The organism is Neobacillus cucumis (assembly GCF_016908975.1).
Classification (GTDB): Bacteria; Bacillota; Bacilli; order Bacillales; family Cytobacillaceae; genus Neobacillus; species Neobacillus cucumis.
In genome coordinates this window covers 115,344-166,843 of the sequence record NZ_JAFBEX010000014.1, presented here as the reverse complement: position 1 = coordinate 166,843, position 51,500 = coordinate 115,344, and the positions used below count along the sequence as shown (strand labels likewise).

Annotated in this window: 45 protein-coding genes, 3 tRNA genes and 1 rRNA gene (1 of these 49 only partly in view); 37 read left to right on the top strand and 12 right to left on the bottom strand. The window is 39.3% G+C overall.

All coding sequences use genetic code 11. From position 1 onward, the window contains the following. The 4 genes from rrf to JOC76_RS19345 form a co-directional block, all read left to right on the top strand. Nucleotides 1-94 (top strand): 5S ribosomal RNA (gene rrf, locus JOC76_RS19360); the annotation flags it as partial. A gap of 43 nt (nucleotides 95-137) precedes the next feature. Continuing rightward, a tRNA-Glu gene (locus JOC76_RS19355) sits at nucleotides 138-212 on the top strand. 36 nt (nucleotides 213-248) lie between these two features. Beyond that, a tRNA-Val gene (locus JOC76_RS19350) sits at nucleotides 249-321 on the top strand. A gap of 135 nt (nucleotides 322-456) precedes the next feature. Continuing rightward, a tRNA-Arg gene (locus JOC76_RS19345) sits at nucleotides 457-530 on the top strand. Nucleotides 531-636: 106 nt separating this feature from the next. Here JOC76_RS19345 and JOC76_RS19340 read toward each other — a convergent pair. The 3 genes from JOC76_RS19340 to JOC76_RS19330 all read right to left on the bottom strand — a co-directional run bounded on the left by JOC76_RS19340 (nucleotide 637) and on the right by JOC76_RS19330 (nucleotide 2,000). After that, entirely contained in the window at nucleotides 637-1,203 is a 567-nt protein-coding gene (locus JOC76_RS19340; protein ID WP_205180410.1) for an LOG family protein, read from the bottom strand. Nucleotides 1,204-1,329: 126 nt separating this feature from the next. Next, a complete protein-coding gene (locus JOC76_RS19335; RefSeq protein ID WP_205180409.1) occupies nucleotides 1,330-1,461 on the bottom strand; it encodes a YjcZ family sporulation protein in 132 nt (43 codons plus the stop codon). 380 nt (nucleotides 1,462-1,841) lie between these two features. Then, the gene (locus JOC76_RS19330) at nucleotides 1,842-2,000 is read right to left on the bottom strand and encodes a YjcZ family sporulation protein (RefSeq protein ID WP_239557822.1); all 159 of its coding nucleotides are present in this window, start codon (nucleotides 1,998-2,000) and stop codon (nucleotides 1,842-1,844) included. A 335-nt stretch (nucleotides 2,001-2,335) separates the two neighbouring features. On the opposite strand from JOC76_RS19330, the gene JOC76_RS19325 reads away from it, so the two are divergent. Together JOC76_RS19325 and JOC76_RS19320 are read left to right on the top strand one after the other, a co-directional pair. Then, the gene (locus JOC76_RS19325; RefSeq protein ID WP_205180400.1) at nucleotides 2,336-3,946 is read left to right on the top strand and encodes a DUF1593 domain-containing protein; all 1,611 of its coding nucleotides are present in this window, start codon (nucleotides 2,336-2,338) and stop codon (nucleotides 3,944-3,946) included. Between the two features lie 115 nt (nucleotides 3,947-4,061). Beyond that, nucleotides 4,062-4,940, top strand: a complete 879-nt coding sequence (locus JOC76_RS19320) for a 50S ribosomal protein L11 methyltransferase (protein ID WP_205180398.1) — start codon at nucleotides 4,062-4,064, stop codon at nucleotides 4,938-4,940. Between the two features lie 106 nt (nucleotides 4,941-5,046). On the opposite strand, the gene hemG is transcribed toward JOC76_RS19320, so the two are convergent. Continuing rightward, nucleotides 5,047-6,426, bottom strand: a complete 1,380-nt coding sequence (gene hemG, locus JOC76_RS19315; protein ID WP_205180396.1) for a protoporphyrinogen oxidase — start codon at nucleotides 6,424-6,426, stop codon at nucleotides 5,047-5,049. A 304-nt stretch (nucleotides 6,427-6,730) separates the two neighbouring features. Here hemG and JOC76_RS19310 point away from each other — a divergent pair, with 304 nt between their 5' ends. The 4 genes from JOC76_RS19310 to JOC76_RS19295 all read left to right on the top strand — a co-directional run bounded on the left by JOC76_RS19310 (nucleotide 6,731) and on the right by JOC76_RS19295 (nucleotide 10,726). Then, complete coding sequence (locus JOC76_RS19310; RefSeq protein WP_205180388.1) at nucleotides 6,731-7,561, top strand: REP-associated tyrosine transposase; 831 nt, start codon at nucleotides 6,731-6,733, stop codon at nucleotides 7,559-7,561. A 100-nt stretch (nucleotides 7,562-7,661) separates the two neighbouring features. Then, entirely contained in the window at nucleotides 7,662-8,687 is a 1,026-nt protein-coding gene (locus JOC76_RS19305; RefSeq protein WP_239557821.1) for a DUF3231 family protein, read from the top strand. 133 nt (nucleotides 8,688-8,820) lie between these two features. Beyond that, complete coding sequence (locus tag JOC76_RS19300; RefSeq protein ID WP_205180383.1) at nucleotides 8,821-9,720, top strand: glycoside hydrolase domain-containing protein; 900 nt, start codon at nucleotides 8,821-8,823, stop codon at nucleotides 9,718-9,720. A gap of 118 nt (nucleotides 9,721-9,838) precedes the next feature. Beyond that, nucleotides 9,839-10,726, top strand: coding sequence for a LysM peptidoglycan-binding domain-containing protein (locus JOC76_RS19295; protein WP_205180382.1), 888 nt, complete (start codon nucleotides 9,839-9,841; stop codon nucleotides 10,724-10,726). A 282-nt stretch (nucleotides 10,727-11,008) separates the two neighbouring features. Here JOC76_RS19295 and JOC76_RS19290 read toward each other — a convergent pair whose 3' ends face one another. Further along, entirely contained in the window at nucleotides 11,009-11,821 is an 813-nt protein-coding gene (locus JOC76_RS19290; protein WP_205180377.1) for an alpha/beta fold hydrolase, read from the bottom strand. A gap of 247 nt (nucleotides 11,822-12,068) precedes the next feature. On the opposite strand from JOC76_RS19290, the gene JOC76_RS19285 reads away from it, so the two are divergent. Genes JOC76_RS19285 through JOC76_RS19275 form a run of 3 tightly spaced genes read left to right on the top strand, consistent with a single transcriptional unit; the run spans nucleotide 12,069 to nucleotide 13,832 of the window. Further along, nucleotides 12,069-12,425 (top strand): hypothetical protein, encoded by a 357-nt coding sequence (locus JOC76_RS19285; protein ID WP_205180376.1) that lies wholly within the window; start codon nucleotides 12,069-12,071, stop codon nucleotides 12,423-12,425. Nucleotides 12,426-12,427: 2 nt separating this feature from the next. Beyond that, nucleotides 12,428-13,303, top strand: coding sequence for an FAD:protein FMN transferase (locus JOC76_RS19280; protein ID WP_205180375.1), 876 nt, complete (start codon nucleotides 12,428-12,430; stop codon nucleotides 13,301-13,303). 1 nt (nucleotide 13,304) lies between these two features. Further along, nucleotides 13,305-13,832 carry a ferric reductase-like transmembrane domain-containing protein gene (locus JOC76_RS19275; RefSeq protein WP_205180373.1) on the top strand — a complete coding sequence of 176 codons (528 nt, stop codon included), beginning with the start codon at nucleotides 13,305-13,307 and terminating at the stop codon, nucleotides 13,830-13,832. A gap of 60 nt (nucleotides 13,833-13,892) precedes the next feature. Here JOC76_RS19275 and JOC76_RS19270 read toward each other — a convergent pair whose 3' ends face one another. Further along, nucleotides 13,893-14,891 (bottom strand): LacI family DNA-binding transcriptional regulator, encoded by a 999-nt coding sequence (locus JOC76_RS19270; RefSeq protein ID WP_205180365.1) that lies wholly within the window; start codon nucleotides 14,889-14,891, stop codon nucleotides 13,893-13,895. 274 nt (nucleotides 14,892-15,165) lie between these two features. On the opposite strand from JOC76_RS19270, the gene JOC76_RS19265 reads away from it, so the two are divergent. From JOC76_RS19265 to JOC76_RS19250, 4 genes are all read left to right on the top strand, one after another. Further along, nucleotides 15,166-16,413: a sugar ABC transporter substrate-binding protein gene (locus tag JOC76_RS19265; RefSeq protein ID WP_205180363.1), complete on the top strand. Its 1,248-nt coding sequence runs from the start codon at nucleotides 15,166-15,168 to the stop codon at nucleotides 16,411-16,413. A gap of 75 nt (nucleotides 16,414-16,488) precedes the next feature. Continuing rightward, a complete protein-coding gene (locus JOC76_RS19260; RefSeq protein WP_205180354.1) occupies nucleotides 16,489-17,364 on the top strand; it encodes a carbohydrate ABC transporter permease in 876 nt (291 codons plus the stop codon). Between the two features lie 14 nt (nucleotides 17,365-17,378). After that, nucleotides 17,379-18,296 (top strand): carbohydrate ABC transporter permease, encoded by a 918-nt coding sequence (locus JOC76_RS19255; protein WP_205180351.1) that lies wholly within the window; start codon nucleotides 17,379-17,381, stop codon nucleotides 18,294-18,296. 22 nt (nucleotides 18,297-18,318) lie between these two features. Beyond that, nucleotides 18,319-19,428, top strand: coding sequence for a glycoside hydrolase family 172 protein (locus JOC76_RS19250; RefSeq protein ID WP_205180349.1), 1,110 nt, complete (start codon nucleotides 18,319-18,321; stop codon nucleotides 19,426-19,428). 288 nt (nucleotides 19,429-19,716) lie between these two features. Here JOC76_RS19250 and JOC76_RS19245 read toward each other — a convergent pair whose 3' ends face one another. Then, complete coding sequence (locus JOC76_RS19245) at nucleotides 19,717-20,409, bottom strand: 5' nucleotidase, NT5C type (protein WP_205180347.1); 693 nt, start codon at nucleotides 20,407-20,409, stop codon at nucleotides 19,717-19,719. A gap of 364 nt (nucleotides 20,410-20,773) precedes the next feature. On the opposite strand from JOC76_RS19245, the gene JOC76_RS19240 reads away from it, so the two are divergent. From JOC76_RS19240 to JOC76_RS19230, 3 genes are all read left to right on the top strand, one after another. Further along, nucleotides 20,774-22,696 carry a beta-glucoside-specific PTS transporter subunit IIABC gene (locus JOC76_RS19240; RefSeq protein ID WP_205180345.1) on the top strand — a complete coding sequence of 641 codons (1,923 nt, stop codon included), beginning with the start codon at nucleotides 20,774-20,776 and terminating at the stop codon, nucleotides 22,694-22,696. Nucleotides 22,697-22,845: 149 nt separating this feature from the next. Beyond that, nucleotides 22,846-23,607, top strand: a complete 762-nt coding sequence (locus tag JOC76_RS19235; protein WP_205180337.1) for a MurR/RpiR family transcriptional regulator — start codon at nucleotides 22,846-22,848, stop codon at nucleotides 23,605-23,607. Nucleotides 23,608-23,701: 94 nt separating this feature from the next. Beyond that, the gene (locus JOC76_RS19230) at nucleotides 23,702-25,162 is read left to right on the top strand and encodes a glycoside hydrolase family 1 protein (RefSeq protein WP_372441974.1); all 1,461 of its coding nucleotides are present in this window, start codon (nucleotides 23,702-23,704) and stop codon (nucleotides 25,160-25,162) included. Nucleotides 25,163-25,279: 117 nt separating this feature from the next. On the opposite strand, the gene bacA is transcribed toward JOC76_RS19230, so the two are convergent. Together bacA and JOC76_RS19220 are read right to left on the bottom strand one after the other, a co-directional pair. Beyond that, the gene (gene bacA / locus JOC76_RS19225; RefSeq protein ID WP_205180333.1) at nucleotides 25,280-26,077 is read right to left on the bottom strand and encodes an undecaprenyl-diphosphate phosphatase; all 798 of its coding nucleotides are present in this window, start codon (nucleotides 26,075-26,077) and stop codon (nucleotides 25,280-25,282) included. A 257-nt stretch (nucleotides 26,078-26,334) separates the two neighbouring features. Next, nucleotides 26,335-27,000, bottom strand: a complete 666-nt coding sequence (locus JOC76_RS19220) for a phosphatase PAP2 family protein (protein WP_205180331.1) — start codon at nucleotides 26,998-27,000, stop codon at nucleotides 26,335-26,337. 287 nt (nucleotides 27,001-27,287) lie between these two features. Between JOC76_RS19220 and JOC76_RS19215 the strand changes: the two genes are divergently transcribed. The 12 genes from JOC76_RS19215 to JOC76_RS30750 all read left to right on the top strand — a co-directional run bounded on the left by JOC76_RS19215 (nucleotide 27,288) and on the right by JOC76_RS30750 (nucleotide 41,386). Further along, on the top strand, nucleotides 27,288-29,180 hold the full coding sequence (locus JOC76_RS19215; RefSeq protein WP_205180330.1) for an Ig-like domain-containing protein: 1,893 nt from the start codon (nucleotides 27,288-27,290) through the stop codon (nucleotides 29,178-29,180). Between the two features lie 266 nt (nucleotides 29,181-29,446). Continuing rightward, nucleotides 29,447-30,691: an ABC transporter substrate-binding protein gene (locus tag JOC76_RS19210; RefSeq protein WP_205180321.1), complete on the top strand. Its 1,245-nt coding sequence runs from the start codon at nucleotides 29,447-29,449 to the stop codon at nucleotides 30,689-30,691. An 8-nt stretch (nucleotides 30,692-30,699) separates the two neighbouring features. Further along, entirely contained in the window at nucleotides 30,700-32,457 is a 1,758-nt protein-coding gene (locus JOC76_RS19205; RefSeq protein WP_205180319.1) for a cache domain-containing sensor histidine kinase, read from the top strand. Then, entirely contained in the window at nucleotides 32,447-33,583 is a 1,137-nt protein-coding gene (locus JOC76_RS19200) for a response regulator transcription factor (protein ID WP_205180317.1), read from the top strand. Before JOC76_RS19205 ends, JOC76_RS19200 begins: the two co-directional genes overlap by 11 nt. Before the next feature lie 155 nt (nucleotides 33,584-33,738). After that, on the top strand, nucleotides 33,739-35,010 hold the full coding sequence (locus tag JOC76_RS19195; RefSeq protein ID WP_205180315.1) for an ABC transporter substrate-binding protein: 1,272 nt from the start codon (nucleotides 33,739-33,741) through the stop codon (nucleotides 35,008-35,010). A gap of 218 nt (nucleotides 35,011-35,228) precedes the next feature. After that, a complete protein-coding gene (locus JOC76_RS19190; RefSeq protein ID WP_205180314.1) occupies nucleotides 35,229-36,152 on the top strand; it encodes a carbohydrate ABC transporter permease in 924 nt (307 codons plus the stop codon). Nucleotides 36,153-36,167: 15 nt separating this feature from the next. Further along, nucleotides 36,168-37,013, top strand: a complete 846-nt coding sequence (locus JOC76_RS19185) for a carbohydrate ABC transporter permease (RefSeq protein ID WP_205180312.1) — start codon at nucleotides 36,168-36,170, stop codon at nucleotides 37,011-37,013. A gap of 17 nt (nucleotides 37,014-37,030) precedes the next feature. Then, a complete protein-coding gene (locus JOC76_RS19180) occupies nucleotides 37,031-37,495 on the top strand; it encodes a PfkB family carbohydrate kinase (RefSeq protein WP_205180310.1) in 465 nt (154 codons plus the stop codon). Nucleotides 37,496-37,543: 48 nt separating this feature from the next. Further along, a complete protein-coding gene (locus JOC76_RS19175) occupies nucleotides 37,544-37,798 on the top strand; it encodes a PfkB family carbohydrate kinase (RefSeq protein WP_205180308.1) in 255 nt (84 codons plus the stop codon). Continuing rightward, complete coding sequence (locus tag JOC76_RS19170) at nucleotides 37,791-39,212, top strand: glycoside hydrolase family 32 protein (RefSeq protein ID WP_205180306.1); 1,422 nt, start codon at nucleotides 37,791-37,793, stop codon at nucleotides 39,210-39,212. The genes JOC76_RS19175 and JOC76_RS19170 overlap by 8 nt, the downstream gene beginning before the upstream one ends. Nucleotides 39,213-39,227: 15 nt before the next feature. Then, nucleotides 39,228-39,857 carry a YesL family protein gene (locus JOC76_RS19165; RefSeq protein WP_205180304.1) on the top strand — a complete coding sequence of 210 codons (630 nt, stop codon included), beginning with the start codon at nucleotides 39,228-39,230 and terminating at the stop codon, nucleotides 39,855-39,857. A 164-nt stretch (nucleotides 39,858-40,021) separates the two neighbouring features. Continuing rightward, complete coding sequence (locus JOC76_RS30750) at nucleotides 40,022-41,386, top strand: Ig-like domain-containing protein (protein ID WP_205180302.1); 1,365 nt, start codon at nucleotides 40,022-40,024, stop codon at nucleotides 41,384-41,386. 182 nt (nucleotides 41,387-41,568) lie between these two features. On the opposite strand, the gene JOC76_RS19155 is transcribed toward JOC76_RS30750, so the two are convergent. Beyond that, a complete protein-coding gene (locus JOC76_RS19155) occupies nucleotides 41,569-42,672 on the bottom strand; it encodes a 5-methyltetrahydropteroyltriglutamate--homocysteine S-methyltransferase (RefSeq protein ID WP_205180300.1) in 1,104 nt (367 codons plus the stop codon). A gap of 250 nt (nucleotides 42,673-42,922) precedes the next feature. Between JOC76_RS19155 and JOC76_RS19150 the strand changes: the two genes are divergently transcribed. Together JOC76_RS19150 and JOC76_RS19145 are read left to right on the top strand one after the other, a co-directional pair. After that, entirely contained in the window at nucleotides 42,923-43,495 is a 573-nt protein-coding gene (locus tag JOC76_RS19150; RefSeq protein WP_205180298.1) for a glycerol-3-phosphate responsive antiterminator, read from the top strand. A 179-nt stretch (nucleotides 43,496-43,674) separates the two neighbouring features. Continuing rightward, on the top strand, nucleotides 43,675-45,366 hold the full coding sequence (locus JOC76_RS19145; protein ID WP_205180296.1) for a glycerol-3-phosphate dehydrogenase/oxidase: 1,692 nt from the start codon (nucleotides 43,675-43,677) through the stop codon (nucleotides 45,364-45,366). Nucleotides 45,367-46,164: 798 nt separating this feature from the next. Here the strand turns inward: JOC76_RS19145 and glpK are convergent. Next, complete coding sequence (gene glpK, locus JOC76_RS19140) at nucleotides 46,165-47,655, bottom strand: glycerol kinase GlpK (RefSeq protein WP_205180294.1); 1,491 nt, start codon at nucleotides 47,653-47,655, stop codon at nucleotides 46,165-46,167. 26 nt (nucleotides 47,656-47,681) lie between these two features. Next, on the bottom strand, nucleotides 47,682-48,506 hold the full coding sequence (locus JOC76_RS19135) for an MIP/aquaporin family protein (RefSeq protein ID WP_205180283.1): 825 nt from the start codon (nucleotides 48,504-48,506) through the stop codon (nucleotides 47,682-47,684). A gap of 382 nt (nucleotides 48,507-48,888) precedes the next feature. Between JOC76_RS19135 and JOC76_RS19130 the strand changes: the two genes are divergently transcribed. The 3 genes from JOC76_RS19130 to JOC76_RS19120 form a co-directional block, all read left to right on the top strand. Next, nucleotides 48,889-49,851 carry a bile acid:sodium symporter family protein gene (locus JOC76_RS19130; protein ID WP_205180281.1) on the top strand — a complete coding sequence of 321 codons (963 nt, stop codon included), beginning with the start codon at nucleotides 48,889-48,891 and terminating at the stop codon, nucleotides 49,849-49,851. A 258-nt stretch (nucleotides 49,852-50,109) separates the two neighbouring features. Further along, nucleotides 50,110-50,874: a sulfite exporter TauE/SafE family protein gene (locus JOC76_RS19125; RefSeq protein ID WP_205180279.1), complete on the top strand. Its 765-nt coding sequence runs from the start codon at nucleotides 50,110-50,112 to the stop codon at nucleotides 50,872-50,874. A 235-nt stretch (nucleotides 50,875-51,109) separates the two neighbouring features. After that, a protein-coding gene (locus JOC76_RS19120; RefSeq protein WP_205180277.1) for a hypothetical protein crosses the window boundary here: on the top strand, nucleotides 51,110-51,500 show its 5' portion. Its footprint extends 8 nt past the window's final position; 391 of the gene's 399 nt are visible here — the first part of the coding sequence; the start codon lies at nucleotides 51,110-51,112; its stop codon lies beyond the right edge, outside the window.

Below are 51,500 nucleotides of genomic sequence, written 5' to 3'. Positions count from 1 at the left end.
TCACACCCGTTCCCATACCGAACACGGAAGTTAAGCTTCTCAGCGCCGATGGTAGTTGGGACCTTGTCCCTGTGAGAGTAGGACGTTGCCAGGCTAAGCCCCTTTTTGGGGCTATTATTTTGCAGAAATTCAAATAAGGCCCCTTGGTCAAGCGGTTAAGACACCGCCCTTTCACGGCGGTAACACGGGTTCGAATCCCGTAGGGGTCACCAAAGTTTTTTCAATAGCGAAAATAACTTACATTTACTGGAGGATTAGCTCAGCTGGGAGAGCATCTGCCTTACAAGCAGAGGGTCGGCGGTTCGATCCCGTCATCCTCCATCTTAATAACGGATGTGACGAAGTGGATACACTTCGGACTATGGTTCAGACAATCGTGAAAACTATATAATCGGGCACATATTTATTTTAAAAAGACTGGGCGATGAACTTGCTAGCCCATTTATACATATATCTGCGCCTTTAGCTCAGCTGGATAGAGCATACGCCTTCTAAGCGTACGGTCAGAGGTTCGAATCCTCTAAGGCGCGTTAAACTAAGGGAAACACATGGACCTCAAAAGTCTGTGTGTTTTTTTATTGGGAATCAAGGGGACGGTTCTCGTGCTTCGGAAGCATGAGAACCGTCCCTTGATTTTTAATCATACGATTTAACAGACGGTGCAATGTAATGGTGAAAGTGGTCGATTAGGGCATCTGGGTTTTCTTCTACTAAGATCATTGAGCGGAATTTTTCTTGTAGGAATTTTTGTTCAATCATATGATCAAATAAGCTAATCAGCGGCTCATAATAATGTTCAATGTTAAGCAGTCCGCATGGTTTTTGATGTAAGCCGATTTGACCCCAGGTGAATACTTCAAAAAACTCTTCTAATGTTCCGGTTCCTCCAGGTAAGACGATAAATCCATCCGCTAATTCGGCCATTTTTGCTTTTCGTTCGTGCATGCTGTCGACGGTATACAATTCTGTTAATCCTTTATGAGAAATCTCTCGTTCCACAAGTACGGAAGGAATAACACCAATGACTTGTCCACCATGCGATAATACTGTATCTGCGACGGTACCCATTAAGCCATTGCTAGAACCACCGTAAACTAAAGTAATGTTCCTTTTTGCTAACTCTATACCTAATTGAATGGCGCCTAGTTTATAAGCTTCCGATGCTCCGAGGCTGGAACCACAATAAACCGCTAATCGTTTCATGAATATGCCTCCCTTTTCTATCTATTTTATGTATGTCTCTGAAAAAATAGAAGCACGAGAACCGTCCCCGTGCTTCCACTTGGAATCATGAGAACCGTCCCCATGATTCACCATATTTCATATTGTTTATAGGAATGATGCACCGACAATAATTAGAAGAATAAACAATACGACAATTAATACGAATGTGCTGCCGCCATAGCCATAACCACCGTAGCCGTAGCCGCCATAGCCCCAACCGCCGTAGAACCAGCCCATTATTTTCACCACTCATTCATTTGGATATTTTGTTTACACTTTATTATATTGTTTGCCACTGTTTTGGCTTGGACAAATATCATTATGAGGACAAAAATAGGAATTTGACTAAAAACAAGAACGCCTGTTTTTAGCAAGCGTTCTTGAAAAGGAGGATTGAAAATGTTCTGGTGATTGTTATGGTGTAGTATAGCATATGTAACAAAATAAAAGAGGAATGGACAAGTGCTGAGTGAAATCAAAAAAATTTTTGATGTTAATTTAAATAACTGCATAATCTAAAGTGCAGTCGGCCGATCCCTATTAAAGAAACATACACTCAACCCAAATTGAATCGTCTGAATTAAAAAAAGCCCTTAAAGGGCTTTTTTTGTACATAATTAGAAACAGATTACAGCTCCAACGATTATTAACAAGATGAATAATACAACGATTAAAGCAAAACCGCCATATCCACAACCGCCATATCCAAAACCGCCACAGCCGCAGCCACCAAAACCACCGTAACCGTAACCACCGAAACCACCATAACCAAACATTATAAAATCCTCCCTTATAGTCATATTCACTATACTTTATGTTCAAAACGTAAAAATGGAAGGGCTCTTTTCCTAATTTTAAATAGGACAGTACACTAGCCTAGGTGGAATCATGGGGACGGTTCTTCTGCTTCCTTTGGAAGCAAGAGAACCGTCCCCATGATTCCTTCTAAAGTACTATTGCAAGCGTTTTTATGTCATGCTACGATTGATTTAATTTATGAAATAGGAATGTTACCTAACGGGCATAACCTAAACAAATGCATTTTTTTGCATTTGTTTAGGTTATTTTTTTTTCTATTTTATAAAATAAAGAAAAAGAAGGGGTCGGAAGGATGAAAAAGAGTTCATTTTTAGTATGTATTATGTTGTTATGCAGTGTGTTTTTTGCAGCAGGTTTTTCGAATCAAAATCAGGGTGGGGACATTCAGGAAAAAAATAATAAAAGTACTGAAGCCAATCAAAAGAAGCAGTCTTCTAAAGCGAGAACGGTCATTACGACCGACGGTGAAGTGGATGATATGAACTCGATGATTCGGGCCCTTTTGTATTCAAATGAAATGGATATCAAGGGAATTGTCTTGACGAGCTCTGTGTACCATTTTGCGGGTGATAAAGATAAAGGTATCGGACCGTATAGATGGACAGGCACTGGCTGGTTAACAAATATGTTGAATGCCTATGGTGAAGCCTATCCTAATTTAACCAAGCAGGCGAAAGGATTTCCTACACCTGATTACCTTCGCAGCGTAACGAAGATTGGGAATATTTCCGCTCCTGGTGAGATGGAAAAAGTAACGGAAGGATCAGAATTTTTAAAGAATCTATTTTTAGATAATGATAATTCTGATTTATATGTCCAGACATGGGGAGGCACCAATACGACTGCCAGGGCATTAAAATCAATCCAAGAAAAATATGAAAATACCCCGCAATGGGCAGATATTAAGAAAAGAGTCAGTGCTAAATTGATTCTTTATATAATTCTAGATCAGGATAGCAGCTATAAATCGTATATTGCGAAGAACTGGCCGGATATCCGAATTATCAATGATCAATCCAATTTCTGGCATTTCGCGTATGCGTGGAAGTACCATACGGACGCAGTTAACAGTAAGCTGCAGGGTGCATGGAATTATGAAAATATCCAACATGGCCATGGCACTTTGATGGATTTATATGCCTTAATGGGCGACGGTAAAATAATTCCAGGGGAATTGCCGGAGGAACAACGCGGAAGTGCGGATTATTTGAAGAACAATCCGCAATACAACAAATATGATTTCATATCTGAAGGGGATTCGCCATCATTCCTATATTTAATTGACAATGGATTAAGAAGTTTGGAAAATCCATCTTATGGTGGATGGGGCGGCTGCTTTGGCGCGGTAAATAATAAATTGTACCAAAATACCGTTCTTGATTATGATATTTATACCAACCGGTATGAAGCGGAATATTCCCTAATGCGCTTTTTTGACGATATCCAAGATGATTTTGCCGCTCGGGCAGATTGGGTCACAGCAACCAAGTATAAAGATGCAAACCATAATCCAACCCTTACAGTAAAAGAAGGGTTAGACTTAAAGGTTAAAAAGGGACAAACCATAACCCTTCATGCAAAAGGGAAAGATCCCGATGGAGACAAGTTGACCTATCGTTGGTGGAGATACTTTGAAGCCGATACTTACCAGGATTGGAAGGGACCACAGGAAGAGACAACGAAAGAAATGGCCGGAACCTTGCAGCTTGGGCTTCACCGCGATTTGGCAGAGGGTGAAATCACCGACAGCATTCCGTTGAAAGGCCGTAACACAGATACCGTTACCTTTACCGTTCCAAAAGATGCGAAATCAGGAGATACGATTCACATTGTTGCGGAAGTACAAGATAACGGAGCACACAATTTAAAACATTACCAACGGGTTATTTTAACAGTGAAATAAAAAGAGTCATGGGGACGGTTCTTATGCTTCCTTTGGAAGCATGAGAACCGTCCCTTTGCTTCCTTAGTGATAATGGAGTAGAATGATATATTATTTTAAAGGTAAAGGTGTCTATATGTTACATGAATTTACGGTACAAATGTCGCTTCAACAAGTGGACGAGGTTACAGAAAAATTAATTTCTTACGGCTATTACAATTTATATTATGATCAGCCCATTGAACAATTTAGAGAAGAAAATGGTTACGGATTTCTTGAGCTAATGGATTCCAATATCGATTTGAAAATCTTCCTAGAAGACATTGAGTCTTTTGATATGGAAAAAACAAAAGAAGAGATCTCAGCTATTTTGGCGGTTCCTAAGGATACAGTTGTGTATCAGTTGATAGAGACGGAGGAGTGGCAGCAGCCCTTCCCTGTGATTGATCTGCAAAATGGCTGGTTCCTTAAACCCACCTCAAACGAAGAGGAAGTTGAAGGAAAGATGATTCATTTTGAACCGCCAAGTGCGTTTGGTTCAGGCTTACATGTGACTGATTGCCTTCGGATTATCTTGAGGGAGGATATGAGTGGGAAAAGGGTACTGGATATTGGTACGGGGGCTGGATTGTTAAGTGTTGCAGCAGCTATTGTTGGAGCTCGAGATGTGCTGGCAGTTGATATGGAGGACGTTGAGTCAGAAGTACTCTATAATGCCAGGCTGAATAAGGTCGAAAATTACATTACTGTCCTCCAGGGTGATGTTGTGAAGTCTACCTTTGAAGTACAAGGGTTGTTTGATTGGATTTTGGTGAATATCGTTACGAATGAAATCAAGCAGTTAGCCTCTTTCCTCGACACCCATTTGACCCCAAATGGCATGCTCCTACTATCAGGCATGGTCGACTGGAACCACCAAGAAACACTAGCATTATTCCAAGAAAAAGGCTACAAAACCATCCAACTCGTCCAAACAGAAGAATGGGTAACAGCATTAGTGACTAAAGAGAAATAAAGTGGGAGCATGGGGACGGTTCTCGTGCTTCCAAGAAGTAATGGTGGGTTCACGGGGACGGTTCTTCTGCTTCCAAAGGAAGCAGAAGAACCGTCCCCGTGATTTTTTACCCCTTAATAATTTTCTGTGCTGAGTCTATCCCATTTTGGATGCAGTCGGGAATGCCGACTCCGTAATAGGAACAACCTGCGAGGATGATCCCTGGATAGGTGTCAGCCATGATGTTTTCTAACGCCTGAACACTTTTCGGATGGGTAATTAAATAATTGGGCATCTGGTCGGTCCATTTAGTGATCTCACTGGCAACCGGCTCGGCGTTAATTCCAAGACCTTTTTTTATATCACCAAGCGCAACCTCCAGCAGTTCTTCTTGATCCATCTCCTTTAACGAAACAAAAGCAGGATGGCTGCTTTTATAAAAGAGCCGGACCAGCAGGTTTCCGGATTTAGAGGTATGCTCCCATTTCCGGCTTGTCCACGTACAGGCGTTGCATGTCAATTCATCGGTCTTGGCCGTGATAAACCCTGTTCCATCTGCAGGAAGAACGCTGTCCGGCACATCGAAGCCGATATAGACACTAATCAGTGAACTGTTTTTTAATCCTGAGAATTCTTTTTTAAGGTCCGAGTCATTAAGTAAGTCTTCTGCAGCGGTATTCGGAATACTAAGGATAACATAATCCGCTTCGATGACTTCCTCATTATGTAACATCACTATATAACGGCTGTTTTCTTTTTCGATTTTGTTGACTTTTGTATTTTTAAAAATTTCCACGTCATCCAGTTTTGCCTCAAGCGCGTCAATCAATGACCCTATGCCATTTTGAAAAGAAAGGAACTTCCTTTCCCCGCCTTTAAATTTCTGTTTATTGGCTTCGAGCCCTTTGATGATGCTTCCATGTTCTTTTTTATAATCAATCAAATATGGAAGGGTTGAAGAAATCGTTAATTCATTTAAGTTTCCGGAATAGACGCCGGAAAGGACAGGGGCAATTTGTTTTTCAACCAATTCCTTCCCAAGAAATTGTTCAAGGAAGGCACCGATGGAATCGTTTTTGGTGAAGGTCTCATTTTGGGTATAAAAATCTTTCAGTGCCGCCACTTTTCCTTCTGCTGATACGAGCGTGCTCTTCGCCAGGGATTCAATGCTTGCCGGAATTCCAAAAACCGAATCCGCAGGAATCAGCTTTAATTTACCATCGGTGTAAATAAACGAACGGCCTGTTGCATTGTAGACCACGTCTTTTTCCATGCCGAGTTCTTCTAGCAAAGACATGGTCTCCATTTTACGGGAAACAATCGAATCTGCGCCTGCTTCGATCACAAACCCCTGTTGTTTCACGGTTCGGATTTTCCCGCCAAGCTGATGGGACGCTTCGATGAGAACCAGCCTGATCTCTTCGTTATTTGTTTTTTTCCATTTTTGTAATTCATACATGGCTGATAACCCCGTTATTCCGCCACCAATCACTACGACTGTTTTCACAATTGACACCTCTTATAAATTCAATACTTCGTCTTTTCAAGTGTACCATACTTCAGCAGCAGTCATGCGTGATGTCGATTATCGGTGATCATTGAAAAATTGTTCAAAAAATATTCATGGCAACACATGGAAATATTTTGTTAAGATAGAATCAAAGGTTGCATGGGGACGGTTCTCCTGCTTCCGAAGGAATCAGGAGAACCGTCCCCAAAATTTCCTCCCTTCCCCCCCATTCTCCTTTAAGGTAAGCCTATCTCATTTTTTCACAGGTAAAGAAAATCTAAATTTGTTAGTGGTGATAAGTATGTCTCGAGGTGCTCGTGTAAAGAGTCACAGTGGTATTTATCATGTTATGTGGAGAGGAGTGAACAGACAAGAAATATTTCATGATGATGAAGATCGATTAACATTTCTCTCTATTGTTGAGAAATATAAACTGAAGTCAGAATTAAGCATGTATGCATGGTGCTTGATGGGGAATCATGTCCATCTGCTTGTGAAAGAAGGAAATGAACCGCTATCTACCACCATGAAACGAATCGGTGTGAGTTTTGTCTATTATTATAACCACAAGTATCAAACTACTGGACACCTTTTTCAAGACCGATTTCGAACTGAGAATGTAGAAAATGTTCGGTCTTTATTAACCGTCGTCCGGTATATTCATCAAAATCCTGTAAAGGCTGGAATGGTAGGAAGAGTGGATGAGTGGAGATGGAGCAGTTGCCTTGGATATTACGGTAAACAACAGTATCCCAAAAAGTTACTGGATCGCCGGTACATACTCGACTTGTTTTCAGATGTTGAAACAGTGGCGAAGGGACGATTTATCGAATTCAATGAGCAAAATAACAACGATGAGTGCCTAGATGATCGGGTGAGTCCTAAAGGAAGATTAACAGACGATGAGGCAAGACTCGAGATTAAAGCCTTACTTGGCGTAATCGAGATTGCGCAGGTAAAGAGTTTACCTAGGGAACAAAGGAACGAGTTATTACAAGAAATTAAAAAAATCAAAGGCCTTTCACAACGGCAGGCAGCCAGAATTCTAGGAATACCTTATAGTTTAGTTTTTAAAGCAAGGAATCGCGGGGACGGTTCTTATGCTTCCGAATCACGAGAACCGTCCCCATGATTCCCCGTCATTCACCCATGCTTCCCTTGTTTCCACGAATATACATCCAACATATAGACATAATAATTCTAGGAATATGTCAAGGGAGGGAAAATGTGGTTTGGAACAGCGGGATAGAACGGAAAATCGAGTACCTATTGGACTGACTTGTACGGAAATTGGTGGGCTTTGGAGTATTTATTCACAAGAAAGTATGTCTATTTGTTTTCTTACATACTTTCTTCATCACTTAAAAGATGAGGAAATTATTCCATTAGCAAAAGAGGCATTACACATTTCACAAGGTCGATTAGCAAAAATAAAAAACTTCTTCCTTGCTGAAAATTTTCCTATACCTGCTGCTTTTTCAGATGCTGATGTAAATTTGGCTGCACCACGGTTGTTTAATGATGATTTTTCTCTAAGTTACCTATATATGGCTAATCGGTTGGCCATGATTAATTTAAGTTATATGGCTTCAAACAATGTCCGACTTGATGTACTTGATTTTTTTACCGAGTGTATTCATACAACTACCGAAATGTTTGGAAAATCAGTTAAGATGTCGTTGTCAAAAGGTCTTTATGACCGTCCTCCTAAAATGAATTATCCAAAAGAAATTGAATTTGTTCAGAAGCAATCCTTTCTTTCGGGAATAATCGGCACTAGGCGTCCATTGAATGCCATTGAATTATCAGAAATATTTTTTAATATTGAACGAAATTATTTTTCCGTTCTAATTATGCTTGCATTTGCTCAAGTAGTAAAAGACAAGAAACTGAGGGAACATATTATTAAGGGAAAGGCGATTAGTGAAAAACAAATTTCTTTTTTCAATGATTTACTAATGAAAGAAGACCTTCTCGGCATTGTTACGGTAAATATGGAAGTAACGGATTCCACTATTTCGCCTTTTTCCGAAAAGCTTATCTTTTCCATGATTAATTTACTAAATAGTGTAGATATCGACTTAATTTCGCACTCGATGGCAATATCGATGAGAACGGACTTAATATCGCAATATAGTAAAATTATTGCAGAGGTCATGTTGTACGGAAAAGACACTTTTGATATTTCGGTTGAAAGGAAATGGTTAGAACAGCCGCCGCTCGTTACTGACCGGAAGAGTTTGTTACAATCGGAGTAAACTATACACGGGGACGGTTCTCCTGATTCCATTAGAATCAGGAGAACCGTCCCCGTGCTTCTTTATGTCCTCACGTCTATACGACCATTTGAATACTCTGGTTAGTGAGATTGTCGTATGGAGGGAATAGATGATGAATAAAAGACAATGGGTTTGGAGCATTGTTTTATGTGCCATTTTGGTTTTTCCATTGCTTCTTGTATTCTTTCACCTTAATAATACTCAAGTTCAGCATGATTCACCGAAAGTTGCCCAAGAGGTTTCAGCTAAACCAGTTACAAATTCCTCAAAAAAGCCGTCCACAAGTAAGATACCAGCTTCAGAAGAGAAGCCATCAACAAGCGGAAAACCAGCCGCAAATAATAAACCAGCCACAAACGAAAAGCCCACTTATGTATGGGGAGTCGATACCGCTTCTAGTGTTGACCAAGCATTTCTACAGTGCGTGAAAAACAACTATGGAGCACCAAGTGTGTTAGGGAGATACTTGGAGTCAAAAGGGGATGTATCGGTGGGGTTAACCAAGGAAGAAATCGATCTTCTTCATAAGCAAGGGATTAAGATCTTACCAATCTTTAATCATTTTACAAATGCCGTCGGTTACGATAAAGGGGTGGCCGAGGCCAAAGAGGCGATTGCCTACGCTCAAAAAATAGGAATCGCTAAGGGAGTTGCCATCTTTGCAGATATTGAACCAGGTTATCCAGTTGATGAAGCGTTCATTAGAGGATGGGTCGATACGTTAGCGAACTCACCATATAAGCCGGGGATTTATGGTGTTTTCACTTCAAGAAGTAAAATATCCGCAGCCTACCTTTCCGCTGTTTCCAAAAGTAAAATCGTACAAGAGCAAACCATCATCTGGAGCAGTAATCCAGATCCAGGTGTCTCGACCAAAAATAAATCACCGGGCTTCAAGCCTGGCGCACCAAAAAATATCCATGTATCCATTTGGCAATATGGCATTGATGGAGGGACTTGTAATATTGACACCAATCTTATTGAGTCAACCTCATTAAATCATTTATGGTGAATCACGGGGACGGTTCTCATGATTCCATTAATGGAATCAGAAGAACCGTCCCCATGATCTTAAAATGGTAAAATGGTGAATATGGATGGAGGGGGTTTTTATTAGAAATTTAAACGGGGTGGATTGTGCGACGAAGCTTAATTTTTCGTTAGCCAGGGATCTTAAATCTGAGGGTATTCAATATGTTGGACGCTATTTGGGGAATAGCTGGAAGTCTATGGACAAGTTGGAAGCAGATGCGATCATATCTGCTGGGTTACATATCGTCAGTATCTGGGAAACCAATCCGACAAACGTAAAATACTTTACAAAGGTCCAAGGGATTTTAGATGGAAAGGAAGCATCTTCCTACGCTAAGACCATTGCGCAGACTAATGGAAGTGCTATTTACTTTGCTGTTGATTATGATGCGGGGTCAGCTGACATGGCATCGATTTTAAGCTATTTTTCGGGTGTTCGAGACGGAATCGACAAAAGCTTTCGAGTAGGCGTTTATGGCTCCTATTCTGTCCTCCATAAACTCTATCAAAATCAAGCAGTCGACTTTTATTGGCAGACTACTTCCTGGTCCCGGGGCCATGTCGCTGATTTTATTCATATTCTTCAATATCAGCATAATACAACCCTATCAGGTATCCTCGTCGATTATAATGAGTTCTCCAGTCGTGCAGGATCGTGGAGCAGAAATACTGCCTCCATTGGAGGTTCTTCCACCACATCTTACACGGTCCAAGCAGGTGATACACTAGGGAAAATTGCTGCGAGATTTGGAACCACTGTTGCTGAATTGGTGAAATTAAATCATATCGATAATCCAAACCTAATTTATGCAGGTCAAATTTTGCAGCTTTCCAGTCCTTCCTTTTACACGATTAAATCAGGAGATACGTTATCTCGAATCGCATTAGCGTTTGGAACAACGGTCACCCAACTGCAAGCTTGGAATGGTATTCAGGATCCAAATTTGATCATGGCAGGTCAAAAAATACGGGTCAAGCAAACGTAATTTCTAGACCAAAATGAAAAGGCGAAGGTTTATAGTCATAACCCTCGCCTTTTCATTTTGGGGTGAATCATCGGGAAAGATGCGGAAGATGGAGATTCGAGCGAAGATCCTATTATTTTCCGGGAAATTGTCATAATTCCTGAAAAAAACAACCTAGTATTCGACATCATTGGTTAATGAAAAAACACAAGTGTTACGTGCATTTTGGAGGTTTTAAACAAATGTTTAATTTGTATCACCTATAGGGAATTTTGTCGTTTGGACAAGAAAAACGAACCCATTTTATCCGATAAAATGGGCTATTTCGTTATTCACTTGATCGCGCTCTTCCCAGAATAGTCCGTGGCCTCCGTTTTGAAAAGGGACAAGTTTGGAATTCTTGATTCCTTGTCTTTGGGCTTCTGCCAAAGGAAAGTGGCAAACTTGGTCATGAACACCATGAAGAATGAGGGTCGGCACGTTTATTTTTCCAAGATCGTGAAATAGCTGTTCTTCGTATAACCAGGTGTTTGCGATGGCTGCAGTGGACCAGCTGGCGGCTTGTTGGCCTAGTTGAAAAAACCAATCAGAGAACGCTTGGGTTACATGTTGAAAGAAAAACATGTCTCCAAATCCTCGCAGCATATTCGGTCTGTCATTAAGAGTGCCTTTAATAATATTTAGTACTTCTTCTTTTTTTAGACCGTAGGGGAAATAGGGTCGTTGAATGACACTTGGAGCTGCCGCGGAAAGCAATACGAGCTTGGAAACCCCAAACCCACCGTGTCGAGCCATATATCTGATGGCAATGGCGCCGCCAGTGGAGTGGCCTGCTAGTGTGAGGTTTTGTAAATGCAGTGTATCGATCACTGCCCTCAGATCGTCCGCGATACGGTCGTAGTCATACCCACCCCAAGGTTTATCGGATTTTCCAAATCCACGCTGGTCCCAGCCGATGCATCGAAACCCCATTTGCGCCAGCCGGTTAAACTGGTATTCAAACATCTGGTGGTTGGCGGGCCAGCCATGAAGAAACAAGATGGCCTTGCTGCTCCCAGGATTGATGTCCTCTACATAAAGGGATATGTTTGCTTCCACTTGAAGATAGTAGCCCATATAGTTCCTCCATTAGGTGAGTATTCTTTTTAGACTATATTCTTCATGCTTAAATAATTGAACTAAAAAACACTTCCATAGTATTTTATCCAATCTAAAGGTTAAGAGGGATTGGCTTATTTTTTTAAAACTTTTTTTCATTTTCAGGAAACATTCAGGTTACCTTCATGCTCAATTCAGGTTAGCGATGCATAATACAGACATGAACCAAAACAAATCAGATATAATCTGAAAGGAGCCCTACAAAATGGAAAAAAAGAAATTTACCTCTTGGGGAGTGAGCTTTGCCAGCCTTGCTCTTGTCGCTGGAATGATGTCATACATGGGTTTTACCAAAAAAGATACGTCAAGTACTACCAATACGGTGGCTCAAACGCCAACTACAACCCAAAGTTCAACTACACAGTCATCACAAAGCAGCACGTCCCAAGATTCATCAATCACTTACGAGGTCCCAAGCCAATCTACTGATAGCAGCAGCACGACAGATCCAACTAGCACGACTGACACAAGTGGAACTCAATCGTCAACAGATTCATCTGCTTCACAAGACAGCTCGTTTCAAAGTCATGGAGGCTTTGATACTACTACTGGAGGAACCTGATCATGCATCAATATAAATTTAACTCTATGAGTACATTGGTCCAAATATCTATCAATCAAGAACTGTTTGCCAATGACCTAATGCCGGTTTACAAAATTTTCTCAAACGTGGAAAATACATGCAGCCGATTTAAAGAAGAAAGTGAACTATCGAGGTTAAATCAACAAATAGCAGAGGAAGTGGAAGTATCAGATTTATTTTTTCAAATTTTAAAAGACGCCCTACGATTTTATGAGGAAACTAATGGCGTCTTTAACCCAGGGATTTTGGAGGCAATCGAGCATAGCGGCTATACCAAATCGATTGAGTATATCAAAGGGAGAGAATTAGCCGTTCCTTCCCCGACTGCCCCCGTGTTTACGAAAATGCGCCCTTATCAATTAGATGAAGACAAACAGACTGTTGTCTTACATACAAAAATTGATTTAGGAGGAATCGCCAAAGGCTGGGTCATTGACCGCGCAGCGGACATTTTAGCAAAAAATGGATTTGGTTTTATCAATGTCGGCGGTGATATTCGGATTTTCGGAAGGCTGCCGCGCCCACTGAATATCGGGATTGAGGATCCATATGATCCATCAAATATGCTTTCCTCGATCCAAGTTTCGGAGGGAGCCGTTGCTACGTCTACTTCGATGAAAAGAAGGTGGAAGGTGAATGGCAGCCATAAGCATCACTTGATTGATGCGACAACAGGCGAACCATCGGCTAGTAAAATTATCTCAGCGACGGTAACGGCCCCGACGGCGACCGAAGCCGATGTTCTTGCGAAAGTCATTCTTTTATTAGGAGAAGAGCGCGGGAAAGCATTACTTTCGGTCAAGAAGAATCATGCTGTTATAATTAATGAAACGAAAGAAATATGGAGGGGCGAATAATATGGAGACATTAGAATGGTACGCAATTCGAGCCACAGGGCTTGTGGCCTATGCTTTATTATATTTTGCAGTATTATCTGGATTGTATTCGGCGGTTCAGAAGAAACGGAAAAAGAAAGTAAACAACATCCTTCATTTTCATGAGGCCGTCTCTGATTGGGCTTTATATATGACTCTCGGGCACTTAGGGGTTTTACTGATTGATTCGTACTTCACCTTTAAATGGTCTGATATCCTGATTCCGTTTAGCGGCAGCTATGAAACGATTTCAATGGGAATAGGGTCCATTGCCACCTATTTCTTAATTATGACGATTATCACATCCAAGTTACGAAAAAAAATTGGTTATCAGAAGTGGAGAAAGCTGCATGCTTTGAATCCAATTCTTTATATTATGGTTACGTTACACGGGTTAATGAGTGGTTCGGACTTCCCTGGAACGGTTTTAGCGGCGGTTAATATCTTACCTATGTTTGTGTTTGGCGGGTTGCTATTTTCGAATAAACAAAAGGTAGCTGAATCCCATTGAAAATAAACGATTGAAAAAAGCTACTTCTATCATAAAACGAAGCAGCTTTTTTCATTTTTTTTAAAAAGAATTTCTTATAACAAGTTGTGTAGGAAGGCGGTATTCTTTAAAGCGATTGGACGGCTTATTGAGTTTCTTTAACAGTACTTCTGCCGCTTTGGCGCCAAGTTCATAGGCTGATTGATTGATGACTGACAATGGTGGATTTGAAAGAGCCCCCCAATCATAATTGTCAAAACCGATGATAGCTAGTTCCTCGGGAACCTTAATCCCTTTGTCCTGAATATAGCCTATGGAACCCATTGCAATCGCATTAGAGGCGACAAATAAAGCGGTAATATCAAACTGTTCATATAATTTTCTTGTCATTTCGTAGCCACTTTCAAAGCTAGACTCGCCAATTAAAATGAGATTCTCATCCAAAGGAAGCCCATGATCAGTCATGGCTTGACGGTAACCTTCGAGACGTTCTTGTGCTGGTGATAGATTTAGAAGTCCCGAGAGAATTCCGATTTTCCGGTGCCCTTTATCAATCAGCATTTTGACGGCATCATAGCAGCCTTGAAAACCATTATTCAACACAAAGTCTCCTTTTATCCCCTCTGGTTTTCTGTCGATAAATACCACGGGGCAATCTTCGTTTACTAAATTCGCAATAAACTCATGATTACCAGCAGTTGGAGCGATAATCAGCCCGTCGACTTGCCGAGATTTAAAATATTTAATCTGTTCCTTCTCATAATCAAGAGACTCATTTGTATTTGCTAACATAATATGGTAACCGCTTTCCCTGAATACATGTTCAATCCCTCGAGCTACCCTCATGAAAAAAATGTTATTGGTTTCATCCTCTAAGATTGGAATAAGTAGTCCAATTGTTTTCGTTTTTTGGCTTCGAAGACTTTGGGCGGCGGGATTAGGAATATATTTTAATTCTTCCATCGCCTTTAAGACACGAGTTCTTGTTTCTTCAGAGACAAATCGTGTCTCGTTAATGACATGTGATACCGTTGCGGTCGATACATTTGCAAGTTGAGCTACTTTTTTGATTGTTGTCATCGTCATTCCCCATTATTTTATATGATTTATTGTTACAGATAAATCTTTAAATTTCAATTAAATTGCAAAACGCTTACAAAATTTTAATTGACAGAAAATTTAACCTAGTTTTATAATGATTATACAGTTAAACGATTACGTAATCAATTACGTAATTGTTTAAATAAAAAATTCCATGGGGGGATTTATACATAAACTTAAAAATTTGTTTATAAACCCGAAACTATTTTCTTAACCGCTTGCCTTGAAAAAATTGATCATGGGGGTTTTAAAGATGACATTGAAAAAGAAGATTATGGGTTCTTTATTGGCTACTGTGACCGCTGCAACCCTAGCGCTAACTGGATGTTCCAATTCATCTAGTTCGTCCAGTTCCGGAGGAAAAGATCAAATTACACTTTATACCATTCAGTCGACCAATCCAAATTTCAAATCATGGCTGAGTTCGGCAGAAAAGGCAACAGGTCTTAAGATCAACGTTGTGGCGGAACCAACTGATTCCGATACACGCCAACAGAAAATTACCACCATGCTATCTACAAAAGACAGTTCAGCGGACATCATTGAGATCAATGATGAAATGGCTACTTCCTTTAAGAATTCCGGTTGGCTTGAACCACTTCAAAATAGCGTATTAAAGACAGATATTCGCGACCAATTTGCACAAGGCTATTTGAAAGATATGTTGACTTCAACCAAAGGTGACATCGTTGGTGTACCAAGTTATCAAGGCTATCTTGCCCTTTGGGTTGACCAAAAGAAACTTGACGCCGCAGGCATGAGGACAATTGAAACAAAGGATGATTTTATTAAGTTTGCCAAAGCTGCTACAAAAAATGGTGAGTTTGGATACGGCGGTTCTTGGGAAAAAACGTATGTATTTAATGAAATCGCCTCTTTTGTAAACCTTTTCGGCGGTGATTATTATGATTGGACGAATCCGAAGAGCAGAGAAGCGGTTAAGTTTATGTATGACATGGCCAATACTTGGAAGGTCACCCCTGTTGACCAAATCGCTGACAAATACGAGCAAATGAACCAAAAGTTTAATGATGGAAAATATGGAATGGTCTTCATGTGGGGAACTGGTGATGACTATAAAAAGGCAAACCGTTATGGCCAAGACCAAATTCATATCAACAACACACCACAATTTGAAAAGAGAACGATCTTTACGGATTCATGGAGCTATGTATTAAATTCTGCTTCTAAGAACAAACCTGCTGCTCAAAAATTCTTGAAGTATGTGGCAAGTAAGGATGGGGAATTACAAGGCTGGAAGGATTTTGCTCGATACCCTGCAAGAGCGGATGTAGCACAAGATTCTTCTGTTACTGGTGATGTAAAAGATATCTATTCTCAAATTCAAGCAACAAATGAAATTCACGGTCGTCCAATGTTACCACAGACAATGGAATTTATTACTGCCATGGGTTCACTCTTCCAGGATTATATCCAAAACAAAATTACGTTGGATGAATTCTGTAACAAAGCACAGGCAGCGGTTAAAGAATATAAATAATGGAACGAGAGGTAAGTGGTTACCTAGTGAGCTGCTTACTTCTCGCAAATGCCTTTTAAGAAAGGTGGATTATGAATGTATGCAAATAAAAGATACCTAACCATTGCATGGTTTCTTGTTATCCCTGCGCTATTAATCAGAGCTTTTACAACGGTTTATCCTATTGTTGAAACCTTCCGGATTAGTTTTTTTGATATTAAGATTTTAAGAGGAATTAATCAATTTGTTGGACTTCAAAATTATGTGAATATATTCCATGATCCAAAGGTAATCGAAGCGATCGGTTTCACGGCGATCTTTGTTATTGGTTCCATGATTGGGCACGTTGTTTTAGGGGTTATTCTGGCACTTATTCTAAACATGAAATTTGCAGGCCAAAAAATTCTGCGCACGATTGTCCTGCTTCCATGGGCACTTCCTATGGTTGTGGTTGCGATTGCATCCAAATGGGCAGTTAATAACGATTACGGTTTAATCAATGACTTTGTCCGCTGGTTCAATCCATCTTTTCATATGGATTGGTTAATCAATACGTTTACAGCCCGCACTGCTGTTATTGCAGTTGACTTGTGGAAGGACCTTCCATTTTTTGCGATTTTGGTTTTAGCCAGTCTTCAGTTTATTTCGTCCGATGTATATGAGGCTGCCAGCATTGACGGTGCAGGAAGTTTACGGTCCTTTTTCAAAATCACACTTCCGCTTATTTCAAGAAACATTTTTGTATTAAGTATCTTCTTTACCATGTGGAGAATCACTTCTTTCGATGTTGTCTATGCGATGACAGCTGGGGGACCAGGAAATAGTACCGATTTAATTGCCTATCGAATCACGACAGAGGCCTTTACAAACTTGAATACAGGTTATAGTGCTGCGATGGCTGTTACACTTTTCTTTGTCATGGCAATCCTAAGCGGTCTAAGTCTCTATGCATCGAAAAAAGTAGATTATTAAGGAGGGAAAGGGATATGGTTCCTGAAGGATATAAAAACCAATTAGGGGTTGAACGAGTGATTACAAGTCCGGTAAAAGACAAGGTGATAATGACAAGAAAATCTAAGACCCTATTATTTTCTGGGTTTAAATGGATCCTGGCACTCATTGTCGCCTTTATTATTTTGTTTCCTATTTGGTGGATCTTTGAATCATCGATTACTCCTGCTGGAGAGCTGTTCTCGAAACCGATTAAATATTTTCCAGAGCACCCAACACTAGCAAGCTATCAATATTTAATTGATAACGTTGGCTTGCTGCCAAAAATCAGAGATACCTTGATTATCGTTGGAGCGACACTAATCGTCAGCACGGTTGTTTCTATTATGGCTGCTTATGGTTTTGCTCGATTTAAGAGCAAAGGCCTGGCGCTTGCGGTTTCCGCTTTGCTGGGTTCGATGTTGATTCCAGATGTCGTAACGGCACGTCCGCTGTATGAATTTTTACAAAAGGTAGGATTGTACGACACCTATACGGGACTCATTATTGTTTATACAAGTGGGATTCTTCCTTTTACCATTCTTATTTTGCAGAATTTTCTAAAGGATATACCTTCAACCATTGAAGAAGCAGCTGCCATCGATGGGTGCGGATTTTTTCAAACGATGTTTTTTGTGATTCTGCCGCTATTGAGACCTGCGATTGCAACTGTATGTATTGTTAATTTCATTAGCTGCTTAAACAATTTCTTTACACCTTTGTTTTACTCAAACGGAATTTCCGTGTTGGCGACTGCCATCACCCAGTTACCTTTACGAGATAATATGTATTCCATTCCGTGGGATCTTGTCAGTGCAATGGGATTCTTAATTATCTTCCCAATCATTATTTTTGTAAGTATATTCCAGAGACAAATCATGGAAGGTATTATAGCTGGCGGTGTAAAAGGCTGATATATGAAGGGAGAATGAGAACATGAATTTTAATCCATTATTCGGAGGACTTTCGTCACTTCCATTAATCAACAATGGCAGAAGCCGGGCAGTAAATGCAGAGAACCCTCGCGGTGAAAAAGGAAAAGGCGGGATGGCATCAAGCCTATTAGGACCTTCCCGAAAAGGTTCTCCTTGTATTCGTGAAATTGAACCTGGAAGCACGGTAACACTTGCTGAAATCGATGGTCCTGGCGTGATTCAACATATTTGGATTACCGTTACCGATAAAACTGATAAAGATGTTTATGTTTTAAGAGATTTAGTTCTAAGAATGTATTGGGACGATGAAGAAGAACCTTCTGTGGAAAGCCCGCTTGGAGACTTTTTCTGTAATGGCTTTGGAAGAGGCTGTACGGTTAATTCTATGCCGATTGTTGTGAATCCAACCAGAGGTTTCAATAGCTATTTCCAAATGCCATTTAGAAAGAAAGCAAAGATTACAATTGAGAATCAGCATGCTGGAACGGTTCCAGCTTTCTTTTATCAAATTGATTATTGTTTATATGATGAACTGCCTGAAAATACAGCGTATTTCCATGCCCAATGGAATCGTCAAAAAATCACTAATAAACAGGAAGATTATGTAATTGTAGATAATATTAAAGGCGAAGGATTATATGTGGGAACGTATTTAGCCTTAACAACACTTGAGCGATACTGGTGGGGAGAAGGGGAAGTAAAAATGTATATCGATGGTGATGATGAATATCCAACCATCTGCGGTACAGGAACAGAAGACTATTTTGGCGGAGCGTGGAGTTTTGCGACTCAAAAAGACGGCAAAACGGTAGAGAATACATATTGCACGCCATTTTTGGGTTATCCATATTACTCTGCACATGATGAAGTCGTTCATAACTTCTATCATAATGATGATACCATGCCGCAAAGAGGCTTTTATCGTTGGCATGTTCTTGATCCAATTCGATTCGCTGAAGATCTGAAGGTGACCGTTCAACAGATCGGTGTCGAGAAAAATGGCTTGTTTGAAAGACAAGATGATGTGGCGTCTGTTGCTTATTGGTATCAAGCCGAACCGCATACCCCATTTAAGCCTTTAGCGAGTAAAGAAGATAGACGTCCAAGATAAGAAAACAACCCTGCCATATTGCAGGGTTTATTTTATACAGCGGGTCTGCGTATGTATCCTACATGGTCTGTCATAAATTATTTGAAAACTTGCCAAAATAGATAAATGATGGCTGAAAAGTGCCTTGTCCCATTGAGGGGAAGGCACTTTTTTTAGCATTGGTGATTCTAGAGTACGTTATTGAGGTGAAAAGACAAAATCTCTAATAGGGGTACATAAAGTGTCCTGCATCATAGTAGAGAGGAGTCCTACATGAGATAGTCTAAAATATAATTAATCTTTCCTCAACTAATAGCTGCCCACAGTTGCATAAAGGAAAAGCTCATAGATTTTTTCCTCGGCTTCTAAAAGATTTGTAATCCGTTTGTCTGTCAGGATATGCCGATTATAAGGCTTGTCCATTAAGAGAATCGGGAGACCGAAGTTTTGCATTAATTCAAAGGTTTCGGGTTTATCGTCGATTAGTAAATCAAAGCGAATCCGATATTTTTGCTTGCCAAAAAAAAGATTGCTTTGCGGGATCATCGGCAGGTGCTCCGCCACCCAAGCCCGTTTGTCATCACATGGATTCGAACGCTGATATTCTCCTGGGGGAAGGTATGGTTCATCCCCGGCCATGTTATCACTATGTGCATGACCAGATGGTGGATCGCTGATAATAATAATATCAAAGCCACGGTCGGTCAGCCTTTGCATCACTTCAGCTACGTATGGCGCTGGTTCTATGTATCGAAATAAACCTGGTCGTTTAAAAAAGTCATAAACCTTTGGTCCGATATGAGGAGGGACGATTTTCGTCAAATCCCATTCGGTAATATCCTCCATCGTTAGCGATAAACCAAAAGCATCGTTCAAAATTTCCGCATAGCGTTGATTAAAAAGATTGCAAACATCATCAAGATCGAAAGCAATCGTTGCCATATAATCCGTATCAAAAACCTCATTTTGCTGCCGTAAAAATGATTCATTCAACATCTTCATCGCTAAATCCCCTTTAAAGTCACTCAATTTCCAATTATACCCGCCAACATTCGACCAAGCAACGCTGGAATCATGGGGACGGTTCTACTGCTTCCGAAGCAGTAGAACTGTCCCCATGATTCTTTTTCTTCAAATTTCGACAAGAAAACGTTGACATTGTTTTTTACGGTGCTATAATGAAAGCGTAAACAAAATTAATAATTCTTCTTAGGATTGTTACTGGTCCGGCAGGCAAAACCTAAATTACTTAAAGTATGAGAATGCTATTTTCTTATATTTTGGGTAGTTTAGGTTTTTTGTGTTTTTGGGACCGGATACGGACACAACTATAAATACTCGGTTAATTAATTTGGAGGTGTTTTTGATGAGTAAAAAGGACTACACAGGATTAACAAGAAACATTCTCGAGTTAGTCGGTGGTAGAGATAATATCAAAAGTGTTTTCCACTGTGTAACAAGACTTCGTTTTAAATTAAAGGACGAGAAAATTGCCAAAACGGAAGAAATCAAAAACTTAGAGGGTGTTGTGACCGTTATGCAAAGCGGTGGACAATATCAGGTGGTTATTGGAAACCATGTACCTGATGTTTATGCGACATTCTTAGAAGTTGCGAATATGAGTACTGCTACATCTAACAATGATTCAGGCAACGATCAAAAGGTTGGGTTGGGTGCCAGATTCATTGATATGATTTCGGGAGTATTTACTCCAATTTTGGGAGTTTTAGCGGCAACTGGTATGATTAAAGGTTTTGCTGCCCTCATCCTTGCTTTAGGCTGGGTGTCAGCCTCATCAGGAACGTATAACTTACTGAATATCGCTGGTGATGGTTTATTTACCTTCTTACCTATTTTCTTAGGTTACACTGCTATGAAAAAATTTGGTGGAACTCCATTCTTGGGTATGGCCATTGCGGCTGCGTTAGTGCATCCAACATTGTCAACGTTTACAGCAGGAAAGCCACTATATACATTGTTTAGCGGTAGTTTGTTTGAATCTCAAATTCATTTAACCTTTTTAGGAATTCCTGTTATCTTAATGGGTTACACATCAAGTGTTATTCCGATTGTCGTAGCAGCTTTTGTTGCTGCAAAAGTAGAAAAAGGTTTCAAAAAAGTGATTCCAGATGTAGTAAAAACTTTCGTTGTTCCGTTTTTAACCATCATTGTAATGGTACCGTTAACATTCTTAGTAATTGGACCTCTATCCACTTGGGCAGGTAGCTTGCTAGGCGCTGCAACGGTTTGGATCTATCATTTAAGCCCTATCGTAGCGGGTTTAATCTTAGGTGGATTCTGGCAAGTATTCGTTATCTTTGGACTTCACTGGGGACTTGTTCCAATTGCAATGAACAACTTATCGACATTACATTACGATCCAGTATTAGCAACAACCGTTATGGTATGTTTCGCCCAAACCGGTGCTGTTTTAGCGGTTATGATAAAGACCAAAAACAAAGGATTGAAATCACTAAGTGTTCCAGCTTTCATTTCAGGTATTTTCGGTGTTACAGAACCAGCTATTTACGGTGTAACGTTACCACTTAAAAAACCATTTATTATGAGCTGTATTGGTGGTGCAGTCAGCGGTGGTATTATTGGTGCTACTGCAGGTAAATTATGGATGTTTGGTGGAATGGGTATTTTCGTTATACCAACCTTTATCAAACCTGGTTCATCACTAGATATGTCTGTCTATGGAGCCATCATCGCATTAGTTGCAGGTTTCGTCGTAGCATTTATTTTAACTTATATATTCGGTTTTAAGGATCCTGCAAATAAAGAAAAAGCAACAACCGAAACAAAGACAGCAAAAGTATTTGATAAAAAACGCACACAAGAGGTTGTAAGTCCGTTAAAAGGAAAAGTAATTCCATTAAATCAAGTAGAAGATGCAGCATTTTCAAGTGAAGTCATGGGTAAAGGGGTTGCGATTGAGCCAACAGAAGGGAAAGTCGTTTCGCCTGTAAATGGAGTAGTGACTACGCTTTTCAACACGAAACATGCGATTGGGGTTACATCGGACAATGGTGTGGAAGTTCTCATTCATGTTGGAATGGATACAGTGCAATTAGAAGGTGAACCTTTCACCGCACATGTCCAACAAGGTGATACTGTTAAAGCAGGAGATTTACTCGTGGAATTCGACATCGCCAAAATCAGAGCAGCAGGCTTGCCTGTGACTACACCAGTCATCATCACCAATACCGATGATTACGCAGAAATCAAACCAACAGCAAAAGAATCCATCCAACAAAAAGAAACACTCTTGACCGTTATTGGTTAGGAAGCATGGGGACGGTTCTACTGATTCGGAATCACGAGAACCGTCCCCGTGATTCACTATAATTCACAAAAGTGCCTTACCCGGTTGGGGTAAAGGCACTTTTTGTTGTTTAGGAAAGTGTGATAGAATTTTTGAGTGAGGTGGGGAAAGTGGAGCAGTTGATTTATACACTTTTGGCTTATATAAATAATTCTATTAATAAGGACATAAATTACTACATAGCAAAAAGTCTTTTGGAACATATTCATAAGATAGAGAGTTTTTCATTAGATAGCGTTGCTGAAGCATGTAATGTGGCACCTTCTACCATTAATCGATTTTGCAAAAGAATTGGTTTTAAAAATTTTTCTAACCTTAGACATAGTGCGGCAATTCCCATGGGAGTATCTTTTAATGAAAAGGCAGATTCAGAATTAAATACAAAGGCGTTTTTTACTAAATTAAACGAGAATATTGAAATAATCGAAAATATTCCTATGTCCGATATTGATCGGATCGTAAATCAAATACACCAATCGAGAAGAATTGTAATCTTAGGCTTTGAAAAATATCAAATTCAGGCAATGGAATTACAAAAGAAATTATTTCTCCTTGGAAAGCTTTGCGAATGTGATACCAATCTTTTTAAACAAATTGATGCCTTATCTGATTTATCAGAGGAAGACATGATTATAACCATTTCTATTCAAGGAAATATCCTTTCTAATCATTTTCCCATCATGGAAAAACTTAAAACAGCTAAAGGTAAAAAATTACTCCTTACTTTTTCTAGTGAGCTTCATACATTGGAAATTTTCCATGAAATCTTACAATGTGGCAAAATTGATAATAGTAGTGTAAGTAGTTATACCCTTTTACGATTATTTGATGTATTGATTCATCGTTATCAGCGTTTTCCCGAATTTAACTAGTCTTCAACTGGTCTTAAATAGACCAGTTTTTTTTGTCGAATGATTGTATGATTATCTTATAGCTGATATCTTATTTGATTCAATAATCGGAGGTATTCCAATGACCAATAGACGTTTTCCAGAAGGTTTTTTATGGGGCGGAGCAACTGCTGCTAACCAATTAGAAGGAGCTTATAATGAGGGCGGTAAGGGATTATCAATTTTTGATATGGTAACCTTTATTCCGAAAGAAGAACGTAAACAAGACATCGAGATGGACGTAACAAGTGAAGAAGAATTAGAAGCGTTATTAGCAGGTAATGAGGGAGACAATTTCCCTAAACGCCGTGGAATAGATTTTTATCACCGTTACAAAGAAGATATCGCACTGTTTGCTGAAATGGGCTTTAAAACTTTCCGTATGTCGATTTCTTGGCCGCGTATTTTTCCAAATGGGGATGAATTAGTACCAAACGAAGAAGGACTAGCCTTCTACGATAAAGTGTTTGATGAACTGTTAAAATACGGCATCGAGCCGTTGGTGACTCTATCACACTATGAAATGCCGCTTCATTTAGTCCAAAAATATAATGGCTGGACAGACCGCCGCTTAGTGGAATTTTTTGTTCATTATGCAGAAACCGTCTTTAATCGTTATAAAGGGAAAGTAAAATACTGGTTAACATTTAACGAAATTAACGTTTCCACCTTTTCTCCGTACATCGGCAGCGGGATTTTAGTTGATCGTGTAGAGAATAAGGAACAAGCGGTTTATCAGGCACTCCACCATCAATTTGTGGCAAGTGCTCGTGCGGTAAAAGCATGTCATGAAATCATTCCAGATGCACAGATTGGCTGTATGTTAGCTCGTATGGAAGCATACCCTGAAACTTGCAACCCAGATGATGTTTTAGCGGCATTAGAGGAAGATCAAAAGAATTTATTCTTCACAGATGTCCAAGTGCGCGGCTATTATCCAAGCTATATGCTAAGCTATTTTGAAAAAAATAATATCCAAATCGAGATGCTTCCAGGTGATGAAGAAATCTTGTTACAACATCCAGTTGATTTCTTATCATTCAGCTACTATATGACCATGGTGGCGAGTGGTAACCCTGAGCGCTTAAAGGAAAAAGGCAACTTCTTTAATGGTATCAAAAACCCTTATTTACAAGCATCTGATTGGGGCTGGCAAATTGACCCTAAGGGCCTACGCATTTCATTAAAGAAAATGTATGACCGCTATCAAGTACCTTTATTCATCGTAGAAAATGGTTTAGGGGCGTACGACCAAGTTGAAGAAGATGGCTCCATCAACGATGATTATCGGATTGATTACCTTCGTGCGCATATTGAGCAAATGGGCGAAGCGATCAAAGATGGTGTGGAATTAATGGGTTACACCAGCTGGGGCTGTATCGATTTAATCAGTGCAAGCACTTCAGAAATGTCCAAACGCTACGGCTTCATCTATGTCGACCAAGACGACTACGGTAACGGAACACTCGAAAGAAAGAAGAAAAAATCATTTGATTGGTACAAAAACGTCATCGCTACAAACGGTGCAGAACTATAATTTAATTTTAAAAAAAGAAAGTGCCTTAACCACAGTGGTTAAGGCACTTTTTTTGGGAATCAATGGGGACGGTTCTCGTGCTTCCAAAGGAAGCAGGAGAACCGTCCCCATGATTCTTTAAAGAATCACGATTACCGTAAATAGGATGGCTAAGACAATTCGGTAGTAGGCGAAGATGTTTAGACCGATTTTTTCAATTAATTTAAGGAATACGACGGCTACAATCATTGCTACCACAAAGGCAGTGATGAAACCGATAGCGAACATGGGAATGTCGCTCGTATGTAAAAAATTAATACTTTTAACAAAATCCAACCCTGTAGCCCCCACCATAATCGGAAGTGCGACCAAAAAGGAAAATTCAGCGGCCGCTTTATGATTGGCCCCAGCTAGTAATCCTCCTGATATAGTGGATCCAGAACGTGAGAAACCAGGGATTACCGCTAAGCATTGAAAGAGTCCAATCACTAATGCTTGTTTATAACTTAATTCGTCCACTGTGTTAGCTGTGAAGTTTCTATGTTTCTTTTCTGCAAATAACATTAAGATTGCTCCAGCGATCAGGCTGACGACGACTACATTTTGTGAAAAAAGTACATTTTTGATGAAGTCGTGAAGAACTAATCCAGCTACTGCTGCGGGTATGACCCCTAAAATAATGTGAATCGCATCTAATCTCTTAACTGGTTTTCCAATCGTACTGAAATTTAATAATGATAGATATCTTTTCCAATATAAAACTAAGATAGCCAGCATCGAGCCAAGTTGGATGATGACTTCAAATGTACTTGCCTTTTGTCCGGTAAATCCTAGTAAGCTGCCGACTAAAATCAAGTGACCTGTAGATGATACAGGCAAGTATTCCGTTAATCCTTCTACGATGCCCAATATAAAAGCGATAATATTTTCGTGCATGGTTTGTCCTTCTTCCCTTCAGTTGTTCCTTAATTTGTGTTGAGAATAAACAAAAAATTATTTCTCTAGGAAGTATAGTTTTAGAATTTATTTATTTCAAGCACTATCAATAAATTTACACAAGTTTAACACTTCAATCAAGGAAGTTTTTAGTTCCAAACTCCAAATATATAAAATTTTTAAAAATATCTTCATCATTTTATTAGTTGTTAAAACTGAAAAAGAAGTCACATTAAAGGGTGACTTCTTTTTCCAGGTTAAACTTTTAATAGCTTGTTCCGACGGCTATATTGTTTTTCCTTATATCTCTGATAAAAACCGATAGCAAAGGTCAACCAGAAGGCACTAATAAAATAACCAGCGATTATATCGCTCGGATAATGGACACCTAGATATATTCGGCTAATGCCGATTGCAAGGACCATAAACACACTTATCATAATTAAAATTGTCCGACCTATTCGGGTGGGGATATGCCTCCACAATAGGAAGGTGAGCGTACCATATAAGGCGAACGCCATCGTTGCGTGACCACTAGGGAAACTATAATTACTCGCCTCAGCTAAGCGATGTAAATCAGGGCGTGCTCTGTGAAACAGCTGTTTTAATGATACAAAAAGAGTATTGGCACCTGCGATTACCGCGATAAAAAAAATAAGTTCTGTACGGTGTTTCAATACTTTATATAGGAAGAAAATGCTCAAAAGAGTAATGACCCCAACAGGTATCGTTCCACCAATGAATGAGAAAAATTTCATGACCGCCGTTAACGTGGGTGCTTCAAAACCTTGTACATAAGAAATAATGGTACTATCAAAATGAATAATATCATGTTTGCTGACAAGAAGAGCCATCATACCAAATCCCAAAAGACAAACCAGACTAATTACAAAAGCAATGGAAAGCTCCTTTTTTAAATTCATCACCATACCTCATTTCGTTGGGGCGGGAAGCATGGGGACGGTTCTCATGCTTCCAAAGGAAGCAGAAGAACCGTCCCCATGCTTCTTTTTCCATTATAATGACTCCTTCAAGAAATTCAAACAAGGGAAAAATCATAGGGACGGTTCTCCTGATTCACAATCAAGAGAACCGTCCCATAATTACTCTATTTGTCGAAAAAAGTCGACATGTCTTTATTCCTATTTAACCTAGTAATATAGTAATATATTACTGTGTTACAAATTTTTGGAAAAAGGAGAGTATATCGTTGAAAAGAATCATTAGTACTAGTTTTTTTATTTTCATCCTGACCATGATTTTGGGTCATCCAACTTTTGCAGCGGGAACTAATATAGCTAATGGTACCCCGATTACCAAAACAATCTATAAAGATACAAACCATACTTATACATTTACAACGAATAAGGATGGAGAAGTTTATATTACCGTTGATAAAACAACAGGCGGGCTTTATGTAAAACTCTTGGATAGCTATGGGAATACAGTAGATTATGATTATTCGTATTCAGGTGGTACTAGTTTTGTTTTAAGTGCTAACGTCGCAAAAGGAACTTATTCTATTGAGGTTAGTCCATTTAGTTGGAGCGGCATTTCAAGTGCTTCTTACCGTATAAAGGCTACGTATGCTTCCACGTTTACGAGAAACGCAACCACATATGAAACAAATGATACTAAAGAAACAAGTATGAATTTAACGAATGGACAGCTCTATAGTTCAACGGCTGAAACAAGCAGTGATCGTGATGTTTATAAATTTACAACTGCTAAAGATGGAGAAGTTTACATAACACTTGATCAAGCAAAAGCCGGCTTCTATATTACTCTTAAAGATAGCTATGGAACTACCCAGAAATACGATTATTTTTATTCTGCTGGAGGGACGGCTGTTTTAAAAGGGAATCTCGTAAAGGGAACTTATTATGTTTACGTTGATCCATTTAGTTGGAGCGGAATCACAAGTGCGTCTTATCGATTAAAGGCGACCTATGCATCCACTTTCACGAGGAATGCGTCTACTTTCGAAACGAATGATACAGCGGAAACAAGTTTACCGATGATTTCCAACACGTCCTATTCATCTAGCAGTTATTCAGCCCTTGATCGGGATGTCTATCAATTGACAACGAATAAAGATGGGAATGTTACTATTAATCTTGATAAAAACACAGCTGGGTATTATATGAGTCTTTTGGATAGCTACGGAAATTCTGTTGGTTACGATTATACCTATTCAGCGGGAGATAGCCTTTCCATCAATACGAATCTTCAACAAGGTACCTACTATCTCTATATTGATCCATTTAGTTGGAATGGAACCACGAGTGCTACCTATCGTGTAAAAGCTAGTTTTATTGATAAAACACCAAGTGTAGATCCAATTTATGATACAGGTACGGTCCTTACTGGAACAGCTGTTTCTGGTACAAAAGTATATGCATCCGTTGGATCAGTCAAGCTCGGTGAAACTACGGCAAAATCAGGTAAATACAGTATCACGATTCCGGCGCAAAAAGCGGGAACTATCATCGGCGTTTACACAGTGGATTCAATTGGTAATACAAGTACGACAAGAAGAACAACGGTTGTCAACTCTACGATCAAAGCAGTATCTGCCTCTTACAATAAAATTAAAGTGAGTTGGTACAGTGTTCCAGGTGCTAGTGGCTATGAAGTCTATCGCAGCACATCCAGCACAGGAACCTATAGCAGGGTCGGCACTGTGACAAGTGGAAGTACCGTAAGCTATACAAACAGTGATGTCACAACAGGTACGAATTATTACTATAAAGTAAGAGCCTACCGGGTAATTAATGGCACAAAAGTATATAGCCCTTTCACAAAGTACACAAGTGGTAAGGCAATTCCGTCTACACCGACCAATTGGAGTGCAATTAGAGTCAGCTCAACCAGTATTAAGCTAAGCTGGAGTTCGGTAGAGGGGGCAAGCGGATATGAAATTTACAGAGCTACATCCAGCACAGGAACCTATGGTCTGCTAAAAACGACTACGTCTTTATCTTATACAAATAGCGGCCTAACAACCGGACAAACCTACTATTATAAATTAAGGGCCTATCGGACAGTCGGTTCTACAAAAGTATATAGCGGGTGGACCACGATTATTAGTGCTAGACCATAAAACCTTAAACTAAAATTTAGAGAGGGCGTCCCTATAAGACAGGGATTCCCTCTCTTTTTGTGGAATCATGGAATCATAGGGACGGTTCTCCTGCTTCCGAATCAAGAGAACCGTCCCCATGATTCCTCTTCTATATTTTGGAAAGTAGGTATTTGTCGGATAGAGGCTTTTATTGTAGGTTTTTTGTAGTATTATATAAATAAGTTTTTGTAATCGGTTACGGCCAGTTAGAAAAACTAAATTTATATGGGAAATTAGGGGGTTCTATGAAGTCTCTTTTTCGTTTTATTTTTCTTTTGACCGTCTTCTTGATGACGGCCTGTGGTGGTCATCAGGTGAAAAAAATCACAGCCAATAAGGAACCAGTTCAACTTGAGTTTTTATCCCCTAAATTTGAAACAGAGAGTATTTTTAACGAGTTGATTCATGAATTTGAGCTACAGCATCCTACTGTTAAAATCCATCAAGTAGTGGTGCCAGAAGGAATGACCGTTTTAAAAACGCGAATCGCAAGAGGGGATATTCCGGATATTTTTATTACCTATCCGATCGAACAAGATTATCTCATTAGAGCCGAAAAAGGCTATCTATTAGATTTGACCCATGAAGATTTTATTCAAAATATTGATCCCAATGTTCAAAATCGTTATCTAGTAAATGGAAAAATGTATGGGATTGCATTAACTCAGAATGCGGTAGGTGTTCTCTATAATAAGGATCAATTTCGAGAACTTCATCTATCGATTCCGAAGACATGGGATGAGTTTATTGCGGTTATGGAAAAATTAAAAACGGCAGGAAAAACTCCTTTGTTAATGCCTAATAAAGATGCGAGTAAAACCAGTGTTTTTAACCTGAATTTAGTAGCTAACCAAATTAATAATCAATATTGGAGCCAAGATTCTTTTTCATTATTGAAGGATCCAAGATGGAGGGAGATTTCAGAAAAGACTGTCAAATCACTTTCATTTGTACAGCCCAATTCCTTTCAAGATGACTACTTTGCTGTGAATCGAAAATTTGCAAATGGAGAGGGTGCGATGTATGTCATGGGAACATGGGTACTGCCGGAAATTGAAAAAAACAAACCTCGGTTTCAATATGGAATTTTCCCATTTCCAGCCACCAATCAGCCTAATCAAAATAAAGTTTTAGGCGGGGTCGATATTGGACTCGCTATTTCTTCCGATACGAAGCATCCAAAGGAAGCAAAGGAATTTCTAGCATTTTTGACTAAAAAAGACATTGCTCAAAGATTATCAGATTATGAGGGGTCCATTAGCACCGTAAAGGGTGTTAAGGTTAATAAAGAACAATTAAGACTTTTAAATGAAGAAATAACGCAAGGAAAGTCTGTCAATTGGCCGAACCATTATTGGTCCGGTGGTACGGCTGCAGAATCCGATTTCCGAAAATACTCGTCCCAATTTTATTATGATAAAAATATCGATTCTTATCTTATCAATCTTGAAAACATGTTTAATCATTATAAGGATTCAAATAGAAGATAGGTGCCTGCATGCTAAGATTTCAACATAAAATGATTCTTGCTTTTTTACTTTTTATCTTATTACCTATTATTACGTTAGGCTTTGTCTCTTATAAAATATCATCAACCACGCTGCAGCAAAAAATTAGTAATCAGACCGTTCAGACATTGAAGGCTGTTGATCGAAATGTCATGGCTTCTGTATCACAGGTCAATGCTTTTTCCGATTATGTTATTTCTTCTAGTGAAATTCAGTCATATCTGAGTACAAACGATACCACTTCAATGATTGATTTTTATACAAAACAGCAGGCAGTTGCCGGAATGATGCTTGGAAACTCACAAATTGCTGATTTTATTTTATATAGGGAAAATGGAGGGGCCACCCATTTAAGAGATTCCGAAATCCCTTCCTATGGAAGATTTAAATCAAGCTCGTTTTATCGTCAGATTTTACAGGAAAAGGGGAAACCTGTATGGTTAACTCCTTCTGAGCAGCAGCAATTCAATGAAAATAAAAAATCTTCCTTTACATTAGGGCGAGTGGTGAAGGATATTGATACCCTCGATAATTTAGGGTATGTCATTTTAGACGTCAACTCGAATCTATTAGATTCCGCCTTCACTGATATACAAGACGGTTCTGCCTATGGAATGTTAGTGAATGAAAAGGGGAAAATCGTTTATTCACCGAAACGGGAGTTAATTGGAAAGTCTTTTACCATTGATCACTTTGCCGAACTTGAATCAAAGAAAAGTGGTTATCTGATTGATACCTGGAAAGGCAAAAAAAGTTTGATTACGTTTATGCCCTCAAGTTTTCAAACAGCTACAAACTCATCCGCTTTAACGATGGTTTCGATTAAACCTTGGAAGGAAATCTCTAATGATATCAATCATATTCGAAATACGACCCTATTCATTGTGATCATCGCCGTGATTATTGCTGGACTTTTCAATATGGTCTATTTAAAACGGATTACTCAGTTCATTCAAGAGTTATTAAAAGATATGAAACTAGCTGAGAAGGGGATGCTAGGCATTCGAATGAAGCGTTACCGTATAAAAGAATTAGAGAATATTGCGCTCGGGTTTAATAATATGATCACCCGAATCCAATGGTTATTAAGGGAAGTGGAAAGCGAACAGGAACGAAAGCGGGAAGCCCAATTCAAGGTGCTTCAGCAACAGATCAACCCTCACTTTTTATATAATACGCTCGAATCCATTAATGCCCTTGCTTCATTAAATGGCCAAAAGGAAATTAGTAAAATGACGATTAACCTTGGTAAATTACTTCGGATCAGTATTAACGGTGGCTATGAAGTAAAGGTGAAAGATGAGATTCGCCATGTTAAGAGTTATTTAGAAATCCAAAAGATCCGTTATGATAACCGCTTTTCCTATGAGGTCGAGATAGACGATGTCTTGGAAAACCAGCCTGTTTTAAAACTGATTCTTCAGCCATTAGTTGAAAATATATTAATTCATGCCTTTGACCAAGATCACAGTGGAAGGATCAAGATTAGAGGGACCATAAGAAATGGCCACGGTCAATTTTTCATAGAGGATAACGGGAAAGGAATGAATAACAGTGTATTGCTGGATTTAAATCGACCGGAATCAGAAATTCCTAAGCGAGAAGGTGGTCACGGTATCCGGAATGTTCAGGAACGATTGGGACTTTATTATGGAAAAAAATATGGACTAATGATTTGTTCTAGTGAAAATAAAGGTACAACGATTCGAATCTCATTTCCTATTCAAGGTGATAAACATGGTATATAAAGTATTGATTGCAGATGATGAGCCCTTGATTTTAAAGAATCTTACCCAAATTATTGATTGGCCGGCACTGAATTGTATGGTGGCCGGTACGGCACAAAATGGTCATGAGGCATTGACCATTTTAGAGAAGGTACAAATGGATATCATCTTAACGGATATCTCCATGCCTGGAATGACCGGAATTGATTTATTGAAGCAGATTCAAACGTTACCCTATAAACCCATCACTTTATTAATCAGCGGCTATGATGATTTTGAGTATGCCCGAGAAGGGATCAAAAATAATGCCCTCGATTATATTCTAAAACCGATTGATTATGATGAATTACAAGAGTGCATTGAACGGGCAGTTGGTCAATTAGATCAGCAAAAACGAAGTGAATCTGAATATGAAAAGTTTCAAATCTATGAACTGATGACAACCGAAAAAATGGACCCTGAGATTCGAAATAAAGTTGGTTCCTATTTGGCAATTGCTTTGAAGTCCTATGAAAAAAACTTGGAGTCCATCGTACAACGGCTACATGACAAGCTCTATGTGTATAGGATGTCGGATGAAGAAGTCATCATCGTTTTAACAAGTCCTCATGATTCCATAAAGGAATACGCACTGGATTTAGCCCAGCAAATCATAAACAACGTTTCCCAAAAGTGTGTGGTGTCTATTGGCGAACATGTGGATTGTTTAATGGATGTTAAAAAGTCGGTTAGCCATGCGAGAGAATGGCTTAAGTTTGATGCTTTTACAAAGAGTACGATTATTACAGACGAATTGATTAAACAAGAGTACAAACCAAAACACACAGCTGCCGACCAAATGGACGAAGCGATTGCTTATATAAAGAATCATTTTGAGCAGGATTTAGGAATGGAGCAAGTAGCTGAAAAGGTGGGCTTGAGTGTCAGTTATTTTAGTCATCTTTTTAAACAAAGAACAGGGGTCACTTTTCTTGAATATTTAACCAATGTCAGAGTTGATTACGCCTGCCTGTTCCTTCAAAATCTAGAATTAAAAACGTATGAAATAGCCCTTAAAGTGGGCTATACCGATCAACGCTATTTCAGCCAGGTTTTTAAAAAGAAAATGAAAAAAACACCAAGTGAATACCGAAAAATGTTTAAGTAGTCTCTCATTTATGATGGGGGACTTTTTTTTGTCTAGTTTTATAAAAGTAGAAATTTAAACATTGATAAGAGGATTGTCACATTTTGAAAGCGATTTAAATGTTTTATTCTTAATGCATGGAAACGCTTTATCAAAAGGCAAAGGGGGAAAATTAGGTGAAAAAGTTTTTAGCAATTAGTATGGCTGTTGTTTTGTTACTAGGAATTTTAAGTGCATGCAGCAGCAAGGAAAGTTCTTCGTCAGGTGAGGGCGGTGCCGTTAAATTAACATTATGGCATCCACAGGGAGATGCAACTGATGCCTATAAAGAAATTATTAAAGAATTTAATCAGAAGTACAAAGGGAAAATCCAAGCAGATATTACCTTTATTCCAAGAGGAAATAAATATGCCTATGAAGATAAGGTCTCAGCTGCTGCAACAAGTAATACATTGCCGGATTTAGTGGCGATGGATGGCCCGAATGTCGCAAACTATGCAGATTCCGGGATTATCCAGCCAATTGATGGTCTTGTTGAAAACCAAGATGATTTTGTAAAGTCGATTATTACACAAGGTACATTTAATGGGAAGTTATATACAGTTGGCCCAACAGAATCAACCGTTGCCTTGTTTTATAACAAAAAAATGCTAGCTGATGCGGGCATCCAGCCGCCAACAAAACTGGAAGATGCTTGGACATGGGATCAATTCTACGACGCTGCGAAAAAGCTAACGAATAAAAAGAAGGGCATTTACGGTGTCAACTGGACACTTGATTACGGTGAATGGATTATCTATTTCACAGGCCCAACTGTATGGAGTAATGGCGGTAGCTTTATTGCTAAAAATGGTTCAAAAGCCGATGGTTATGTGAATGGTCCTAAAGCAGTAGAAGCATTGAAATACCTCCAGAAGTTTACAAAAGAAGGGCTAGTCAACCTACAGCCTAAACCAACTGAATTTGAAGATGGCAAAGCTGCCATGATGTTAATGGGTTCATGGGAATGGAGAAAATTACAAGATTATCCTAACACAGAGTGGGGAATCACCTACTATCCAAAAAGCAATGATGGTGAACAAGTATCTCCATCAGGTGACTGGAACTGGGGAATTTCAAAGAATACAAAACATAAGAAAGAAGCAGCAACTCTACTAAACTTTATGCTGAATAAAGATAATGTCATTAAGTTAGCGAAAGCTAGTAATAAGCCAGCAGCACGTATGTCTTCATTCGAGTCCATGACGGAATGGAACCAAGCACCACTTAACATTTTAAAAGAGCAGGTATTAAATACCGCTCATCCAAGACCTGTTACTACTGCTTATCCAGTATTATCGACAAAGTATGGTCAAGCTGTTCAAAACATCTTCTTAGGCGGTAATGTACAGGATGAATTAGATAAGGTCGCACAAGAAGTCGATAAAGAAATCGACAGAAAAAAGTAAAAACTAGATAAAAGGCAATCATTTGATTGCCTTTTTTCAAAAGATAAAAATGTATAAATTTGGACTTTGAGAATTGTCCAGCTCCAGGCGCCATCGGCTCGAGGTCACAAGCCAATCCGTCCAAAAGGTTAAAAAACAACCTTTCGGCCGGCTCGTCTTGTGCTTGTCGCCGATAAGCGGCGCCTTGCGCTTTTCTAATACAAAGGGTGGTGTGAGAAATGGAAACAATCGTAAGAAAAGGTGAAAGCCAGGTTAAATATAAACGCGAAAATCACATGACGTACAAGCGTCAGCAAAAAGTATTAGGGGTGTTGTTTTCTCTTCCAGCTTTGGCCTTGTTATTTACATTTTTAATCTTGCCAGTCGGATTGGCATTCGTGTACAGCTTTATGAATTACAACATGTTAAATCCCGATGAAAAAGTGTTTACTGGTCTAGATAATTATATAAGACTATTCCAAGATAAGACTTTTTTTACCGCATTAAAAAATACATTATACTTTACTGTTCTCGTGGTCCCGCTTCAATGTGGTGTTGCGCTATTTTTAGCCATTTTGGTTAATAAAAAGGTAAAGGTCGCTTCATTAGGACGTGTATTTTTCTTTAGTCCAGTTGTCACCTCCATGGTCGTTGTTGCGATTCTTTGGACCTTTTTATACAACGTGGATAGTGGCCTTATTAATCATACCTTGAACCTTTTTGGAATTAAGAACCAACCGTTTTTATTAAGTCCCAATCAGGCAATGAACTCCATCATCTTTATGTCAATCTGGCAGGCGGCAGGGTTTCAAATGATGATTTTTCTTGCAGGATTGAAAGATGTACCTGAGGAATTATATGAAGCAGCTGACATCGATGGGGCCAATGTTTGGCAGAAGTTTCGAAATGTCACCCTACCGTCCATTCAGCATGTTACCGGATTTGTTCTTATTATCACAACGATTCAAGCCTTTCGATTATTCATCCAGCCATATGTCATGACAAACGGCGGGCCAAGCGATTCAACAAAGACACTTGTTTTTATGCTTTATGAAAACGGGTTCGAGTTTCGCGATGTTGGTTATTCGTCTGCGATTGCTGTTGTCTTTTTCTTAGTTGTTCTTATTACATCCATGGTGCTTAAAAAGATATTAAAACAATAAAGGGGTGGATTTCTGATGAAAAGCCGTACAAAAAAACGTATTGGAAAAATAGGTATAACGCTTAGCATCCTTGTACTTGGGTTTTTGTTTATTTCCCCGCTCCTTTGGATGATTATCGCGTCAATCAAACCTGAAACCTTGATTTTTAAAGATATGGGCTTTCAAGCTTTTATCCCGAAACAAACGACGTTTGATAACTTTAGAAAAATCCTATTCTCTGATAATATTAACTTTTTCCATTATATGGGCAACAGTTTATTTACAGTGGGAATGATTGTGCTATTAGGTACAATTGTCAACTCTATTTGTGCATATGCACTCGTCAAATTAAAATTTCCTGGCAGTGACTTTGTCTTATTGATCATCATTGCTTTGTATGTTGTTCCATTCGAAAGTGTTTTAATCCCTCTTTATATTGTGGTCAATAAGTTTGGCTGGATTAATCAATATCCAGCATTGATTGTTCCATTTATTGCGAGTGCGTTTAATATCTTTTTGTTCAGACAATTTTTCATGGGCTTTCCAAAGGAATTGGAAGAGGCTGCCCAAATTGATGGTGCGACACCTTGGCAAACCTTTATCAAAATCGTCGTTCCGAATTCCAAACCGGTGTTTGCGACAGCAGCCATATTGACCTTTGTTACCCATTGGAGTGACTTTATGTGGCCGCTTATTGTTGCCACTGACCAGTCAATCCAAACGGTGCAAATTGGAATTCAGTATCTATTTACGGATAATAACATTCAATATGGCCAAATCATGGCTGCCCTTACGTTGACGACGATTCCGGTTATTTTGATTTTCTTATTTTTCCAACGCTACTATGTTCAAGGAATCACTTCTAGTGGTGTGAAAGGCTAATAAAGGAGGAAAGCCGTATGTACAAGGTTGTATCACTTGGGGAATTACTAATTGATTTGATTCCCCACCATGACTATACATCAGATACCCCTGCTTATGAGGCAAAGGCAGGGGGTGCCCCGCTTAATGTGCTGTCTGGATTAGCTAAATGGGGACACTCGACTGCTTATATTTCAAAGGTAGGAAACGATGCTTTTGGCCATTTTTTAAAGAAAAAAGTAAAAGGTGCCAATATCAATGCCGACTATATCATCACCGATGGCTCGGCCCCAACAACCGTAGCGATTGTATCCTTGGATGAAAGTAAAAATCGGACCTTTGATTTTATCCGAAACCCAGGGGCGGACCAGCTTTTAACAAAAGATGAGATTAATAGGAACTTAATCCAAGAGGCAGAGGTATTTCACTTCTCAAGCACCCTTCCGTTACAAATGGCTAGAGAACCATCTTTTCCTTTAGTCAAAAACAACAAGGAAATTTGATAATCTTTTGCTAGCATCTCTGCCGCTTTTTTCATATCATCTTCCCCCGTGATAAGACAAGAAGGGCTTCATGTTCAGCCAGTGGATACGACAGGTGCTGGAGATTCCTTCATGGCATCCGTCCTTCATCAGTTTTTGATTAAGAGGAAGTCTATTGGCGATTTAACAGAGCAGGACTTATCGGAAATCCTACAATTTGCGAATACTGTGGCTGCCTATTCCACCACCATAAAGGGCGGGTTTAGTGTGGTACCTACTTTGGATGAATTAGAAAAATTAGTCAGAGGTGTTCAAAATGTATAATGAACAATATCGGCCCCAGCTTCACTTTAGTCCAAAAGAGAATTGGATGAATGATCCTAATGGTTTGGTTTATTACAAAGGGGAGTACCATCTTTTTTATCAATATCATCCACATAGCATGGTTTGGGGGCCCATGCATTGGGGTCATGCCGTCAGTAAGGACTTGCTGCATTGGGAGGAGCTGCCGATCGCACTTTATCCAGATGAGCTAGGACAAATTTTTTCAGGTAGTGCGGTTATCGATCAACACAATACGAGTGGCTTAAAAACGTCGGATGAAGATGTGATGGTGGCGATTTTCACGCATCACGGCGAAGACAATGAAAAGCAAAGCATTGCTTATTCCAATGACAGAGGAAGGACTTGGGTTAAGTATGACGGGAATCCGGTTATAGCTAATCCAGGGGAAAAGGATTTCCGTGACCCGAAGGTATTTTGGCATGAAGAGTCACAAAAATGGGTGATGTCGCTTGCGAGTGGAAATTGTATTCGTTTTTATGGCTCGCCAAACCTAATTGATTGGGAGCATCTTTCGGCATTTGGCAGTGAACATGGTGCCCATGGCGGAGTTTGGGAGTGCCCAGACTTGATTCCACTGCCGGTTGAAGGGGAAGTCCAACAGAAATGGGTATTGATTGTAAGTATTAATCCAGGCGGACCGAATGGCGGGTCTGTTGTCCAGTATTTTGTTGGCGAATTCAATGGCGTAGAGTTTATTTGTGATGATGCAAAGGATGTTGTGAAATGGGCCGATTTTGGCCGTGACTTCTATGCAGCGGTAACCTGGAGTAATCTCCCTGAACCGATTTGGATTGGCTGGATGAGTAATTGGCAATATGCCAGAGAAGTTCCATCCGCTCCTTTTAGAAGTGCGATGTCGATCCCAAGAAAATTAGGATTGCTTAGAGTTGACGGGGAGCTAAGGTTGGTTCAGAATCCGATTGACCTTTCTCCTTTATATAAAGAGGCCCTTTTATCTGATGAAACATTAACGCTTCGAACTAGTGAATCCTATCAACTGAAATTGGATGTCCGCCAATTATTTGCTAAAGCAAATGTGCTCGAGAGTACGGCATCTGAGTTTGTGATTTCGTTTAAAGGTGAACAGGAACAGCTGGAGATTGTTTTTGATAAGATTGGAAAAGAAGTAAGAATTGACCGGAGAAACAGCGGTCAAGTATCTTTCTCCGAGAAATTCGCGAGCGTAGATACGATGCCCTTAGCAGTGTTAGAGGATTTCACATTTATTCTTGATAAGACTTCTGTTGAACTGTTTGTCAATGGAGGAATTCGTGTTATGACTGAGATTTTCTTTCCGTTAGAATCTCCATTTACGTTAGAGTATAAGGCTGTGGATGGAGAAGTTAGGTTAGGGAATGCAGCTATCTATCAACTTGAATCTACCTGGAAGTAAGAAAGGGTGACAACCATGAATCCTTGGGAAGGAAAAACCTCTTTATTCTTAAAAACCGTTACGAATATCATCATCCTAAATGTCTTATGGGTTCTTAGTTTTATGCCCGTTTTGACGATTGGACCTTCCACCGCTGCAATGTATGCGGTCATCCGAAAGTGGCATTTGTACAAGGATGAAAGTGTCATTCGGAGTTTTATCCTTGAATATCGATTATTTTTTAAACAAGGATTGATGGTGGGAACCCTTTGGCAATTCCTTGGCATGTTGCTTGTGTTGGATGCATACTTTTTCTTGCAAGTTCAGAGTATCGTAAAGATTATGCTGATTGTTGTAACCGTAACGGCGTTTATTCTTTATCTATTAACTAGTAGTATGTTGTTTTCGATTATGGTTCATTATCAAACAAAAGGTTTGGAACTAATTAAGCAAGCATTTACGTTTTCCGTTATTGATGCGAAAACAACCTTCGCCATTATCCTGATGTGGATTGGGGCAGGAATGATCCTGTATTATGCGCCATTTACGATTTTTGTTATCGTTGTACCTGTTTCAATGGTATCGTTCCGATTTTCAATGATTGCATTTGATAAGGTTGAGAGATTACCAAAGATCCAATCAAAATCATGGGGACGGTTCTCTTGATTCTGGGAATCATAAGGACGGTTCTCCTGCTTCCTTTGGAAGCAGGAGAACCGTCCTTATTTAATTGGTAATATAGTCCTAAAAAAAATAAATTTTTTCAAAATAATTACAGACAATTTTACTACTGATTGGTAAAATAGGAGGAGAAAAGGAGATGAATAAGTGTGAAGGCTTTAAAAACATTTTTTTGTAGTTTTGTAGTGGTTTGCTTATTTGCTATTCTTCCTTCTGTTGCATTTGGGGAAACTACTGCCAAGCAGATTAAACCAGCGGGTGAACCAATCGGTCAGCCGTTCAAGTCATTTGGTAAGTCGATGATTACCACTGCACCGAAAAGTCCACTGATTAAATCCAAGGTTCAAACTCAATCTTATACGAGCCCGGGAGATTACAAACTCGTCACCAATGGGCAATTCGTAGATTACTTGTATGATAGTTGGGATACCATACATACGATTACTTTTGGAAGTGTATCAAGCTACACAACCGATTTGATGGACATTCAAGTCACCGATTCTACCGATTATTACTATCTAAAAGATGCAATTACATCCATTGAGTTTTACAAAAATAATGGTGGTACTTTGGCGTATGCTGGCTATACCCAATTTGATACATCTGGCTATCAAACCGTTAATCTACATTCCTATGTTTCAAAATCGACATTTAGCGATCAACCATATATCTATATGAGATTAGGTGTTGCAGATTCAATTTATGATACATATTATTCCGATACAACACTTTTCCAAGTGAAAAATCCTTATTATGTAATAGCTGATACTACTCCGCCAGCCAATCCAATTGTCAAAGCTGTCAGTGATAAGGATACGACGATTTCTGGGACGGCAGAAGCAAATTCCACTGTCTATGCGAAATTAGGAACGTCAACAATTGGCAGTGGTAAGGCGAATTCATCTGGAAGCTTTAGTATTTCCATCTCACCTCAAAAGGCGGGGACAACCTTGACCTTTTATGCCCAGGATGCCGCTGGAAACAAAAGCGGAAACGTGACGGTTACGGTTACGGACAAAACTCCGCCGGTCAAACCAACTGTTAATAGCGTTGGAGATAATCAAACGATTGTCACAGGTAATACGGAAGCAAATGCAACTGTAACCATCAAAGTCGGCAGTACTGTTTTAGCAAGTGGAGCAGCTAACAGTTCAGGTTATTTTACTCTTAAACTGACGGCTGTACAAAAGGCGGGCACCACCTTAACGGTTTATGCCACTGATAAGGCAGGGAACCAAAGTTCAACCAATTTAACTGTATTGGACAAGACTCCGCCTGCAGCTCCGACTGTCAATAAAGTAACGTATACTTCAACTAATGTAACGGGTACAGGTGAAAAAGGATCCAAAATTTATATTTATCGAGGAACAACATTACTTGGAACCGCAACAGTTGATACCTACGGGAAATTTACCGTAGCAATTACGAAACAGACCAAAGGGGCACAACTTGAAGTGATTGCTATGGATAACGCCTACAATCAAAGTAAGTCTGTATTTGTAACAGTCTATTAAAATACGGTAATATTGACAAAGCAAAAAACCTGAAGCACACCATGCTTCAGGTTTTTTTGCGGTTTGGGGAAACGGGCAGAATCATGGGGACGGTTCTTATGATTCGGAATCAGAAGAACCGTCCCCGCGCTTCCCGCGCTTCCACAGGAATCAAGAGAACCGTCCCCGTGCTCCCTGTGCTCCTATTTCCACACATCATTCGCAATGGAGATGACATGTTTCATTTTTTCCCATTGTTGTTCTTCGGTTAGTAGGTTTCCGTCTTCGGTAGAGGAGAATCCGCATTGCGGGCTTAGGCATAGTTGGTCTAAATCAACATACTTAGCCGCTTCAGCGATACGTGCTTTGATTAGCTCAGGATCTTCTAAATCCCCAAACTTCGAAGTGATTAGTCCTAGGACGATTTGTAGATCTTTACGATTTACGTGTTGAAGCGGAGCAAAGCCACCAGAACGCTCGTCATCAAATTCTAAGAATAAGCCGTCTAAATTTAATTGGCCAAAGATATATTCAGATGCATTATCATAACCACCGCTTGCGGTATAAGTAGATTTAAAGTTTCCACGGCAGATATGCATCGTAATCACCATATCCTCTGGTTTGTTAGCGATCGATTCGTTAATCGCACGAGTGAAAATCTTAATTAACTCTTCAGGAGTATAGCCTTTTTCAGCAATCTGCTTATGACCTTGCTCAGAGAAGAACACCGCCCAAGAAGTATCATCTAATTGCAAATAGCGGCAGCCTGCATCATAAAATGCTTGGATCGCTTTTTGGTAGGCTTTAATTAAATCATCAAAGAATACGTCTTTATCAGGATAAACTGCTTCTTCAATCGTCCCTCTAAAGAAAAGCATATTCGGGCTAGGGATAGTGAATTTTGCGACATGGTCACCCTTGATGCTATGCAAGAATTTGTAGTCATCAATAAATGAGTGCGTCACAAAATCAAGCTTGCCATTTACCTTTAGTCCGTGAGCTTTTGTTTGGACACCGTGAAATTGAATTCCCTGTTCAGCTTCATAAAGCTCTACGCCCTCAAGTCCTGCAAGGAAGTCAAAATGCCACCAGGCACGGCGGAATTCTCCATCTGTTACCGCTGAAAGACCCACTTCCTTTTGTTTTTCTACTAATTTAATGATCTCTTCATCTTCTATCGCACGAAGCTGTTCAGCTGTGATTTCTCCGTTTTCTTTTTGAAGACGTGCTTGTTTCAATCGCTCTGGGCGAAGGAAGCTTCCGACATGATCAGCTTTGAAAGGTGCTTTTGTAAGTGTTTTTGTCATATTATCTCGCTCCTTTAAAAATATAATTTTAATTATATATATAATTTTCAAAAAATGCATAGATGAAATATCTTCTAATCTTTATAACGAATGGTCCTTTGAGATAGCATTCCGATGTACCTATACTTTTTTCTATAATTTTCGGAACTCCTTTCAGGATTCAACAAATTTTAAATTCATGATTTCATATTGTAATAAATGGTATTTCTATTTATGATAGAGGAAAGTTTTATGAAAGGTTAAAGTCATTATGGATCAAAAAATATTACCAGCCTCTGCAAATATGAAAGAATTTGAGCGTTTTTTAAAAAGCTCATATAAAATCGGTATTTTTTTGGACATGCATATAGGCCAAATGAAAAATATCAGTAAGTTGGCGAATCAATTCGAAAAGAAGATGATTTATCATGTAGACTTAATCCACGGTATTAAAAATGATGAATTCGCGACAGAATTTATTTGCCAGGAATTCAAACCTTATGGGTTAATCTCAACGAAGGGAACAGTCATCCAAAAGGCCAAGCAAAAAGGAGTCGTCGCCGTACAACGTATGTTTTTGATTGATACTCATGCGATTGAGAAAAGCTACAAACTCATTCAGAAAACACAACCTGATTATTTAGAAGTACTTCCAGGTGCAATGCCAAAAATGATTATGGAAGTCAAAGAACGGGTAAATATCCCAATTTTTGCAGGAGGTTTAATTCGGACAACTGAAGACGTCCTAGCCGCTCTAGATGCAGGTGCCTCAGCTATAACGACATCAAAACGAGATCTTTGGGAGTATTTTGAAAAAAATCAGGAAATGAATGAATTGTACTGAGCATTTGTTACTTTAAATATTAATACTATTCAAATCCGATTTTTGATGATAAGATAAAGGTAAGTTAATAATTGGTAGGAGAATCGGAGAGACCACAAAAACATTATCTTTTTAGATAATGTCTTTTGTGGTCTTTTTTGTTTCCTTTTAACAATCCACTTAATGGGAGGATAATTCAAATGAAATTTTCAAACCTTTATCGTAGTGATATCGTCGATCACCTGAAAAGTCAGCAATATGATGTTTTAGTTATTGGTGGAGGAATTACTGGTGCAGGAATTGCACTAGATGCAACAACAAGAGGAATAAAGACTGCACTTGTCGAAATGGAGGATTTTGCGGCAGGTACATCGAGTAGATCCACAAAGTTGGTTCATGGCGGACTGCGGTATTTAAAACAATTTGAAGTAAAAATGGTAGCTGAAGTAGGTAAAGAACGAGCAATCGTCTATGAAAACGGTCCTCATGTGACAACACCCGAGTGGATGCTTCTTCCTATTCATAAGGGAGGGACTTTCGGTAAAATCAGCACATCAATTGGGCTGCGGGTTTATGACTTCCTCGCAGGCGTAAAGAAGTCTGAACGCCGTAAAATGTTATCAGCGAAACAAACCATAGCAAAAGAGCCGCTTGTCAAACAAACGGGTCTAAAAGGTGGGGGCTCTTATGTGGAGTACCGTACTGATGATGCAAGATTAACCATTGAGGTTATGAAAGCTGCGGTTGAAAACGGGGCCATTGCTTCTAATTATACAAAAGTAATGAAGCTTATTTATGAAAATAGAAAAGTGGTTGGAGCTTTAGTTCAAGACCAGTTAACCGGTGAAAAATATACCATTCATGCAAAAAAAATCGTCAATGCTGCTGGTCCATGGGTTGATTCCATCCGAGAAATGGACCAATCAAAAACCGGCAAGGTCCTCCAGCTTTCGAAAGGTGTCCATCTTGTCATTGACCAATCTCGCTTCCCATTAAAACAAGCCATCTATTTTGATACACCTGATAGACGCATGGTTTTTGCCATACCAAGAGATGGAAAAACATATGTAGGAACAACTGATACTTTTTTTAATGAAGATGCGGTTAGCCCAACGATGACAGTTGAGGATCGCGATTACATTATTAAAGCGATTAATTATATGTTTCCTGACGTAGAAATAAGTAAAAAGGATATTGAATCCAGTTGGGCTGGAGTTCGACCTCTGATTTACGAGGAAGGAAAAAGTGCATCCGAGATATCACGGAAGGATGAAATTTGGAAATCTAAATCAGGTCTGATTACCATTGCTGGAGGTAAATTAACCGGATATCGTAAAATGGCGGAAATGGTCGTTGACCTGTTGGCTAAAGAGATGCAGATGGAAGAAGGAAGAAACTTCCCGGCATGCCAAACAAAAAAACTCCCAATTTCCGGTGGTAATGTTGGCGGTTCCAGTCAATTTGCTTCCTATGTATCTAAGCATATCAATCAAGGAAGAGATTTGGGGCTTACGAAGGTAGAGACTGAAAGTTTGGCACGAACTTACGGTTCAAATATTAAGGCAGTTTACAAACTCTTATTAGAAAATAAAGAAGATGCTAAGAAATACGAACTTCCTCTTGAGTTATTCGCAAAGCTTGTTTATGCATTGAATCAAGAAATGATTGCTACTCCTATTGATTTCTTTAATCGTCGGACCGGAGCCATTTTGTTTAACATTCAATTAGTGCAAAGGTGGAAAAAACAAGTCATTGCATATATGGCGGATAAGTTTAAATGGACGGATCAACAAACGAAACATTATTCTTTAGCCTTAGAAGAGGGTTTACTAAGGGCCGTTACCCCTATAGATGAAAAAGACCTAATTACTAAAGCAGCGAGTGGACATTAAAATAGAAATGAAAAACGGTAACAGGTTCCGTTAACTATCGCAAACAAAAAAATGTAATGGAAAATGACCTTCAAATTGTATGGTAATTTGGAGGTCCATTTTTGTTGAGGGATATTAATAATTATTGGAGACAATTTGTAGTGCAATTTTTATATTAAAATGTAGGGGTACAATAGCCATTGTACCGCAGCAAAAGATACTACATTTTTACTTGCAAATTGATAAACAGAAAAATATTTTCCTCTTTAAGGTTAGGCGCTGTTATAACTGAATGTTGGTTTCACTGCGAATGAAAAATAAACGGTAAAATTCCGACTAAATTAGGAAAGACCCTATTTCCGTATAAATAAGGGTAGTTTTTCCGTTTATATTATCCACGTCTTTGGATTTTATCCTATTAAGAGCAGTTAATCGGAATATCTTCGCTTCTTAAGCTTCCCTATGGACATTAGCAGGAAATTCTCTGCCTATGAATTCTGATATCTACACAAAAATCGATACGAAGAAGGCGGAAATGGTTTGCAAACTTCCGAAGAATTAGCAATTAAACGCAAAATAGCAAACCCTTGCTATTTCTAATGTTTTTTAATCTCTCTAGCCTTAAATTGCTTTACATTATTATAGTGCAAAAAGGATTGCATTTTCCTGTGCAAATTGACGTTTTGCGATAGGAAACGGAACCCGTTAGAAAAAAGGGGTGGCTCTCATTTTTAGGCTTACCCCTTATATAAAAGAAGGCTGTACAAAAGGTTTTTGTTTAACAACCTTTTGTACAGCCTTTTCTACTAATTTACCAATTTATTTAAACTCCATTGCAGCTTTAACTGCCTTTTTCCAGCCTGTATATAGAGTTTCGCGTTCTTCTTCACCCATTACAGGAGTAAAGGCACGATCCATGTTCCATTGAGCAGCAATTTCTTCTTGGCTTTCCCAATACCCAACTGCTAACCCTGCTAAATAGGCGGCACCTAATGCAGTAGTTTCCTTGATAACAGGGCGTTCTACTGGAACATTTAACAGATTGCTTTGGAATTCCATTAAGAAGTTATTGGCAACAGCTCCCCCATCAACACGTAAAGCTTTTAATGAAATTCCTGAATCAGACTCCATTGATGTGAGTACATCCTTTGTTTGGTAAGCAAGAGACTCTAGTGTAGCACGAATAAAATGTTCTTTTGTTGTACCACGAGTTAACCCAAATACGGCACCACGTACATCACTATCCCAATATGGGGTTCCTAACCCAACAAACGCAGGCACAATATAGACGCCATCTGTAGAAGATACACTGGTTGCATATTCCTCGCTCTGTGCAGTATTCCTAAACATGCGGAGCCCATCACGTAGCCACTGGATTGCAGAACCAGCAACGAAAATACTTCCTTCTAAAGCATATTCCACTTTTCCGTTGATTCCCCATGCAATTGTTGTTAATAATCCATGTTCAGATTTTACCGCTTCTTCGCCAGTATTCATTAGCATAAAGCAGCCAGTTCCGTACGTATTTTTTGCCATTCCTTTTTCATAGCAGACCTGTCCGAATAATGCAGCCTGCTGGTCACCAGCTACCCCTGCAATCGGTACATTGCATCCGAAGAAGTGATAATCAACTGTATCTCCATATACCTCTGAAGATGGGCGGACTTCAGGAAGCATAGAGGCGGGGACTCCAAGGATCTCCAATAATTCCTCATCCCATTTAAGTTCATGAATGTTATACATCAATGTTCTCGATGCGTTGGAATAATCTGTAACATGTGATTTACCACCTGATAACTTCCAAATCAGCCATGTGTCAATCGTTCCAAAGAGAAGCTCCCCTCGCTCAGCCTTTTCTTTTGCACCCTCCACATTATCTAAAATCCATTTTACTTTTGTTCCAGAGAAGTAAGCGTCAATTAAAAGCCCTGTTTTATCTCTAAATAATTGGTCATATCCGTTTGCTTTTAATTCTTCACAGATTCCAGCAGTTTGGCGGGACTGCCAAACGATGGCATGATAGATCGGCTGACCTGTTGCTTTATTCCAAACAACAGCGGTTTCACGTTGATTGGTGATACCGATTCCAGCAACTTGTTCTGGTTTTACATTTGCATCAGTTAAGCAGGTTGCGATGACTGCTAAAATGGAACCCCAAATTTCATTCGCATTATGTTCCACCCAGCCTGGTTTAGGGAAGTATTGTTGAAATTCCTGTTGTGCTACATGCACTATTTCCCCTTTTTTATTAAAAAGAATTGCCCGTGAGCTGGTTGTACCTTGATCTAATGATAAGATGTATTTTTCCATAATTATAACTCTCCCCTTTGACGAATTTATGCGCTTACTTTTTCTAATTCTGGTAAATCTTGTGGTTTTTCACTAGCAAAGTAGGACACTGCTAAAATAACAAGTGATGCCCCTATAACGTACCATAAAGCTGAAGTTGTTTTTCCAAGGAATGCTGCTTTATAGAACAAACCTCCAAGGCTTCCGCCAAGAATGGGTCCGACAATTGGAATCCATGCATATCCCCAATTCGAACTTCCTTTACCAGGAATCGGAAGAAGCGCATGGGCTAATCTTGGTCCGAAATCACGTGCTGGATTAATCGCGTACCCTGTTGTTCCTCCTAAACTCAAACCGATACTAACAATGAGGAAGCCTACCACAAGCGGATTTAATCCATCTGTAAATTTATTTGCACCTATTGCTAAAATACCTAAAACCAGAATAAAAGTACCAATTATTTCGCTTATTAAGTTCGCAAACGTATAAGGAATAGCAGGCCCTGTTGCAAAGGTTCCTAGTTTTGCACCTGGATCATTCGTTACCCTCCAATGTGGCAGATATTGCAAGTAAACCACAACCGAGCCTACAAAGGCACCAATAACTTGTCCGATAATATAAGTTGGAACCTGGCTCCAGGGAAGATTCCCAGTGAATGCTAGAGCAATTGTTAAAGCCGGATTTAGATGGGCACCGCTAAATTTTCCCACGGCATATGCAGCAATTGCTACTGCAAACCCCCAGCCAAACGTAATCACAATCCATCCACTTCCATTAGAGAGCGTTTTCTTTAAATTTACCCCTGCGCAAACACCCGCTCCTAACGTAATTAAAATAGCCGTACCGATTAATTCCCCCCAAAATGCTGTCATAATTGACCTCCCTGAAATAAAATGACGAAGATAATAATAGAAACAAAAAAAGGAGACCACAAAATATCCCCCTAAGGGGAAAATTTCGTGAGTCTCCATGTTCTCTTTCACATAATATCAACTTATCTACAGTATAAAGTCTAATTGTAAACGTTGTCAATAGATTCATAGAATATTTCTAATCATCTATTATAAAGTTGTTTGTCTATCTTTTGTTCTGCTAGATTTTTTCCTATGGATAGAGAGATTTATTTAACCGAAATAAACAATCATCATTGTGAAAAACTATTTGTGAGAAAATATTGATTTTTATAAAAATTTATTCTAATATATTAAAAGACTGATTATTTAGAAAAACGAAAGAATATAAGGGGGTACTTTTATGGGAGTCATCGAGAAAATCAGCAGCTTTGCCGGGAAGACCTTTACATTATGGGTGTTAATCTTTGCGGTTATTGCTTATAAATTTCCTAGTCATTTTGTAGGGTTAGGGGGCTATATTGTTCCATTATTAGGGATTGTTATGTTTGGAATGGGTCTAACACTAGAATTATCGGATTTTAAAGAGGTATTTAGAAGACCAAAAGAAGTGGCGCTTGGGGTAATCGGACACTTCATCATTATGCCCTTGTTGGCCTTTTTATTGGCAGTCGGCCTGCACTTACCGAAAGAAGTCGCGGTCGGAGTTATTTTAGTAGGATGCTGCCCGAGCGGAACAGCTTCCAATGTAATGGTGTTTCTAGCACGAGGAAATGTCGCGTTGGCGGTAGCGATTGCCTCTGTTTCTACCATTTTAGCGCCAATTGTCACGCCATTGCTTATTCTTCTGTTTGCGAGCAAATGGGTGGATGTCAGTGTGTCATCATTATTCCTTCAAATTATACAGGTTGTAATTGTTCCATTGGCTGTTGGCTTTATCATTAAAAAATTATTCGGAAAACAAGCACAAGCAGGTGCGAAGGCAATGCCGCTCGTTTCCGTTATTGCAATTGTGTTAATAGTGTCAGCAGTTGTAGCCGGCAGTGCGGCTAAGATTGCTGAAACTGGATTGCTTATTTTTGGAGTTGTTATTCTTCATAATTTGTTAGGATTCACGATTGGCTTTTTCTTTGCGCGTCTTTGCGGAATGGATTTGGCTAAGCAAAAGGCGGTTGCAATGGAAGTTGGCATGCAGAATTCCGGATTGGGAGTTGCGATTGCTACAGCCCATTTCTCGCCATTATCAGCAGTGCCGAGCGCGATTTTTAGTGTGTGGCATAACTTGTCTGGTTCCGTTCTCGCTAATCTTTTCAGCCGGATGAAGGAAAAAGAAGGTAAGAATCCAAGTATGAAACGTGTAGGTTAATATTGAAAAGCGATCCAGCTCGGTGTGTGAGCTGGATCGTTTTTTATAAGTAAGTACAACTAAGTTAGTCCAGTGTTTTTTTCGGTCACAAATAATAAGAATAATGCTGCTAGAAGCGAAAAATTATCGTGTCCGGACGCCATTTACGCTCCCTCCTGATAATTCTCAGAATCTAACAAAAACTTTGTTATTTACAATAATCATATATTTATATATAATCCTATATAAATACTTGGAATTAAGATGGGGCGTGCAAATATGACCATAGGCATAACATTAATGGGTTTGTTGGTTGGTTTTTTGGTAGGATTAACAGGAGTGGGTGGAGCAGCATTGCTTACGCCATTGTTAATATTGTTAGGAGTTAATCCCTCGATTGCGGTAGGGACAGACCTTGTTTATAACTCAATAACGAAGCTATTCGGTGTTTTTGGCCATTGGCGACAAAAAAACGTAAATGTTCAAATGGTTAAATATTTAGCAATTGGGAGTATACCGAGCGCGGCTATCGCGATTACCGCCCTTCATTTCTTTGAAGCTGCCTACCATAATCAGGAACAGATCATTCGAAATGCCCTTGGCTATGTTCTTATATTTGTTTCCGTTGCGGTCATCATCAAAACTTTTTTTGAAAAAAGACTACGTCCTAATCGCTGGCAGTCAAAGCCTTTGAGCGAGAAAAAGGGGCTGACGATCTTAATTGGCTGCGTCTTTGGATTTATTGTCGGCCTCACATCATTAGGTTCGGGTTCTTTATTCGCGGTGGCGATGATTTATCTTTATAAAATGAAGACTTCAGAGATGGTTGGTACGGATATTTCACATGCATTTCTACTTGTTACGGTTGCAGGATTGCTTCATATTGGTTTTGGAAATGTGAATTACATGCTTGTAGGAAATCTTCTCACGGGATCAATCCCTGGAGTGCTCATCGGGAGTATGATTTCAAGTAAGGTTCCAGCGAGACCCTTGCGGGCAATTGTGGCGGTATTGATTTTTGTTAGTGGGTTAAAGTTAGTATAAAAAACGTATAGGCTTCTAAAAATGACTATCAATTTTTGATAGTCATTTTTTATGGTAGAAAAAACCCCGATGAATGAAATTATTTGCTTCCTTTGCTCAGTTCTAGTTGGACTGGGCTTTTTTTATGCATTTAAAAATAAACTTTTCTTTTTTTAAATCTATTTTCTCCTTTTCACCAACTTTTCACCATTCTCTATTAATATTCATTACATCAGATAGCGAAAGGAGGATAAAGATGAATTCAAAAGCAAAAAAGGGTATTTTCTGGGGAGTCATCATTGCATCTTCGGTACTAGTTTTTAACGTTCTCCACTTTCTACTAGGTGGGAGCAGCGCTTATGCTAGAGGACCTGGAGAGCATGGTGGAATGGGACCCCGCGGCGGATTTGGCGGCGGCCACCAAATGATGAATGGCCCTCACCAGGAAGGTGGATTCCCTTGGCTTTTTCTTATTATTGGACTAGCTGTTCTAGTTCTATTAGTAAGATGGCTAAATAAGAAGTCCAAAACTTCTTCTATGCAACAATTTATTGACACATCACTTACAGGTTCACATATTCCAGTAACAAATCAAAATGCAAACATCCTAGATCAATGGGAAAAAAATATTTTAACCAAAAAGGAGA

Bases quoted from the DNA above. Each gene is read 5' to 3' on its own strand.
- JOC76_RS19180 (WP_205180310.1), top strand. From the start codon at position 37,031: ATGTACAAGGTTGTATCACTTGGGGAATTACTAATTGATTTGATTCCC.
- JOC76_RS19330 (WP_239557822.1), bottom strand. From the start codon at position 2,000: ATGTTTGGTTATGGTGGTTTCGGTGGTTACGGTTACGGTGGTTTTGGT.
- JOC76_RS19280 (WP_205180375.1), top strand. From the start codon at position 12,428: ATGCATCAATATAAATTTAACTCTATGAGTACATTGGTCCAAATATCT.
- JOC76_RS19325 (WP_205180400.1), top strand. From the start codon at position 2,336: ATGAAAAAGAGTTCATTTTTAGTATGTATTATGTTGTTATGCAGTGTG.
- JOC76_RS19185 (WP_205180312.1), top strand. From the start codon at position 36,168: ATGAAAAGCCGTACAAAAAAACGTATTGGAAAAATAGGTATAACGCTT.
- JOC76_RS19250 (WP_205180349.1), top strand. From the start codon at position 18,319: ATGAATTTTAATCCATTATTCGGAGGACTTTCGTCACTTCCATTAATC.
- JOC76_RS19200 (WP_205180317.1), top strand. From the start codon at position 32,447: ATGGTATATAAAGTATTGATTGCAGATGATGAGCCCTTGATTTTAAAG.
- JOC76_RS19320 (WP_205180398.1), top strand. From the start codon at position 4,062: ATGTTACATGAATTTACGGTACAAATGTCGCTTCAACAAGTGGACGAG.
- JOC76_RS19260 (WP_205180354.1), top strand. From the start codon at position 16,489: ATGTATGCAAATAAAAGATACCTAACCATTGCATGGTTTCTTGTTATC.
- JOC76_RS19310 (WP_205180388.1), top strand. From the start codon at position 6,731: ATGTCTCGAGGTGCTCGTGTAAAGAGTCACAGTGGTATTTATCATGTT.
- JOC76_RS19240 (WP_205180345.1), top strand. From the start codon at position 20,774: ATGAGTAAAAAGGACTACACAGGATTAACAAGAAACATTCTCGAGTTA.
- JOC76_RS19155 (WP_205180300.1), bottom strand. From the start codon at position 42,672: ATGACAAAAACACTTACAAAAGCACCTTTCAAAGCTGATCATGTCGGA.
- JOC76_RS19205 (WP_205180319.1), top strand. From the start codon at position 30,700: ATGCTAAGATTTCAACATAAAATGATTCTTGCTTTTTTACTTTTTATC.
- JOC76_RS19290 (WP_205180377.1), bottom strand. From the start codon at position 11,821: ATGGGCTACTATCTTCAAGTGGAAGCAAACATATCCCTTTATGTAGAG.
- JOC76_RS19275 (WP_205180373.1), top strand. From the start codon at position 13,305: ATGGAGACATTAGAATGGTACGCAATTCGAGCCACAGGGCTTGTGGCC.
- JOC76_RS19220 (WP_205180331.1), bottom strand. From the start codon at position 27,000: ATGAATTTAAAAAAGGAGCTTTCCATTGCTTTTGTAATTAGTCTGGTT.
- JOC76_RS19150 (WP_205180298.1), top strand. From the start codon at position 42,923: ATGGATCAAAAAATATTACCAGCCTCTGCAAATATGAAAGAATTTGAG.
- bacA (WP_205180333.1), bottom strand. From the start codon at position 26,077: ATGCACGAAAATATTATCGCTTTTATATTGGGCATCGTAGAAGGATTA.
- glpK (WP_205180294.1), bottom strand. From the start codon at position 47,655: ATGGAAAAATACATCTTATCATTAGATCAAGGTACAACCAGCTCACGG.
- JOC76_RS19165 (WP_205180304.1), top strand. From the start codon at position 39,228: ATGAATCCTTGGGAAGGAAAAACCTCTTTATTCTTAAAAACCGTTACG.
- JOC76_RS19255 (WP_205180351.1), top strand. From the start codon at position 17,379: ATGGTTCCTGAAGGATATAAAAACCAATTAGGGGTTGAACGAGTGATT.
- JOC76_RS19300 (WP_205180383.1), top strand. From the start codon at position 8,821: ATGAATAAAAGACAATGGGTTTGGAGCATTGTTTTATGTGCCATTTTG.
- JOC76_RS19130 (WP_205180281.1), top strand. From the start codon at position 48,889: ATGGGAGTCATCGAGAAAATCAGCAGCTTTGCCGGGAAGACCTTTACA.
- JOC76_RS19125 (WP_205180279.1), top strand. From the start codon at position 50,110: ATGACCATAGGCATAACATTAATGGGTTTGTTGGTTGGTTTTTTGGTA.
- JOC76_RS19270 (WP_205180365.1), bottom strand. From the start codon at position 14,891: ATGACAACAATCAAAAAAGTAGCTCAACTTGCAAATGTATCGACCGCA.
- JOC76_RS19335 (WP_205180409.1), bottom strand. From the start codon at position 1,461: ATGGGCTGGTTCTACGGCGGTTGGGGCTATGGCGGCTACGGCTACGGT.
- JOC76_RS19170 (WP_205180306.1), top strand. From the start codon at position 37,791: ATGTATAATGAACAATATCGGCCCCAGCTTCACTTTAGTCCAAAAGAG.
- JOC76_RS19210 (WP_205180321.1), top strand. From the start codon at position 29,447: ATGAAGTCTCTTTTTCGTTTTATTTTTCTTTTGACCGTCTTCTTGATG.
- JOC76_RS19245 (WP_205180347.1), bottom strand. From the start codon at position 20,409: ATGAAGATGTTGAATGAATCATTTTTACGGCAGCAAAATGAGGTTTTT.
- JOC76_RS19285 (WP_205180376.1), top strand. From the start codon at position 12,069: ATGGAAAAAAAGAAATTTACCTCTTGGGGAGTGAGCTTTGCCAGCCTT.
- JOC76_RS19190 (WP_205180314.1), top strand. From the start codon at position 35,229: ATGGAAACAATCGTAAGAAAAGGTGAAAGCCAGGTTAAATATAAACGC.
- JOC76_RS19135 (WP_205180283.1), bottom strand. From the start codon at position 48,506: ATGACAGCATTTTGGGGGGAATTAATCGGTACGGCTATTTTAATTACG.
- JOC76_RS19265 (WP_205180363.1), top strand. From the start codon at position 15,166: ATGACATTGAAAAAGAAGATTATGGGTTCTTTATTGGCTACTGTGACC.
- JOC76_RS19340 (WP_205180410.1), bottom strand. From the start codon at position 1,203: ATGAAACGATTAGCGGTTTATTGTGGTTCCAGCCTCGGAGCATCGGAA.
- JOC76_RS19145 (WP_205180296.1), top strand. From the start codon at position 43,675: ATGAAATTTTCAAACCTTTATCGTAGTGATATCGTCGATCACCTGAAA.